Origin of the sequence: Sphingomonas sp. (genome assembly GCF_019746015.1) — a bacterium.
Taxonomy (GTDB): Bacteria; Pseudomonadota; Alphaproteobacteria; order Sphingomonadales; family Sphingomonadaceae; genus Sphingomonas.
In genome coordinates this window covers 1-47,452 of record NZ_JAIESM010000013.1, presented here as the reverse complement: position 1 = coordinate 47,452, position 47,452 = coordinate 1, and the positions used below count along the sequence as shown (strand labels likewise).

Here is a 47,452-nt window from a genome sequence, read left to right as displayed (position 1 = left end):
TCAAGGCGGTGCGGCGCTATGAAGACGGCCCGATGAAGGGCCGCGAAAAGCCGATCAACTCGATCTACATGATGGCGCACTCGGGCGCGCGCGGTTCGCAGGCGCAGATCAAGCAGCTAGCCGGCATGCGCGGGCTGATGGCCAAGCCTTCGGGCGAGATCATCGAAACGCCGATCATCTCGAACTTCAAGGAAGGCCTGACCGTTCTTGAATATTTCAACTCGACCCACGGCGCCCGCAAGGGCCTGGCCGACACCGCGCTGAAGACGGCGAATTCGGGCTATCTCACCCGCCGTCTGGTCGATGTGAGCCAGGACTGCGTCGTCTCCGAAATCGACTGCGGCACCAGCCGCGCGCTGGAGATGAAGGCCATCGTCCAGGGCGGCTCGACCATTGCCTCGCTCGGTGAGCGCATTCTGGGCCGCACCACGGCGGAGGACATTGTCGAGGGCAAGTCGGGCGAAGTGGCGATTGCCGCCGGCACGCTGCTCGACGAGCCGATGGTCGCCGCGATCGAGAAGATGGGCATCCAGTCGGTGAAGATCCGCAGCCCGCTGATCTGCGAAACCAAGGTCGGCGTCTGCGCGAAATGCTATGGGCGCGATCTGGCCCGCGGCACCCCGGTGAATATCGGCGAAGCGGTGGGCGTCATTGCCGCCCAGTCGATCGGCGAGCCGGGCACCCAGCTGACGATGCGCACCTTCCACATCGGCGGCGCGGCGCAGCTGAACGAGCAGTCGAACCTGGAAGCCAATACCGACGGCACGATCGAATATCGTGACCTGCGCATCATCGTCGACCAGCGTGGCCGGCGCGTGGTGCTCAGCCGTTCGGGCGAACTGGCGATCATCGACGCCGAAGGCCGCGAGCGCGCGGTGCACCGCCTGCCCTACGGCGCCTATGTCATGTTCGACGATGGCGCGAGCGTGGCCAAGGGCGACCGGCTGGCCGAGTGGGACCCCTTCACCATGCCGGTGATCACCGAAAATCCGGGCGTGGTGAAGTATCAGGACCTGATCGACGGCAAGACCATGGCCGAGCAGGCCGACGAAGCGACCGGCATCACCCAGCGCGTGGTGATCGAATATCGCGCTACGTCGAAGTCGAAGGAGGATCTGCGCCCGCGCCTGACCCTGCTCGACGCGGCATCGGGCGAGGCCGGCCGCTACATGCTCGCCGCCGGCGCGACGCTGTCGGTGGAGGACGGCGCAACGGTGTCGCCGGGCGACATCCTGGCCCGCGTCAGCCGCGAAGCCGCCAAGACGCGCGACATCACCGGCGGTCTGCCGCGCGTTGCCGAGCTGTTCGAAGCGCGCAAGCCCAAGGAAAATGCCATCATCGCCAAGGTTTCCGGCCGCGTGGTGTTCGGCAAGGACTATAAGGCCAAGCGCAAGATCGGCATCCAGCCCGAGGATGGCGGCGAGGTGGTCGAATATCTGATCCCCAAGTCGAAGGTCATCGACGTGCAGGAAGGCGATTACGTCAAGCGCGGCGACAATCTGATCGGCGGCAGCCCCGACCCGCACGACATTCTGGAAGTGCTGGGCATCGAGCCGCTGGCCGAATATCTGGTCTCGGAAATCCAGGAAGTGTATCGCTTGCAGGGCGTGAAGATCAACGACAAGCACATCGAGGTGATCGTTCGCCAGATGCTGCAGAAGGTTGAGATCACCGATGGCGGCGACACCACGCTGCTGGCCGGCGAACAGGTCGACCGCGAGGAAATGGACGAAGTGAACGCCAAGCTCGCGCCGGGCCAGCAGCCCGCACACGGCAAGCCGGTGCTGCTCGGCATCACCAAGGCCTCGCTCCAGACGCGCAGCTTCATTTCGGCAGCGTCGTTCCAGGAGACCACGCGCGTCCTCACCGAGGCCGCCGTTCAGGGCAAGCAGGACATGCTGATCGGCCTGAAGGAAAATGTGATCGTCGGCCGGCTGATCCCGGCGGGCACGGGTGCCGGCATGAACCGCCTGCGCGTTGCTGCCTCGTCGCGTGATGCGGCGCTGCGGGTTGCCCAGCGGCGGATGAACGACGCGATGATCATCGCGCCCGATTCCGCGGCCGAAGAACTCGCCGCCGAACTCGCGCGCAGCCCGCGCGATTCAAGCGGCGCCGGGCAGGACCCGCTGGCCGAGGTCGTCTCCTCGGGCCACGGCACCGATGCCGATGCCGGCGATTATCTGAACCAGTAATCGCGCGGCCGGCACGCCGGACAAAGAAATCGCCGCCCGGGGGATGCTCCGGGCGGCGATTTTCATTTCTGGCGGCGCGATGGTTGCGACAAACCGCACAGCCCCTTCCGCCTGCGGGACGGGCGATTGTGGTTCGGTTGTCAGCTGGCGGGCTTCGCCTTGTCGTCGGGCGCATCCTTATCGTCCTTGTCGCCGCCGCTCCACAGCTTCAGGCCCTTTGCCTTCTTCTCAAAGGTCGCGCGGTCGGACGGAGACAGGTTGGCGCGGCCCGCGACCACACCCATGCCGATATTGCACTTCACGAAATAGGTTTCGCCGGGTTCGATCTCCAGGTTGAGCCGGTCCTTGGCTTCGCCTTCGGTATAATATTGGTGCTTGCCGGGCGTGGCGGTGACCACGAAATATTTGCCCGAGCCGAGCCGCGCGACCTGCTTCTTCGCGTCGCCTTCCCCCTCGCGCACGGTGCAGCCCAGCGCGGCACCGAAGATCGAGCCGGGGCGGAAAAACACGATCTGCCCCTTGTCGGCCGGCGCCGCGCCGACCTCGCCCGACTTGGTCTTGATCGGCGCCGGCGCGGTCTGGGCGAGCGCGATCGGGGCGGCAGCCAGGCTGGCGGCCAGGGCAATGACGGCAAAGCGCATAGTCTCTCTCTCCTGTTGAAACGGTTCTTATGGTCTATGGGGCCGCCGGGCAGGGCGCGCCGGCCGTCATGGGCAGGGCCGTATCGGCCACGGTCTGCGCATCGGCCAGGGTGCCGGCGGGCACGTTCACCTCGCCACCGGCGACCAGAAACACCGCCGGCGTCAACACCAGGCTGGCGGCCATTGCCTCGCCCGAGCGCGACTTGCCGGCCTCTGCATAGCGAAAGCGGCCAATCGGCACGCGCACCGCGCCGCACTGCAGGAAGCGCACCGCAAGGATCAACTCGCCGGGCTTGCCGCCCCAGCGGGCGCGGGCGGCGTGCACCACTTCGCCCTCACCGCGGATGCCGGCGGGCAGCAGCGCAACGCCATCCACCGTCACTGGCTCTGCCAGTTCGATGGGGAAATGCTGATCGATCTTGCTGATCTTCGAGCCGAGCGCGCTCAGCAGCTTCACCCTGACCGGCGTCTTCGCGGGCAGGACGGGGTTCACAGAGGGTGCCGGGGCCGCCGGTTGCGCGTATGGCGCGGACTGCGCACTGGCCAGCGCCCAGAGCGGCAACAGAATCGCCACGCGCGATCCAACCTTGGTCATCATGCTGCCCCTCCCCCGATTGCAACAAACGCTAGGCTTGTGCGGGGCGTTGGGCAAGGGTCGCGCCCTAACGCGCCACCCGCACCACCTGCGTGCCGAGCCTGGCGGCTTCGTCGGCGTCGTGCGTCACCATCAGGATGGGGAGTGCGAGGCTGTCGCGCAGCCGCTCGATGGCGGCGATGATCTCGTCGCGCCGGGCGCGGTCGAGAAAGGCGAGCGGCTCGTCGAGCAGCAGAAAACGCGGGTTGGAGAGGAGCGCGCGGCCAATCGCCACCCGCCGCGCCTCCCCGCCGGAAAGCGCGCGCGGCCAGCGGTCGAGCAGGCCGCCCAGGCCCAGCAGGTCGATCACCGCGGCCCGGTCCATCCCGCCGCTGCCCGCGCGGCCCGCGCCATAATCCAGATTGGCGGCGACGCGCCGGTGCGGAAACAGCCGGTCGTCCTGAAACACATAGCCCGCGCCACGCTGCTCGGCGGGCAGATCGATGCCGCGCGCCGCATCGAACAGCACCTCGCCGCCGACGATCACATGGCCGCGCGCGGGCCGGCGCAGCCCGGCGATCATGTTCAGGATGCTGGTCTTGCCCGCGCCCGACGGGCCGAACAGGATGGTGCAGCCCGGCCCGGCGGTGAAGGCGCAGGCAATCTCGCGCCCGCCGACCGGCGCGGCAATGTCCACATCAAAGGACATGCAGCCCCCGCCCCTGCCGCCGCGCCAGCGCTTCGGACGCGACCAGCGCAGCCACCGCCAGCACCGTGGAGATGATCGCCAGCCGCAGCACCGCCGCCTCCCCGCCGGGCGCCTGCAGCGCGCTGTAGATGGCGAGCGGCAACGTTTCGGTCTCGCCCGGCACGTTGGAGACGAAGGTGATGGTCGCGCCGAACTCGCCGATCGAGCGGGCAAAGCCTAGCACCATCGCCGCCAGTACGCCGGGCAGGCTGAGCGGCAGGGTGACCGTGGCGAACACCCGCCAGCGCCCCGCGCCCAGCGTGCGCGCGGCCTGCTCCAGCCGCTGATCGACCGCCTCGATCGACAGGCGGATCGCGCGCACCATCAGCGGCAGCGCCATCACCGCGCTGGCCAGCGCCGCGCCCGTCCATTTGAAGATCAGGCTGATGCCGAACCAGCCCTGCAGCCAGCCGCCCACCGGCCCCGCCGGCGCAAAGGCGATCAGCAGCAGCCAGCCCGTCACCACCGGTGGCAGCACCAGCGGCAGATGAACGAGCGCATCGACCAGCATCTTGCCCGGAAAGGTCGCGCGGGCGAGCAGCCAGGCCAGCGCAAACGCGACCGGCAGCGCCAGCGCCAGCGCCGCCACCCCCACTTTCAGCGTGAGCGCGACAATCGAAAGCTCGGCCGCGCTCAGCATCTAGCGCGTGAAGCCGTGCCGCGCGAAAATCGCCTGGCCGCCGCGCGACAGCAGAAAGCGGCGGAACCCCTCGGCATCGCTGCCCGTCCCCGCCTTCAGCCGCGCGACCGGATAGCGGATGGGCGGGTGGCTGGCGGGCGGGAAGGTGGCGATCACGCCGACGGCGGCCACCCGCGCATCGGTTGCATAGACGATGCCGAGCGGTGCCGCCCCGCGCTCCACCAGCGCGAGCGCCGCGCGGACATTTTCCGCCCGCACGATGCGCGGCGCAACGCCATCCCACACGCCCAGATGGCGTAGCGCCGCCTCGGCATAGCGGCCGGCGGGAACACCAGCCGGATCGGCCAGCGCCAGCGGGCCTGACGCGAGAAGGGCAGCGAGCGCGCGCCGGTTGCCCGGGTCCACCCGGGCGCTGCCGGGCTTGCCCACCAGCACCAGCGCATTGCCGGCGAGTTCAGCGCGCGTGCCCGGCACAATCAGCCCGCGCCGCGCGACATCATCCATCCATTCGACATCAGCCGACATGAACAGGTCCGCCGCCGCCCCGCCCGCCACCTGCCGCGCCAGTGCGGAGGAAGCCGCGAATGACAGCACCGGGCGCGGATGGCCCGCCCGCGCCCAGGCATCGGCCGCCTCGGTCAGCACCTCGCGCAGGCTCGCCGCCGCCAGCACCAACGGCGGGCGGGGCGCATCCCCGGCCCGCGCTGCGACAGGCGGGGCAACCAGCGCGGCGAGCACAATCAGCAGCGGGGTCAGCCATCTGAACATGCCACCGTTGATAGCGGCGCCCCGCCCCGCTGTCAGCGGTAAAGGGCGCCGCCCGGATCAGTCCTTCGGCGTCAGCTGCGCCAGCGTGTCGCGGCCCAGCCCGGCAACCATCTCGCCGATTTCGCTGGCCTGCGACATCGCGCGATTGGCCTGATCGCGCAGATAATCGCCCTGAATGCGCATCACCTCGCTCATGTCGCGGGCCTGCGCGGCGGCGCGCATGGCGACAAAGGCCTGGCGCGTATTTTCCTCGGCCTGGTCGAGCAGCCGCATCCCCAGTTCGGTGCCGGTTGCCGTCATCCGCTCGGCAGAGGCGCGAACCTGCGCACCGGCGGTCTTCAGCTGGGCGCCAATGGCCTCGCCCGCCTGAGTTGCGGCGTCGGGTGCGGGGGCGGCTTTCTTGGGGGGGGCGGTGTCGGCCATGCGCGTTACTCCTGTGCAATCAGCGCCCCCACCGCGCACCGCTATACCCGCCCGCCCCGCGCAAGGCGAGGGGCAAAAGCCACCGCTCGCCGCAGCGTCAGGCCGCATCCCCCATCCGCAGCGCGGCAATGAACGCTTCCTGCGGAATGCTGACCGAGCCGTACTCGCGCATCCGCTTTTTGCCCTCTTTCTGCTTTTCCAGCAGCTTGCGCTTGCGTGTCGCATCGCCGCCATAGCATTTGGCGGTCACGTCCTTCCTCAGCGCCGCAATCGTTTCGCGCGCGATCACCTTGCCGCCGATGGCCGCCTGGATCGGAATCTTGAACAGGTGGCGCGGGATCAGGTCCTTCAGCCGCTCGCACATGTGGCGCCCGCGCGCCTCGGCGGCGGAGCGGTGGACGATCATGCTGAGCGCATCTACGGCCTCGTTGTTGACGAGGATGCTCATCTTCACCAGATCGCCCTCCCGGTAACCGATCTGGTGATAATCGAAGCTGGCATAGCCCCGGCTGATGCTTTTCAGCCGGTCATAGAAATCGAACACCACTTCGTTGAGCGGCAGTTCATAGGTCACCTGCGCGCGCCCGCCGACATAGGTGAGGTTCTTCTGGATGCCGCGCCGGTCCTGGCACAGCTTCAAAATGCTGCCCAGATATTCGTCGGGGCAATAGATGGTTGCCTCGATCCACGGCTCGGCAATCGTCTCGATCCGGTTGGGGTCGGGCATGTCGGCGGGGTTGTGCAGCTCCATCTCGCCGCCGCCATGGGTCAGCTCCAGCCGGTACACCACCGACGGGGCCGTGGTGATCAGGTCCAGATCATATTCGCGCGTCAGCCGCTCCTGGATGATTTCCAGGTGGAGCAGCCCCAGAAAGCCGCAGCGGAAGCCGAAGCCGAGGGCCGCGGACGTCTCCATCTCGAAGCTGAAGCTGGCGTCGTTGAGCCTGAGCTTGCCGATCGAATCGCGCAGCTTCTCAAAATCATTGGCATCGACCGGGAACAGCCCGCAGAACACCACCGGCTGCACTTCCTTGAAGCCGGGCAGCGGCTCGGCCGCCGGGCGCTTGGCATCGGTGATGGTGTCGCCGACGCGGGTCTGCGCGATTTCCTTGATCTGCGCGGTGATGAAGCCGATCTCGCCCGGCCCAAGCTCGGTCAGCTGCTCGATCTTGGGGCGGAAGCAGCCGACCCGGTCGACCAGATGCTGGGTACCCGCCTGCATGAAGGTGATCTGCTGGCCCTTTTTGAGCACGCCCGCCATCACCCGCACCAGAATGACAACGCCCAGATAGGGGTCGTACCAGCTGTCGACCAGCATCGCTTTGAGCGGCGCGGTGGCATCGCCCTTGGGCGGCGGGATGCGCTTGACCACTGCTTCCAGCACCGCGTCGATGCCGATGCCGGACTTGGCGCTGGTCAGCACCGCATTCGATGCGTCAAGCCCGATCACTTCCTCGATCTCGGCCTTCACCTTGTCAGGCTCGGCGGCGGGCAGGTCGATCTTGTTGATGACGGGCACGATCTCATGGTCATGCTCGATCGACTGATAGACATTGGCGAGCGTCTGCGCCTCCACGCCCTGCGCCGCATCGACGACGAGCAGCGCGCCCTCGCACGCGGCCAGGCTGCGGCTAACCTCATAGGCGAAATCGACGTGGCCCGGCGTGTCCATCAGGTTAAGCGTATAGGTTTCGCCGTCGCTCGCCCGATAGTTGAGGCGCACCGTCTGCGCCTTGATGGTGATGCCGCGTTCCTTCTCGATATCCATATTGTCGAGCACCTGCTCGGACATTTCGCGCTCGCTGAGCCCGCCCGTCACCTGGATCAGCCGGTCGGCCAGCGTCGACTTGCCATGGTCGATATGCGCGATGATCGAAAAATTGCGGATGTGCGAAAGCGGGGTCACGGGCGTCTCAGCTGTTGCGGATGCGGCTGCGCATAGCAGCATGGCCCCGGCGTGACAAAGGGGGCGATGAGACAAGGCCGCCCGGTCAGCGCGCGCACCCGGCGGCGCACCGAATCCCATTCTATCGCTGCCGAATTTGCGCTATTGTCCGCACCGAAACGGGGGGACCATGATGCCCAGATCACTGCACCGACCGATCCTGTTCGCCGCCGCTACGCTGGCCGTGCTGCCACTGTCACCGCTCGCCGCGCAAAAGCTCGCCAAACCGTCGAGCGGTCAGAAGCTGCAGGAACAGCTCGCCAACGACGTGCCGCGCTGCACGAGGAAGCTGGGCACCATCTCGATCCGCGACGGTGACGATCCCTTCCCGTGGACGCAGAATAATCTGGCGCCGCCGTCCAAGCTGCTGAAAGTGCTGGTCCAGCGATCGGGCTGTTTCAACCTGGTGGATCGCGGCGCCGGGCTGAACGCCGCCGAACAGGAACGCGCGATCGGCAGCAATCTGGGGCTGCAGCGCCGCTCCAATGTCGGCCAGGGCCAGATCAAGGCGGCGGACTATGTGCTGGTCGCCGAAATTCAGGGCGCCGATGCCAATGTCAGCGGCGGCGGCGGCGCGGGCGTGGTGGGTGCCGTTGTCGGCGGGCCGCTGGGCGGGCTGATCGGCGGAATCCGCACGCGCAAGCTGGAAGCGAACACGGTGCTGTCGATCACCAATGTGCGCACCACCGAAACGCTGGCGGTGACCGAGGGCTATGCCGCGAAAAAGGATACGGGCTTTGCCGTGGGCGGCCTGTTCGGCGCGGGCGGCATTGGTGCGGGCGGCATCGGCGGCGGCTATGAAAATACCGATATCGGCCGCATCGTGACGCTGGCCTTCATTCAGGCCTATTCGAAGATGGTGAACGAGCTGGGCCTGGTGCAGCCGGGCGGCGCCGCGACCGCAGAGGCCGCGCCGGCCAAGACCTTCACCGCGCAGGCGCCGGTGCAATTGCGCGCGACGCCGGTCGGCACCGCCAAGGTCATCCGCACCCTGCCGCCGGGCGCCATCCTCTACCCCACTGGCAACAAGAACGGGCTGTGGTGGGAAGTCGCCGACGAGAATGACAATGTCGGCTGGGTGCTGAACACCAAGCTGGCACCGTCGCAATAAGGGTTCAGCCCAGCGCCCCAAGCGTCGGCACCAGCGCGTCATAATGGTCGATCACCGCATCGGCGCGCAGCTCCTCCACCGTGCCGTGGATGAAGCCGAAGCTGACCGCAATCGCCGGAATGCCGGCAGCGCGGGCGGCCTGCATGTCATAGATCGAATCGCCCACGAACACCGCGCGCCCGCCGCCCAGCCGCGCGATCATGGTGTGAATCGGCGCGGGGCTCGGCTTGGCATTGCCCGGCCCCAGCGTGTCGCCGCCGATCACTGTGCCGAAGCGCGGCATCAGGCCCAGCGCGTCGAGCAGCTTCACCGCCAGCGCTTCGAACTTGTTGGTGACGATGGCGAGCTTCACCCCCTGCCCGGCGAGCGTATCGAGCGCGGCCAGTGCGCCGTCATAGGGCCGGGTCGCGACCGCCACATTCGCCTCGTAAAAGCGCAGCATGTCCTTGTAGAGCGGGCGGAACCCCTGTGGCGGATCGCCGCCGGTCGCGGCCAGCCCCTCGGCCAGCATATGCTTGGCGCCCAGGCCGATCATCGGCTTCACCTGATCGGGCGACAGCGGCGGCCGCCCGGCCAGCGCCAGCGCATGGTTGACGGCGGCGGCCAGGTCCGCGCTCGTGTCGAGCAGGGTCCCGTCCAGATCGAAGCCGACAATGTCGAAAGGCAGCGTCATCGCCCGCGTGGGTGCCCGCAAATGGGTGGAAATGGCAAGAAGTTCGTGGCAGGCCGCGCGCCGGGGAGTATCGCATGACCGACGCCGTTGCCGCCATCGTCCTTGCCGCCGGCAAGGGCACCCGCATGAAATCAGACCTGCACAAGGTGCTGCACCCCATTGCCGGGCGGCCGATGCTGATGCACCTGCTGGCCAGCGTCGAGGCACTGTCGCCGGCGCGCAAGGTGGTGGTGGTGGGCGCCGGGCGCGATCAGCTGGCCGCCGCGCTGGGCGACCGGGCGGCGCTGGCGGTGCAGGAGCCGCAACTGGGCACCGGCCATGCCGTGCAGCAGGCCGAAGGCGCGCTGGCCGGCTTTGCGGGCACGGTGCTGATTCTCTATGGCGACGTGCCGCTGGTCTCCACCGAGACGATGCAGCGCATGATCGACCGGCTGCATGCGGCGGACGCACCGGCAGTGGTGGTGCTCGCCTTCGAGCCGGAAGACACGCTGCGCTATGGCCGGGTGATCGCCGAGGGCGACCGGATCGTGAAGATGGTGGAGCACAAGGACGCGACCGAGGCCGAGCGCGCGGTGCGGCTGTGCAATTCCGGGCTGATGGCGGCGCGCGCGGACGATCTGTTCGCGCTGCTCGCCCGCGTCGGCAACGACAATGCAGCCGGCGAATATTATCTGGTCGACATCGTCAACATCGCCAATGCCGATGGCCGCAGCTGCGCGGTGGTGACGACCGACCCGTTCGAGGTGGCCGGCGTCAACAGCCGCGCCGAACTGGCCGCGCTGGAAGGGGAATGGCAGGCGCGCCGGCGCGCGGCCGCGATGGCCGATGGCGCCACGCTGATCGCGCCGGACACGGTGTGGTTCGCCTGGGACACGGCAATCGGCCGCGACGTGGTGATCGAGCCGAACGTGTTTTTCGGCCCCGGCGTGACCATTGCCGATGGCGCCACCATCCGCGCCTGCTGCCATATCGAGGGGGCCAGCATTGCGCCGGGGTGCGAAATCGGCCCGTTCGCGCGGCTGCGCCCCGGCACGGTGCTGGAGGAAAAGGCCAAGATCGGCAATTTCGTTGAAGTGAAGAAAACGGTGATGGGCGCGGGCGCCAAGGCCAACCACCTGACCTATCTGGGCGACGCCGTGGTGGGCGCGGGCGCGAATATCGGCGCGGGCACCATCACCTGCAATTATGACGGCTATTTCAAATACAAGACCGTCATCGGCGCGCGCGCCTTCATCGGCTCCAACAGCGCGCTGGTCGCCCCGGTGAGCATTGGCGAGGACGCGATCGTCGGTGCGGGAAGCGCGGTGACGAAGGACGTCGCGGCGGGCGAGCTGCGGCTGGTGCGGCCCGAACAATCGGCCAAGCCCGGCTGGGCGACGCGGTTCCACGAGGCGATGCGGCGGAAGAAGGGGGGGAAGGAATAGACTATGGGGCTAACAGTAGCAGTGGGACTTTCTGCTCAGAACCTCGCTGAAGCCGAGGAAGACGAAGAGCTGTTGAATGAACCATTCAATCACCTCAATGAGGTTTTGGTCGCGAACGGGCTAGCGCACCACAACGAGCCACGGACGGTGCCCCATGGTGAATATTTCGAAGCTCAAATGTGGGGATATAATAGTTTACATGCCTTACGCAGACTAGCTGCCTACCTCAGCATGGAGAGACGACTCCCGCAGCCCACACAATATGGAACCCACAATGAAGATCCTGTGTACATTAAATTTAACCGATTACATGAACAATATATCGAAAATCCCAAATCCAAGGGCATCATGGGCATTTTCAAAAAGAGAGTTGCGCCCCCACCCTATCAACATCTGATTATGCATTCCGATGCTGAAGGATTTTATGTCCCTCAGTCGTTCGACGAAGTTATTGTCGACTGGACACAGCCTCAAAGGCCGGGGTTAGGTATGATGATTGGGTCATCGGCAAAATTGCTGGTCGAGTGTGAGGCGTTGGCAAAATATTTGAACCTTCCTGCGGGCTTTGAGCCAGAGTCAGACGAATTTCTCGACATATTGGAGTCGCCGCCTGGATCAGGTGAGCCATGGCAGGTTTTAGCGGTTGAAGCGCATGCCGTTGCTAATCTCACGAGGGCCGCTCACGCATCGCTTAAACTCGGCGCAGCAATCCAATTTTGCTAACTTGCTTGACGCGATATCATGATATGATATCATGATATCATGACGCGCATCCTCGCCGACCTGCCCGATGACGACATCCGATGGCTCGACCAGCTCGCCGCCGAGCAGGGCAAGTCGCGCGCGGCCGTGCTGCGTGAGGCGGTGGCAGGCTATCGCGCTGAAACAGCTTTGTCGGGCGACAAGCAATGGTTGGAAGTCGGCTTCGGTGCTTGGAAGGGCCGCACGGACATCGGCGACTCGGTGGCATGGCAGCGCCGGGAGCGCGCGTCGTGGACGCGTTATTGGGACGATGATTACGAAGAAGTGAAGGCGGAGTTTCCCGACCTTTTCGATGAAGAGGATGATCGCCAGCGTCGCATTTATCTGGAAATGCTGGCGGGCAGATATCCCGAACCGAAAAGTCCCAACGCACGGTGAGCGGGTTCACGTTCGATTCGAACATCGTGATTGATGTGCTCGCCGGTTTCGATCAGGCGCGGGCTGAAATTGATCGTGCCACAAATTTCGGTTCGCGTGCGTGGATTAGCCGCGTGGTCTGGATAGAAGTCATGTCGAAAGGCGAAGGAGACGGTCTCAAACGAGCCGAAGTGCTGCTGTCGGGTTTTGGCATCGACGAAGTTGATGCGGAAGTCGGCCGGCGCGCTGCGGCGTTGCGGCGTGAGCGACGAAGCCTAAAGGCAATGGATGCCATCATCCTGGCCACAGCCCAAATTCGCGGACGCGTTCTCGTGACAAGAAACATCAAGGATTTTCCGGCCGAAATGCCGGGCATCCGCGTTCCCTATATCCTCTAGGCAAAAGGCTTTCCCTCCATGTGCGGAATCATCGGTATCGTCGGTAAGGAAGACGTCGCGGAGCGGCTGGTCGATGGCCTGCGCCGCATGGAATATCGCGGTTATGATTCAGCCGGCGTCTGCACGGTGCATGATGGCGCGCTGGTGCGCCGCCGGGCGCCGGGCAAGCTGAACCATCTGGTGAAGGAACTGGCCGGCAACCCCGCCCCCGGCACGATCGGCATCGCGCACACGCGCTGGGCCACGCATGGGGCGCCGACCGCCAACAATGCCCACCCGCACGCGACCGGCGAAGTCGCGCTGGTACACAATGGCATCATCGAGAATTTCAAGCCGCTGCGTGACGGTCTGCTCGCGCGCGGCCGCACCATCGAGAGCGAGACCGACACCGAAATCGTCGCACATCTGGTGAGCGAACATGTCGAGGCGGGCGCCACGCCTGAGGAAGCGGTGAAGGCGGTGCTGCCCATCCTGCGCGGTGCCTTTGCGCTGGCGATCGCGTTTCGCCAGCATCCCGATCTGCTGATCGGCGCGCGGCTCGGCTCGCCGCTGGTGGTGGGCTATGGCGAGGGCGAGACCTATCTGGGGTCCGACGCGCTGGCGCTTGCCCCCCTCACCCAGCGCATTTCCTATCTGGACGAGGGCGACTGGGTGGTCATCACCCGCGATGGCGCGCGGATTTTCGACAGGGACAACAACCCCGTCGAGCGCGAGATCGTGCGCTCCGGCGTGTCGGCCGCGGCGGTGGAAAAAGGCCCCTATCGCCACTTCATGCTGAAGGAGATTTTCGAGCAGCCCACCGTCGTCGCGCAGACGCTGCGCAGCTATATCCGCCCGGTGGAGCAGCAGGTCGCGCTGCCGCAGATGGATTTCGACCTGTCCACCATCAACCGCGTCACCATCGTCGCCTGCGGCACCAGCTTCTATGCCGGCATGGTCGCCAAATACTGGTTCGAACAATTCGCCCGCGTGCCGGTGGACATCGATGTGGCCAGCGAGTTCCGCTATCGCGACCCGGTGCTGGAGCCGGGCGGCCTCGCCCTGTTCATCTCGCAATCGGGCGAAACGGCGGACACGCTCGCCGCACTGCGCCATGCCCGGGCGGAGGGGCAGAAGATCGCCGTCGTCGTCAATGTGCCCACCAGCAGCATGGCGCGCGAGGCGGACCTGCTGCTGCCCACCCATGCCGGGCCGGAGATCGGCGTTGCCTCGACCAAGGCGTTCACCTGCCAGCTGGCGGTGCTGGCGGCGCTCGCCGCGCATCTGGCGGTGAAGCGCGGCCGGATGACCCGCGACGAGGAGCGCGAGATCGTCCACCACCTGACCGAGGCGCCCGCCGCGCTCAACGCAGCGCTTGCCTATGACGAGGCGATTGCCGGCATGGCGCACCTGATCGCGCCGGCACGCGACGTGCTCTATCTGGGGCGCGGGCCGGATTATCCGCTGGCGCTGGAAGGCGCGCTGAAGCTGAAGGAAATCAGCTATATCCATGCCGAAGGCTATGCCAGCGGCGAAATGAAGCACGGCCCCATCGCGCTGATCGACGAGGCAGTGCCGGTGATTGTGCTCGCCCCGTCCGGCCCGCTGTTCGAAAAGACCGTCAGCAACATGCAGGAAGTGCGCGCGCGCGGCGGCAAGATCGTGCTGATTTCCGACGCCGAAGGGCTGGCGGAAGCGGGCGAAGGCTGCATGGCGACGATCGAGATGCCCAAGGTCCACCCGCTGATCGCGCCGCTCGTCTATGCGGTGCCGGTGCAGCTGCTGGCCTATCATGTCGCCGTCGCCAAGGGCACCGATGTCGACCAGCCGCGCAACCTGGCCAAATCGGTGACGGTCGAGTGAGCGCGCTCGTCGCCGGGGTCGAACTCGGCGGCACCAAATGCGTGTGCCTGCTCGGCACCGGGCCGGACGATGTGCGCGCGGAGGTGCGCGTGCCCACCACCAGCCCGGCCGAAACGCTGGCCGCGATCGAGGCGGTGCTGGCGGGCTGGTCGTTCGCGGCGATCGGCGTGGCCAGCTTTGGCCCGGTCGGCATCGATCGCGCGGCGCCCAACTGGGGGCACATCACCGCCACCACCAAGCCGGGCTGGTCGGGCACCAGCATCGCGCCGCGCCTGGCCGCGCGCTTCGGCGTACCGGTGGGGTTTGAAACCGATGTGGTGGGCGCAGCGCTGGCGGAGGCGCGCTGGGGCGCGGGCCGGGGGCTGGATGCGCTCGCCTATGTCACCATCGGCACCGGCGTCGGTGTGGGGCTGATCGCCGGCGGGCGGCCGCTGCACGGGCTGAGCCATGCCGAACTGGGCCATATCCGCCCGCGCCGGCTGGCGGGCGATGGCTTTGCCGGTGCGTGCAGCTTTCATGGCGATTGCGTGGAAGGGCTCGCCGCCGGCCCCGCCATTGCCGCCCGCACCGGGCAGCCGGCGGAGGCACTGGCGGCGGACGACCCCGCCTGGGTGCCAGTTGCCGATGCGCTGACCCAGCTATGCCATGTGCTGGTGCTGACCGGGGTGCCGCGCCGCATCCTGGTGGGCGGCGGGGTGGGCCTTGGCGCGCCGCAGCTGCTGCCGATGATCCGCGCCGGGCTGGCGCGCAGCCTGGCCGGCTATGGCGAAACCGCGCTGATCGACCCGCTCGACGCCTATGTCGCCGCTGCAGCGCTGGGCGGCCGCGCGGGGCCGCTGGGCGCGATGCTGATCGGGCAAAGCGCCTTAAACGCTTAATTTACCATCCGCGCCGCATGGTTGTCCGCGCATTAACCAAGCGGGGTAGCCATGCGGATTCTGATCATCGACGACGAACCGGCGATGCACGATTCCTATCGCCGATGCTTCGCGCCGAAGCCGGTCGATGCCGGTCTGTCGGCGATGGCCGCCGATCTGTTCGGCGATGAGGCCGATGCTGCCGCCCCGGCCGAGGACACGCCCGATTTCACGCTGACCCATGCGATGCAGGGGCTGGACGGCGTGGCGGAAGTGGAACAGGCGCTGGCCGCCGGCGCGCCCTTCGCGGTCGCCTTCATCGACGTGCGCATGCCGCCGGGCATTGACGGCAAGGAAACCGCGCGCCGCATCCGCGCGCTCGACCCCAATGTCCAGATCGTGATCGTGACGGGCTTTTCGGACTTTTCGCCGATCGAAATCGCCAAGGCCGCGCCGCCCGCCGACAAGATCTTCTACATCGCAAAGCCGTTCGAAGTGGCCGAGATCGTGCAGACGGCAACCGCGCTGGCCCATCGCTGGCGGCTGGACCAGACGCTGGCTGAAGCCCGCGCGCAGCTGGCCGAGCAGGTCGTGCTGCTGGAGGAGCAGGCGGTCGAGCTCGCCGCGAACGAAAGCCGCGCGCTGCACATGGCAACGCATGACTCGCTGACCGAGGCGCCCAACCGGCTGGCTTTTCTGAAGGCGCTGACTGAGCGCGCGCGGGGCCGCGAACGCTTTGCCGCCGCGATGCTCGATCTCGACCGGTTCAAGCTGGTCAACGATACGCTGGGCCATCTGGCCGGCGACGAGATGATCCGCGCGGTCTATCAGCTGCTGGCCGCCTCCGTGCCCGAAGGCGGGCTGGTCGCGCGGCTGGGCGGCGACGAATTCGGCATCCTGTTCGACACGCCCGGCGAAGAGGCCGCGGTGATGGCGTGCGAGCTGATGCTGCGCAAAATGTCGGTCACGCTGTCGCTGATGGGCCATTCGGTGCAGGCGTCGGGCTCGATCGGCCTGGTGGTGACCGAGGCCGAACCGGTGCGCGACCCCGTCGACGTGATGCGCCGCACCGACCTGGCGCTGAACGAAGCCAAGCGCGCCGGGCGCGGCGTGGTGCGCGCCTATGACGAGAGCATGGACGAAAGCATCCGCTTCCGCCGCCAGATCGAAGGTGGCCTGTCGGAGGCAATCGCCAAGGGTGAGCTGAAGCTGGTCTATCAGCCGATTGTCGCGCGCGGCGGGCTGGAAATTGTCGGCTTCGAAGCGCTGATGCGCTGGAACTCGCCCGATTATGGCCCGATCTCGCCGGGGCTGTTCATTCCGATTGCTGAGGAATCGAACCTGATCCACGAGCTGGGCGACTGGGTGGTCGATACCGCGCTGCAGACCGTGCAGCACTGGCCCGGCCAATATGTGTCGATCAATTTCAGCCCGCGCCAGTTCCGCCGCCAGAATTTCGTCGGCCGCATCATGGAACGCGTACAGCATTGGGGCGTGGAGCCGACGCGAGTGCAGATCGAGATCACCGAAACCGCGATCTTCGACGATGCAGACCATGCCGCCGAAACGCTGTATCGCCTGCGCCAGATGGGCTTCCGCGTCGCGCTCGACGATTTCGGCACCGGCTATTCCTCGCTCTACAACATCCGCAAATTCGGGCTGGATTGCCTGAAGATCGACCGCAGCTTCATCGACGGCATGGGCCGTGAGCGCGAAAGCGCCGCCATCGTCCATTCGATCATCCATCTCGGCCGCGCGCTGGGGCTGGGCGTGGTCGCCGAAGGGGTGGAGACCGAGGCACAGGTGCAGGCGCTGCGCCTGGCCGGCTGCTCGCACCTGCAGGGCTATTTCTTCTCGCGCCCCGTCGATGCCGATGCCGCCCTTGCCATGGCCGAAATGGGCGCGATCGAGGGCAAGGACGATCCCGGTGACATGCCGGTCGTGCTGCCGGGGACCGGGACCGAAGGCTGATGCGCGCCCCCGCCTGGCGGCGGATGGCCGATCCGCTGCGCCATGCCCGCTCGCTGGGTGGCAAGCTGCTGCTCATCCTGACGGCGGTCGGCCTGGGCGGCGCGGCCGCGATCACGCTGCTGCTCGCGGTCGTCATCACCCCCAGTTTCAACCAGCTGGAAGACGCCGCCGTCGCCGCGCATGTGGAACGCACGCGCGCGGCGCTCGGCGAATTCATCAGCAAGGTTGCCACGGCCGTCCGCGATTATGGCGACTGGAACTCCTCCTACGACTATATGGCGCACCCGACGCGCGCGTTTGAGGAGGAAAGCTTCTCCACGCTCGCCATGGCCAATCTTGACGTGTCGGGCATGGCCTATGTCCGCCCCGACCGCACCGTGGTGATCGCCCGCTGGATCGACACGCGCAGCCAGGCCGACCAGCCGGAGATGCGCGCCCGCTTCATCGCGCGCATCGGCCGGATCGATTTTGCGCGCGTACTGGGCACGGGCAATTCGGCCGCCTTCTACACCCGTATTGGAGACGCGGTGGCGGCAGTGGGCGTGGCGCAGGTGCGGCGAAGCGACGGATCGGGCACGCCGCGCGGCTATGTGCTGATGGTGCGGCGGATCAGCTCGCGCCAGCTTTCCGACCTGTTGCAGCTAAAGGCAACGCTCGACCCGGCGAGCGGCATCGACCGCGAGATCGTGACGCCGGGCAGCCGCGAAATGACGATTGCGGTGCCCATTCGCGGGCCGGACGGCCACGGCGTGGCGCGCGTCAGCTATGCCGTGCCGCGCGACGTGTCGCTGCTCGGCCGGCGGATGCTCCAGCTGGCGATTGGCGGCTCGGTGCTGCTGCTGTTCGTGCTGCTGATGGTGCTGCGGCGGATGATCGCGCGGCTGGTGCTGCGGCCCTTGAACCGGGTGGAGCGGCACATGCAGGCCGTGTCCGCCTCGGGCGCGCTGTCGCCGCTTGATGCCGAGGATCGCGGCGACGAGATCGGCTCGCTGGGCAAGAGCTTCAACAAGATGCTGCAGCAGCTGAAGGATCTGCGCGAACAGCTGGAAGTGCAGAGCTTTGCGCTGGGCAAGAGCGAAAGCGCAGTGGCGGTGATGCACAATGTGCGCAACGCGCTGAACCCGATCAGCACGATCCTGTCGCGCGGACTGGCCGATGCCCCGCCGGCGGACCCGATGCTGATCGACCGGGCGTTGGCCGAACTGGCGGGCGACGCCGTGCCCCCGGCGCGCCGGCAAAAGCTCGCCGCGTTCGTGGCGGCGGCCATCGCCGCCGAAAACGCCGCCCGCGCCGACCGCGCCGAACAGCTCCACACCGGGCGCGAGGCGATGCGCCATGTGCTCGAAATCATCGGCGCGCAGCAGGCACAGGCGCATGAACGCCCGCCGCTCGAACCCTGCGACGTGACCGAGATCGTCGCCCACAATGCGGCCATCGCGCGCTATTCGGGCGAGACGCGGATCGACTTCAGCTTCCCCAACCGGCCATGGCGGGTGCTCGCCAATCGCATCATCCTGAGCCAGGTGATCGGCAATCTGTTCGGCAATGCCGCCGAAGCCATTGCCGCCACCGGGCGCGGCGAGGGCCGCATCACCGTCAGCGTCAGCGAAGCCGAGGGCAAGGTGACGATCGCCATCGCCGATGATGGCGAGGGTTTCGATCCCGCCGTGGCGCCCACCCTGTTCCAGCGCGGCTTTTCCACCCGCCAGCACAAATCGGGCGGGCTGGGCCTGCACTGGTGCGCCAATTCGATGAACGCGATGGAAGGCGCGCTGGCGCTGGAAAGCGCGGGCAAGGGCCACGGCGCCACCGCGCTGCTCACCCTGCGCGCCGACCCGGCGGAAAACATGGCGGTAGCCGCCTGAGCGGCGTTGCTCAGCCCGCGCCCAGCCTTGCGGCGGCCGCGTCATCGCCGCCGCCATCCTCGCGCAGATAGGGCGGCACCAGGTTGCGCGCGCGGTACCAGGCCTGCAGCTCGGCCGGCAGCGTCTGGAAATTGCTCACCACGCGGCGGCAGTCAGGGCTCTTGCACTGGCAGATCATGTGCCAGTTGCTCTCGTGCAGCGTGGTCGAATAGTCCCAGCTGATCTCGTCCCCCGGCGCAATCGGGCGGATGGCGACCAGAAATACGCCCTCGTCAGTGAAGCGCAGGCCGCCATTGGGCGCGCAGCTGTGGTTGATCAGATCGTCGATCCGCCCCGACGGCCCCAGATAATGCTCGGGCTTGATCTGCACATAACGGTCAGACGCGCCGCGCGGCAGCGCCGGGATCTGGTCGGCCCGGAAACGCTTGCCGGTGAACTTCACGATCACGTCACCCTCGGCAAAGGCCTGCGCGGCATAGACCGCCTTGCCCAGATGGTTCTCGCCCACCGAAAACGGGCTGCGCGCCGGGAAATAGGCGTCGAGAATGTAGAAGCGCCCCTGCCGCCAGCCGAACGAGCGAATGGGGTTGATGGTGGCGAGGCCGACCATGAACCACACGCTGGCATGGCAGGTCAGCTCGACGAAGATGTAGCTGAAACCGGCGACCGAAATATCCTCACCCCGCGCCGCGATGATGAGGGTGGCGAGGTCGCCGATCGTCCACAGGCCCCAGGCGGGCGAGCGTTCGCGCGCGCGGTCCTGCATCACGCTTTCCCAGGTCGGCCAGAAGCTGATCGGCACCGCTGCCACCACCAGCAGATGCGCCCAGAAGGCGGAGCTGAACAGCAGCCACAGCAGCAGCGCGGCCAGGCACGCCGCCATGCAAACGCTTTCGGTCGCGCTGGGCAGCCGCCAGGCCGAATTGCGCCAGATGCCAAGCGTCACCACCAGGCACGCCGCCGCCGACACCAGGAACACGATCGATTGCGGGGCGCCGGGATTGACCGCGGCATAGGTGGTCGTCTCCACCAGAATGGCCGCCGACCAGATCAGCCACGATGCCCGGTTGGGCTGCACCAATTGCCGCCGCATCCCGGCCAGATAAACGGCATAGCCCAGGAAATTGGCGCAGACGGCAAGAACAAACCAGGCGGTAATTGGCGCAGACCCCTGTTAATCTCTCTGGTTAATTGCGGGTTTACCGTAATGGCGGCGCAGCGTCCATAGCGGCGGTGGAATTACGGCCGGGCGCCCCTGTCAACGCGCAGGCCCGCCGCCGGGCGACAGGCATGGATCAGCGCGGGCGGCGTGCCCGTATCCGCGAAATGCGCATGCGCGGCGGCGGTCAGCGCGCTCAGCCGCCCGGTATCGGCCAGCGCCACCACACAGCCGCCAAAGCCGCCCCCGGTCATCCGCGCGCCGCCCTGCCCGCCCGCCGCCGCCGCCAGCCGCGCGACCAGCGCGTCGATGGGCGGCAGGGTGATCTGGAAATCGTCGCGCATCGACGCGTGCGAGGCGGCCATCAGCGTGCCGATCGCCCCCCAGTCGCGGCTGGCAATCGCCGGCGGCAGCGCGAGCACGCGCGCATTCTCCGAAATCACATGGCGCGCGCGCGCGCGGTGCTCGTCATCCAGCGTGGCGGCGGTCAGCATCGCCATGTCGGCATCGCGCAGCGCCGGCACGCCCATGGCAGCGGCGGCCGCCTCGCACGCGGCGCGGCGCGCATTATAGGCACTGTCGACCAGCCCGCGCGCGATGCCCGAATGGACGATCAGCACGGCCATGTCGGGCGGGATCGGCACCGGGGTGACGGCCAGGCTGCGGCAATCGATCAGCAGCGCATGGCCATCCACGCCAGCGGCCGCCGCCAGCTGGTCCATGATGCCGCAGGCAGTGCCGACATAGCGGTTCTCCGCCGCCTGGGCGATCCGCGCGATGTCGGTCGGTGCGCGCCGGCCGCCGTCCAGCGCATCAAGCGCGCCGACCAGCGCCACCCCGAGCGACGCCGAGGAGGAAAGCCCGGCCCCCTGTGGCACGTCGCCCGCAATGGCCAGCCGGAGCGCCGGCACCGCGCCCCCGGCATCGGCAAAGGCCGCCAGCGCCGCGCGGACATGCGCGCGCCAGCCGGGCGCCGGCGCAAAGCCGCCCGCCGGCACCGCATCTTCCTCGCCATAATCGGCGCTGACGGCGATGCTGCCCCCCTCGCCCGTGCCGAACGCCACCGCCGTGCCCCGGTCGATGGCGAGCGGCAGCACGAAACCGTCATTATAGTCGGTATGCTCGCCGATCAGGTTCACCCGGCCCGGCGCATAGGCAATGCCGGCGGGCGGCGCGCCGAACCGCGCGCGATAGGCCGTCTGCGCGCGCACCTCCGGATGGTCGGCCGCGCTCATGCCGCCACCGCGCGCAGCCGGGCGGCGGCGTCCTCCGGCATCAGGTCGCGCTGCGGCTCGCCCAGCAGCTCGAACCCGACCATGAATTTGCGCACGCTCGCCGAGCGCAGCAGCGGCGGATAGAAATGCGCGTGCAGCCGCCAGCTCTCTGCCGCCGCGCCAAAGGGCGCACCGTGCCATCCCATCGAATAGGGAAAGGCACAGCCGAACAGCGCGTCATAACGGCGGATCAGCGCCTGCAGCACCGCCGCCAGGCTGTCGCGCCGGGCATCGTCCAGCTCGGGCAGGCGGGCGACCGCAAAGCGCGGCAGCAGCAGCGTCTCGAACGGCCAGGCCGCCCAATAGGGCACGATCACCAGCCAGTCCGCATTCGCTTCCACCACGCGCGGGCCGCCCGCCTCACGCTCGGCCAGATCGCCCAGCAGCGCGCGGCCATGCTGCGCAACATAGGCGCGCTGGTGCGCATCCTCTGCCGCCATTTCGTCGGTCAGGTGCGCGGTCGCCCAGACCTGCCCGTGCGGGTGCGGGTTGGACGCGCCCATCATCGCGCCCCGGTTCTCGAAAATCTGCACACAGGGGTAATCCGCGCCCAGCGCCGCCGCTTCCGCCGCCCAGCAATCGATCACCGCGCGCACCCCGGCCAGCGGCAAGTCGCCCAGCCCAGCGCCATGATCGGGCGAATAGCAGATCACCCGGCAGGTGCCGGCCACACCCTGTGCGGTGAACAGCGGATCGTCCTCACCCCCTGCCCCGTCGCCGGGCAGCAGCGCGGCATAATCATTGGTGAAGGCATGCGGGCCGGCATAGGCCGGGTTCACCGCGCCCCCGGCCCGGGCATTGCCGGGGCACAGATAACAGGTCGGGTCATAGGCTGGCGGGCGGGTTGCGTCCGCCGCTTCTTCCTGCCCCTGCCATGGCCGTTGCAGCCGGTGGGGGGAAACCAGCACCCAGCGCCCGGTGAGCGGGTTGCGCCGCCGGTGGGGGATGCCGGCCATGCTCATGCCGCGCCCCACAGCGCCAGCCGCGCGCGCCCGCCCGTCAGCCGGTTGACGCCCAGCGCCACCAGCACCGACGAGGCCAGCGTGACCACCATGAAATCGATATAATGGAGCGGGATCAGCCTGCCCGGCTCCAGCACGAAGGTGAACAGCGCATAGAGCCACACCCCCCAAAGCACCCCCGCCGTCGCCGCGCTGCCCGACACGCCCCGGAACAACAGCCCGACGATGAAGGCGGACAGGATCGGCATCGAGGACAGGCCGTTCAGCTGCTGCAGCAGGTTGATGATGTGCTTCGCGCCTTCGAACAGCGGCACCAGCGCGATCGAGCTGGCGGTGACCAGCGCCGTCACCACCGCGCTCAGCCGCCAATGGTCGCGCACGCGGCCGATGAAACGGTCATGGAAATCAACCGCATAAAGCGCGACGGTGGAATTGAGCACGGCAGCGGTATGGGCGATGACGGCGGCGGCAATCATCGCGGCAAACGCGCCGGAGAGCCAGGGCGGCAAAATCCGCGCGACCAGCAGGCCATAGGATTTGTCACCCACCGGCCCCAGCAGCTTGTAGGCGACCACGCCCGGCACGGTGACGATGACCGGGATGATCAGAATGCGCACTGCCGCCGCCGCCAGCACGCCGCGCTGCGCCTCTTTCACATCGGGCGCGGTCATCGCTTTCTGGGTGATGTTCTGGTTGGTCGACCAGTAATAGATCTGGATGAAGATCATGCCGGTGAACAGCGTGTGGAACGGAATGGGCGAGTCCGCCGCGCCGATGAAGCTCAGCCGCTCGGCCGGAATGCCGCTGAAATCCCAGTGGATCGCGTTCAGCGCCAGCAGCACGATCAGCACCGCCACCGCCAGCACGCCGAACCCCGAATAGGTGTCCATCACCGCCACCGCGCGCAGGCCGCCCAGCATCGTATAGGCCGCGCTGATGATGGCGAGGACGGCGGCAAGCACGATCAGCGGCACCCCGCCGCCGAACAGGCTGGAGAGGAACAATGCGCCGCTGTACAGCCCGGCGGGCAGATAGATCAGGATATTGCCGAACAGGAACAGCGCCGAAATCAGCGTGCGCACGCTGGTCGTCTCGCCCGAATAACGCCGGTCGAGCAGTTCGGTGACGGTGGTGCAATTGTTGCGGTAATAGATCGGCACGAACACGAAGGCCAGGATCATCAGGCCCACAAAGCCCGAAATCTCCCACCAGGCGAGCAGCAGCATCTGGTTGCCGTTCATCCCCACCAGTTGATCGGTGGACAGGTTGGTGAGCGTGATCGAGCCGGCCACGAACAGCCAGCTCAGCCCGCCGCCGGCCAGGAACACGTCCTTCCCGCTGCCGTCATGCCGGGCGGCGCGCACCCGCATCCAGGTGAGCAGCGCGATCAGCGCGAGCAGGCCGCCCGCGACCGCCAGTTGTTCGATGCTGAGTGCCGCCGTCACAACTCCCCCTTTTTTGGCGGGAGCATAGGCCGCGCGGGCTTGCGCGCAAGCGGCGGCGCGGCAAGGGTGCGGTGCGATGGACTTTTATCGGATCGACGGCGGCGCGCTGACGCTGGTCTTTGCAACAGACGGCGGCGCGCCCTGGCCGGTGCATCTGGGCGGGCGACTGCCCCCGGACGAAGACCTGACAGCGCTGTCAGCGGCAAGCGCGCGGCCGCGCCACGGCTCCGAACCCGATATTTCGGTATCCACGACACTGTCTAGTTCGGCCGGGCGCGGCTATCTGGGGCCGGTGGCGGTCGCGCTCAGGCGCGGCGGGGCGGCGGTGACGCTCGGGCTAAACTGCCGGTCGGTGGCGGCGGGCGACGGGCGGATCGCCTTCACCCTGGCCGATGATGCCGCCGGCGTCTCGCTGCAGATCGACTGGGCGATCGGGCCGGGCGACATGGTATCGGCGCGCTCGACCTTGACCAACACCGGCACCACCCCGCTCGCCATCGACTGGCTGGCAAGCCTTGCCCTGCCGCTGCCCGGCTGGGCGGACCATGTCACCCGCTTCCACGGCCGCTGGGCGGGCGAGATGCAGATGGAGACCGGCCCCATCCCCCATGGCGAAAGCGGCGGCGCGGCGCGCGGCGGGCGGCCCGATTTCGGCGGCGCCAACTGGCTGATCGCGCACGAGGCGGCCTTCGGCGCCGATCATGGCCGGGCGCTGTCGCTACATCTGGCGTGGAGCGGCGGGCACCAGCTGGTGCTGGCGCGCGATGCCGATGGCGCGGGGGTGCAGCTGGGCGGCTGGCTGGCACCGGGCGAGATCACGCTGGCGCCGGGCGCAGTGTTTGCCGCGCCGGAGGCAATGCTGGCGATCACCGCCGGCGGCCGCAACGGCGTGCGCCGCGCCTTCCACGCCGCCACCCGCGCGCGCCTGCCCGGCCGCGCCGGCTGGGCGCCGCGCCGGGTCCATCTGAACAGCTGGGAAGCATGCGGCTTTGCGATGGACGCCGACCGGCTTGCCACCCTTGCCCGGCATGCCGCCGCAATCGGCGCCGAGCGCTTCGTGGTTGACGATGGCTGGTTCGCCGGGCGCCGCGACGACCGCACCAGCCTGGGCGACTGGACGGTGGACGCCGCGCGTTTTCCGCACGGGCTGGCGCCGCTGATCGCCGATGTCCATGCGCTCGGCATGGATTTCGGGCTGTGGGTGGAGCCCGAAATGGTCAGCCCCGACAGCGACCTGTACCGCGCCCATCCCGACTGGTGCGTCCATCTCGGCGACGACCGCCCCACCCAGCGCCACCAGCTGGTGCTGAACCTCACCCGGCTCGAGGTGGCCGAGCACCTCTTCACCGCGCTCGACGCGCTGCTCGGGGCGCACCCCATTGCCTATCTGAAGTGGGATCATAACCGCCCGCTCTTCCCCAACCCGGCCGGCCATGCCCAGGCGCTGGCGCATTATGCGCTGCTCGACCGGCTGCGCGCCGCGCACCCCCATGTCGAGATCGAAAGCTGCGCCAGCGGCGGCGGGCGGATCGACCTGGGCGTGCTGTCGCGCTGCCACCGCGTGTGGCCCAGCGACAATAATGACGCGGTCGAGCGGCTGCGGCTGATGCGCGCGTGGAGCCTGTTCCTGCCGCCCGAAGTGCTGGGCAATCATGTCGGCCCCAGCCCCAACCCGATCACCGGGCGCGCGCTGCCGATGGCGTTTCGCGCCCGGGTCGCGCTGTTGGGCCATATGGGGGTGGAGGCAGACCCCGCCGCGATGACCGCCGACGAGCGCGACACGCTCGCCCAGCATATCGCGCTCTACAAGGAATGGCGCGACGTGCTGCACGGCGGCGACTGGCATGAGCTTGACGCCGGCCCCGGCCTGTTCGGCACGCTGGTGACGGACGGCCGGCGCGCGCTGGCGCTGATCGCGCGGGTGGACAGTGCCGGGGATTACAACGCGCCGCCAATCCGGCTGCCCGCGCTCGATCCGGCGCGGCTTCACGCGGTCAGCTTCCCCTTGTCGCGCCGTGCGCCGCTCACGCTTTCCGGCCGGTTCCTGGGCGAGACCGGCCTCACCCTTCCCCTGGCCCGGCCCGCCACGGCCCGGCTGATCGCGCTGGAGGCGCTGTGATGCGGCTGGGCTGCTGCTATTATCCCGAACACTGGCCGGAAAGCTGGTGGGCCGACGATGCCGCGCGGATGGCGGCAATGGGCCTCACCCGCGTGCGCATCGGCGAATTCGCGTGGAGCCGGATCGAGCCCGAACCCGGCCGGTTCGACTGGGGCTGGCTCGACCGGGCGATCGACACGCTCGCCGCCGCCGGGCTCGGCATCATCCTCGGCACGCCGACCGCGACGCCGCCCAAATGGCTGGTCGACCAGATGCCGGACATGCTGGCGGTGGACGCGCAGGGGCGCCCGCGCCGCTTCGGCTCGCGGCGGCACTATTGCTTTTCGCACAAGGGCTACCGGGCGGAAGCAGCACGGATCACCGCCGCAATGGCGCAGCGTTATGGCGCGCACCCGGCGGTGGTCGCGTGGCAGACCGACAATGAATATGGCTGTCACGACACCGCGATCAGCTACTCCCCCGCTGCGGCTGCCGGTTTCCGCGCCTGGCTCGCCGCGCGCCATGGCAGCATCGACGCGCTGAACACCGCCTGGGGCACGGTGTTCTGGTCGATGGAGTATCGCGACTTCGCCGAGATCGACCCGCCGCACCTGACCGTTACCGAACCGCAGCCGGCCCACGTGATGGACTGGCGGCGCTTCTCGTCCGATCAGGTCGTCGCCTTCAACCGCGCGCAGGTGGAGATCCTGCGCGCGGCCTCGCCAGGGCGTGACATCGTCCACAATTTCATGGGCTTCTTCACCCAGTTCGACCATCATGCGGTTGCCGCCGACCTCGATGTGGCGACGTGGGACAGCTATCCCATCGGCTTTCTCGACAGCTTCTGGTTCTCCGCCGAGGAAAAGCTGCGTTACGCGCGCGCCGGCCATCCGGACATCGCCGCCTTTCACCACGATCTCTATCGCGGCGCCGGGCGCGGGCGCTGGTGGGTGATGGAGCAGCAGCCGGGGCCAGTGAACTGGTCGGCGCACAACCCCGCGCCCTTGCCGGGCATGGTCCGGCTGTGGACGATCGAGGCGGCCGCGCACGGTGCCGAGCTGGTCAGCTATTTCCGCTGGCGCCAGGCGCCGTTCGGGCAAGAGGCGCACCATGCCGGGCTGCTCCGGCCCGACCGGGTGGACGACGTCGGCGCGCACGAGGCGCGGGCTGCAGCCGCCGATCTCGCGCTGCTGGGCGATCTTGCCCCCGCCCCGGCGCGCGTCGCGCTGCTGTTCAGCTATGAAGCGAGCTGGGCGATCGAGACGCAGCCACAGGGGCGCAGCTTCAGCTATCTGGAGCTGGCCTTTGCCTGGTATCAGGCGCTGCGGCGGCTGGGCCTGGATGTCGACATCGTGCCGCCCGGCGCGCCGCTGGATGGCTATGCGATGGTGGTGGCGCCCAGCCTGCCGATGCTCGACGACGCGCTTGCCGACCGGCTGGCGGCGCTGGGCGTGCCGGTGCTGTTCGGCCCGCGCAGCGGCAGCCGGACGGCCGCCTTCCAGTACCCCGACACGCTGCCCCCCGGCCCGCTGCAGCGCCATCTGCCGGTAAAGGTGGTGCGGGTGGAAAGCCTGCGGCCCGGGCTGGTGGAGCCGGGCGACGGCTTTGCCCTCGGCCGCTGGCTGGAAACGGTCGAAACCGCGCTGCTGCCCGAGCATTGCCTGAGCGATGGGCGCGGCATCGTCTATCGCGCCGGCCGCTTGCGCTATCTGGCCGGCTGGGCGGATGCGGCGCTGCTCGCGCGGTTGTTCACGCAGATGGCGACGGAGGCGGGGCTGTCGACCACCCAACTGCCGCCCGACCTGCGCCTGCGCCGCGCCGGCGGCTTCACCTTCGCCTTCAACTATGGGCCGGACGTGATCGACGTGTCGCGCTGGCTGGGCGGGGCCACGCCCCTCATCGGCAGCGCGCACTGCCCGGCCGGCGGCTTCACCGTCTGGCGTGAATAACTACCAGCGCCGACCCCAGCCGCCGCCACGCCAGCCACCGCGCCAGCCGCCCCAATTGGGCTGAAAGCCGGGGCCGCGCCAGCCGCGCTGCCGGCCGATCCAATATTGCTGCTCGTAAAAGCCCCAGGGCCGGCCGACCCGGTACCGGTCATACACCAGCACCCCAGTGCCCGGATAATAAAAGCCGTTATACCAGCCCCAATAAGGCTGGCCCCAGCCCGGATTGTAATAGGCATAACCGGGATGGCCGTAGAAATCGTCATCGGCGCAGGCGGTGACGCCCAGTGCCAGTGCCAAGCCCAGTCCGATCTTTGCCAAATGTCGTGCCATGCAACGGTCTCCGCGCCGCGCGCGACTCAATCGTCCGCGCGCGAAGCCGACAATAGCAAAGAAAAGATTAATGGCCCTCGAACGAAACCAGCGCCGACACGTCGATCCCGTCGGCGCGCAGCAGATCGGCGCCGCCCAGTTCGGGCAGGTCGATGACGAAGCTGGCCTGGGTCACCGTCGCCCCGGCCTTGCGCAGCAACCGCACCGCCGCGCACGCCGTGCCGCCGGTGGCGATCAGGTCGTCGACCAGCAGCACCTTCTGCCCCGGCACCAGTGCATCCTCGTGCATGGTGATGCGGTCGGTGCCATATTCCAGCGCATAATCCTCGGCGATGGTGGCGCCGGGCAGCTTGCCGTCCTTGCGGATGAGGAGGACGCCGGCCTTGAGCGGCGCGGCAAGCGCGGCGGCAAAGATGAAGCCGCGCGCCTCGATCCCCGCGACCAGATCGACCGGACCGTCCACCGCCGCCGCCATCCGCGCGACCGTCTTTGCCATGCCTGCCGCGTCGAGCAGCAACGTGGTGATGTCGCGAAACATGATCCCGGGCTTGGGGAAGCCCGGGATCGTGCGGATCAGCGCCTTCAGGTCGTCATTGGCGCCGGCGGTTTCGGTAACGCTCAATGCTTCACGTTCCGCCAGATGTTGAGATAGGCGAAATAGGCGAACACGGTGGCGACCAGCAGGAACACGATCACCATGACGCCCATGCCGTGGCGCTGGCCCAGCTCAGGCTCGGCGGCCCAGACGAGGAAGGCGGCAACGTCCTTGGCATTCTGCTTCACCGTCGACTTGGTGCCGTCGGCATAGGTCACCGCGCCGTCCATCAGCGGCGGCGGCATCGCCAGGTTGAGATTGGCGAAATAGGGGTTGAAGTAGAGGCCGTCCGGCGTCTTCGCGTCGGGGTGCTCCTTCATCTCCTTCTCGGTCATCTCGCGATAGCCGGTCAGCAGCGAATAGACATAGGCCGCACCGTCATGCCGCGCCTTGGTGATCAGCGACAGGTCCGGCGGATTGCCCTGGCCGGGATAATAGACGGTCGGGAACTTGTCGGCCGGGGTGTTCGGCCGGTCGCCGCGCTCGCCGGTCTTGGGGTCGAAGGTCGGCGCCTTGTTGCTCCAGTCGGCGGCGATCTTCTTCACCTCGGCATCGGTATAGCCGATCTTCTTCAGGTCGCGGAACGCGACATGGGTCAGCGAGTGGCAGTTGGCGCAGACCTGCTGATACACCTGAAAGCCGCGCTGCGCCTCGCGCTCGTCGACCTTGCCGAACAGGCCGTTGCTGGCCAGTTCCAAATGCTCGGGGTGCTTGTGCAGCACCTCGACCGCCGACTCCTTGGTCTCCTCGGTCGCAAGGCTATAGACGCTGCCGGCCAGGCCGAAACCGGCGGCAGCAATGAACACCAGGCCGATGATGGCCGCAAAAAAACGAAGCATTTTCTTTTTGCCCCTTACTCGGCCGGCACTAGGGTGCCCGGCATCGGCGCGGCATCAGCCGCGTGCTTGCCCTTCAACACCGCCTCGGTGATCGAGCTGGGCAGCGGCCGGGGCCGCTCCATCGCCGACACGATCGGCAGGATCACCAGGAAATGCGCGAAATAATAGATGGTGGCGATCTGCCCCAGCACGACATTCGGCGTGGTGGGTTCGGCGCCGCCGACATAGCCCAGCACCAGCACGTCGACCAGCAGCACGAACAGGAAGATGCGGTAGGTCGGGCGGTACTTGGCCGAGCGCACCGGCGACGAATCCAGCCACGGCAGCACGAACAGCAGCAGGATCGAGCCGAACATCGCCAGCACGCCCCACAGCTTCGCCGGGATCATCAGGAAGTCATAAGTGAACGACTTCAGGATGGCGTAGAAGGGCAGGAAATACCATTCGGGCACGATGTGCGCCGGCGTCGACAGCGGGTTGGCCGGAATATAATTGTCCGGGTGGCCCAGCATGTTGGGGTAGAAGAACACGAAGGTCGCAAAGATCAGCAGGAACACGCCCAAGCCGAACCCGTCCTTCGCGGTGTAATAGGGGTGGAAGGGCACCGTGTCCTGCTCGCTCTTCACCTCAACGCCGGTGGGGTTGTTCGACCCCGGAATATGCAGCGCCCAGATGTGCAGCACGATCACCGCCGCAATCACGAACGGCAGCAGATAATGGAGCGAGAAGAAGCGGTTGAGCGCTGCCTGATCGGGCACATAGCCGCCCAGCAGCCACACGCGGATCGCCTCGCCCACCAACGGGATGCCCGAGAAGAAGCCGGTGATGACCTGGGCGCCCCAGAAGCTCATCTGGCCCCAGGGCAGCACATAGCCCATGAAGGCGGTCGCCATCATCAGCAGGAAGATGACCACGCCCAGCAGCCACACCATTTCGCGCGGCGCTTTGTAAGAGCCGTAATAAAGGCCCCGGGCCATGTGGATATACACCACCGCCAGGAACATCGACGCGCCATTGGCGTGGGCATAGCGCAGCAGCCAGCCATAATTCACGTCGCGCATGATGTGCTCGACCGAATTGAACGCGCCATCGGCAGTGGCGGCATAATGCATTGCCAGCACGATGCCGGTGATGATCTGGCTCATCAGCGCAACGCCGGCGAGCACACCGAAATTCCAGAACCAGTTGAGGTTGCGCGGCACCGGATAGCCGCCGCCGACCGCGCTGTAGACGAAGCGGGGGAGCGGCAGACGATCGTCCAGCCACTTCATCACCGGCACCTTGGGTTCATACTGCTTTGCCCAGGGAAAGCTCATCTTGCTCTACTCCCTCAACCGACCAGAACAGTGGTCGGCGATGTGAACTTGTAGGGCGGCACCTCAAGATTCTTGGGCGCCGGGCCTTTGCGGATGCGGCCGGCAGTATCATAGGCCGAACCGTGGCAGGGGCAGAAATAGCCGCCGAATTCGCCGCGGCTTTCGCCCTCGCCCGCGCCCAGCGGCACACAGCCCAGATGGGTGCACACGCCCAGCGTGATCAGCCAGTTCTTGTGGCCTTCGCGCGTGCGCTGCTCCAGCGTCTGCGGATCGCGCAGGGTGGACACGGCCACCTTGTCGGCATCGGCGATTTCGCTGGGCGTCAGGTTGCGCACGAACAGCGGCTGCTTGCGGAACGACGCCTTGACCGCCTGGCCCGGCTGGATCGCGCTCAGGTCAAGCTCGGTGGTCGACTGGGCGAGCACGTCGGCCGACGGCGCCATCTGCGCGACGAGCGGCACCAGCACACCCGCTGCCCCCACGCCGCCGAACGAGACGGCCGCGATGCTCAGAAAATCGCGGCGGCGGTAACCGTCCTCAGCCTCGGCGTGGTCGCCTTGGCCCTCGCCAGGTTGGTACGCGGTATCAACGCTTGCCATGCACTTGCCCTTATCGAACGAAGCCGAAAATGATGGTTGCCGTCGCATGGCGCTCGCTTCAGTCAGCGGCTGCCCGTCGATGGCATTGAGTCAGCGACTAAGATCGCTGGCTGGCCGCCTGATAGCGATAAGATTGGCGAATTGCCAAGGGCAATTCTGCATAGCTTTCCAGCATAGGCGCCACCGGGCTATGCCGCCGGCATGACTGCCCCCATCCGCCTGGCGCTGCTGGAGCCGGACATTGCCGGCAATGTCGGCACGCTGATGCGCCTGTCGGCCTGCCTTGGCGTGCCGCTGGACCTGATCGAGCCGATGGGTTTTCCCTTGTCGGACAGGCAATTGGTGCGCGCCGGGCTGGACTATGCCGCGCGCGCGGTGGTGGTGCGCCACATCGACTGGACCGCCTTTGCCACCGCGCGCACCGGCCGGCTGGTGGCGGTGGAAACGGCGGGCGCGGTGGCGCTGGGCGACGCCGATTTCCAGCCCGGCGACACGCTGTTGCTGGGCGCCGAATCACGCGGGCTGCCACCGGCGATTGTCGGTGCGGCCGATCTGGTGGTGCGGATTCCGCTTGTGCCGGGCAGCCGTTCGTTGAACGTTGCGGTCGCCGCCGCGCTGGTGCTGAGCGAGGCGCTGCGGCAGACCAATGGCTGGCCCAAGGGGGGATGATGCAAGCGATGATGCAGCTCGACGATCAGCAAAGCGCGGCGCGCACCTGGTTCGAGCATCTGCGCGACCTGATCTGCGCCGAGTTCGAAGCGATCGAGCGCGAGGCCGGCTCCGACGCGCGCTTCGATTATACGCCGTGGGACCGCACCGACCCCAGCGGCGCGCCCGGCGGCGGCGGCGTGCGCGGGGTGATGAAGGGCCGCGTGTTCGAAAAGGTCGGCGTCAACGTCTCTACCGTTGGCGGCACGTTCGAAGGGAATTTCGCCAAGACCATCCACGGCGCCGGCGAAGACCCCAGCTTCTTTGCCACCGGCATCAGCCTGGTCGCGCACATGGCCAACCCGCTGGTGCCGGCGGTGCACATGAACACGCGGTTTCTGGTGACGACGAAGCGCTGGTTCGGCGGCGGTGCCGACCTGAACCCGCCGAACCCGATCGACGACGACACTGCCGATTTCCATGCCACGCTGAAGCGCGCCTGCGACGCGCACGACCCCGGCCATTATGACCGGTTCAAGCGCTGGGCCGATGATTATTTCTTCATCCCCCATCGCGGCGTGCATCGCGGTGTGGGTGGTATTTTCTATGATCATCTGGAGGGCGATTTCGACGCCAATTTCGCCTTCACCCAGGCGGTGGGCCGCGCCTTTCTGGAAGCATTTCCGCGCATCGTGCGGCGGCGGATGAACGCCGGCTTCACCGCCGAGGACGAGGCGCGCATGCTGGAATGGCGCGGGCGCTATGCCGAATTCAACCTGGTCTATGACCGGGGCACGCTGTTCGGGCTGAAGACCGGCGGCAATATCGACGCGATCCTGATGAGCCTGCCCCCGCGCGCAACCTGGTCTTGAGCGGTCAGCGGGCGGCGGCGAGCTGGCGGTAGAGCGCAACCTGATAGAGCGTGAACGCCAGCGCCACCCCGGCGGAAACCGCCGCCGCCAGCAGGTTGAGCGCCACGATGGCGACCGGGTTGGCCGCACCGCCAGCGCGCAGGGCCTGCTCGGCGAGCAGCATCGGCTGACCCAGCAGCTGCGCCGCCGCCACCGCCAGCAGCCACACCCCCGCCAGCGTGAAGCCTTGGCGCCGCGTGATGGTGAAGGACCGCTCCACCCCGCGCAGCGCCGGCAGCGGCTCGGCCGCGATCACCGCCCCCACCATCAGCGTGCGGCCGGCCAGATAGAAACCGGGCAGAATGAACAGCAGCAGCCCGCCGAAGACCATCCCCCCGCTCACCACCATCGCCAGCAGATAGCGCGGCAGCAGGGCGAGCGCGCGCACCAGTGCCTGCGCCAGCGTGCCGTCGTGACGCCCGAGATAAAAGCCCAGCACCGCGAACTGCCCGAAGGATGACACCAGCAGCACTGGCGCCAGCAGCAGCACATTGCCCCGGAACCAGGCGATGATCGCGGCATTGAAGGCGCGCATCTCGTCAACGCCCGCGCCGGTCGGCGGGCGGGCCGGCACATCGGGCAGGAACAGGATCATCGCCAGGCTGGGCACGAACAGCAGCAGCCCGGCAAGCGGCAACAGAATGGCGCGGTCGGCGCGCCACATCGCCCAGGCTTCGGCGGCGGCCGCCGACAGGTCGAGTCTCATGCGCCCAGCGTCAAGGTGCTGCGGGCGGTGACCGCATTGTAGAGCTTGGCCGTGTAGAGCACCGCCAGCACCGAAAAGACCGTCGACACCGCGCTGCTGGCCAGCGCCGTCAGCACCGCCGACGGGCTGAACGCGCCGCCGCCCGGCAAGACGATGGCGAACACCGCGCCCAGCACCGTCGTCACCGCAAGCGATGCAATGAAGGTGACCACGGCATAAAGCAGCAGCACGCCGATCAGGCCCAGCACGATTCCCCGGCTGAGCGCGAAGGACCGGGCCGGCACCTGCCACCCGGCGCGCTCTTCCAGCACAACGGCCGAAAGCATCGCCAGCCGCGCCGCAAGCCACAGCCCCAGCGCCAACCAGAATACCGAATAGATGAGCAGCGGCCAGCCATAGCCCCGCATTGCCCTGCCCAGGCTGACGCTGGCCACCGGGCCGCCCTGCGCCAGCGTGTTCAGATCGACCCCGGCGTAAAGCAGCAGCGCGATGACCGGCGTCACCGCGAGCAGCAGCAGCCCGATCAGCGCCAGCACCCAGCCCAGCATCGCCGGCAACGCGGCTGTCGCGCGCGCCTGTGCCTGGGGAAGCGAGCGGGCCGGGTCGACCGCGCCCGCCATCAGCACCAGCTGCCCCCACATGATCACGCCCGCCAGCACGAGCTGGACCACCGCCACGCCGATGCCCGTTGCGCCGCCTTCCGCCGCCACGGTCAGCCCGCGCAGCGCTCGCTGGGCGAGATCGGGCAGCAACATGGTCAGCACGGCCACCGTCAACACCCGGCCGCGATGCTCGGCAAAATAGTCGCTGGTCCGGTCCCAGACGGTGCCGAAGTCGATCTGCGCCAACGCCAAACTCCCCCGCAATAAGCTGCCACGCCCGCTTATCCGGCCTTGGCGCGCTTGCCAAATGCGATTCGCCGCAATGGCTTGCACCGGGCGGCCGCGCGGCGCATGGGGGCGCCATGCAGATGCCGATCGAATGGCAGGTTTCGCCGGGCCTCGTCCCCTATCCGCTGGCGGTGGACGTGATGGAGGCGCGCGCCGCCGCGATTGCGCAAGCGGGCGCCGACGAGCTGATCTGGCTGCTGGAGCATCCCAGCATCTATACCGCCGGCACCAGCGCCGACCCGGCCGAACTGCTCGACGCGCGCTTTCCGGTGCACCCCAGCGGGCGCGGCGGCCGCTATACCTATCACGGCCCGGGTCAGCGGATCGGCTATGTGATGCTCAATCTGGCACTGCGCGGCCGCGATGTGCGATGCTATGTTCACCGGTTGGAAAAATGGCTGATCGACGCGCTCGCCGAGCTGGGCGTGGCGGCGTACCGCGTCGATGGCCGCGTCGGCATCTGGACGCGGCAGGGCGGCGCGGAAGCCAAGATCGGGGCCATCGGCGTGCGGGTGCGGCGCTGGGTCACGCTGCACGGATTTTCGCTGAACGTGGCGCCCGATCTGTCGCATTTTGGCGGCATCGTGCCGTGCGGATTGCCCGACTACCCCGTGACGAGCCTGGAACAGCTCGGCATCGAAACAGATTTTTCCGTTATTGATCAAGCGCTTGAACGAACGATGCGCGATTTCGTCGATAGTTTGCCTATCACAGGCAAAATCGAGGCTTGAGGCTGGCCGAACTTGCGTCTAATGTCCACGTCGATTTGGGGATTAAGGCCGGGAAAGCCAAGACCAAATCCACTATCTAGGGAGCTACAAATGCGTGCACTCATTGCAAAGGTTGTGACGGGTTCGATGATCGCCGGCGCCGCGCTCATCGTCTCGGCTTGCAACAAGCCTGCTGAAACCACCGCCAACGACGCGATGGCGACTGCCGAAAACACCGGCGAAATGATGTCGAACGACGCCATGATGGCGACCGACGGCGCCATGAACGCCACTGGCGCGATGGCCAACGACGCGATGGCCGCTGGTGGCGCAATGGCGAACGACGCCATGGCGACCGCCAACGACGCGATGGCCACCGAGAAGAAGTAAGCTTCTTTTCGCATCGCTTCTGCGATCTGCAGGGGGCCGTCCGGATCATCCGGGCGGCCCTTTTGCTGTGTGCGGCTGCGGGCCGGGGCGAGGCGGGCGCCCGGCCAGTTGATCAGGCCGGCCCGGCTGCCCTCTTGCGCCACTGCGCACACTGGGCAAGAAGATGCGCCAAGACTTGCATGATCGGGGCACGGCACGATGAAGATTTCCTTGGGTTTCTCCGCTCTCGCGACGGCGGCACTGATGTCGGCCAGCCCGGCCGGCGCGCAGTTTTTCTTCAAGAACCCCGATCTGCGCGGCGCGCCGGTGCGCGGCGACGAGCCCGGCATGCTGCAGCCCGCGCTGCCCGGTGCGACCCAAGCCGAAATCCGCGCCGCCATGGTCTGGTCGCTGCGCGTTGCGCTCAACGTTTCCGCGCTGCAGTGCCAGTTCCAGCCGATGCTGCTCAGTGTGCCAACCTATAACGCGTTCCTGACCGATCATCAGGAGGAGTTGAAACAGTCGCTTACCACACTCAACAGCTATTTCACCAGGATGAAGAAGACAAAGATCGCCGGCCAGCGCGCGCTCGATGAATATGGCACCAAAATCTACTCCGCCTTTTCGACAGTGTCTGCGCAGTATATCTTCTGTCTGACCGCGTCAGATGTCGGCCATGACGCGCTATTCACCAAGCGCGGTGGGCTGCACCTGCTGGCGCAGAACCGCATGCGCGAGCTGAAAAGCGCGCTGCGCCCGGCCGGCGAGCAATATTTCCCCGGCCGGCTGGGCATGGCGTTCAACTATCGCATGCCGCGGCTCGACGATGCCTGCTGGAGCCGGGGCGACTATCAGGTGCGTGCCTGCGGCCCGGTGCGCTGGGAACAATATGCCAGCGGCCTAGCGCAGCCCAAGCAGCTTGTGAGTCTGTAACGACAGCCGCCAGCGCGGCCGCGCCAGCACGAAATCGATCGCCGCGCGGGTATTCGCCTCGGCAGAGGCGCTGTCCATCGGCTGGATCAGCCAATGGCGGAAATCCCATTGCTCGATCGCGGCGAGATCGGTGCCCGGTTGCGGCCAGACCAGCTTCAGTTCGTCGCCGCGCTGCTGGACGACGTTGCTCCCCGCCTTGGGGCTGACGCACACCCAGTCGATACCGGGGTGGACCGGCAAGGTGCCGTTGGTTTCGATGGCAATGGTGAAGCCGGCAGCGTGCAACGCATCGACCAGCGCATCGTCCACCTGCAGCATCGGCTCGCCGCCGGTCAGCACGGCATAGGCGCCGGCACCATCCGCGCCCCAATGTCCGCGCGCCGCCAGCGCCAGTGCCTCCGCAGTGACAAAACGCCCCCCGCCCGCGCCGTCGGTGCCGACGAAATCGGTGTCGCAAAAGCGGCACACCGCACTCGCCCGGTCCGCCTCGCGCCCCGACCATAAATTGCACCCGGCAAAGCGGATGAACACCGCGCGGCGCCCGGCCTGTGCTCCCTCGCCCTGCAGCGTCAGGAACATTTCCTTGACGGCATAGCTCATGGGCGCGCGGCATAGTGTGTGGGATCGACCAGCCCTGCCTCGGCAAAGCCGCGCTGGCGCAAGCGACAGCTGTCGCACAGCCCGCAATGGCGGCCATCGGGCGCAGGGTCATAGCAGGACCAGCTGAGCCCCGCGTCCAGCCCCAGCCGGGCCGCCTCGCGCGCGATATCGGCCTTGGTCATGTGCTGCAGCGGCGCATGGATGCGGAAACGCTCACCCCCCGCCCCCGCCTTGGTGGCGAGCGCGGCCGTCGCCTCGAACGCGGCGATGAAATCGGGCCGGCAATCGGGATAGCCCGAATAATCGAGCGCATTCACCCCGATGAACAGGTCGCGCGCGCCCGCCGCTTCCGCCCAGCCGAGCGCGAGGCTCAGGAAAATCGTGTTGCGCGCCGGCACATAGGTGACCGGAATATCGTCGGTCAGCCCGGTCTTGGGCACCGCGATGTCAGCGGTCAGTGCCGAGCCGCCAAAGGCCGACAGATCGAGCGGCAGCACGATGTGCCGCACCGCGCCCAGGCTTTGCGCAATCGCGCGCGCAGCGTTCAGCTCGACCCGGTGGCGCTGGTTATAATCCACCGACAGCGCGAGCAGGCCGAACCCCGCCTCGCGCGCGCACGCCGCCGCCACCATCGAATCGAGCCCGCCCGAGACGAGCACCACCGCCAACCGATCGTCCATGGCCGCCGAGCTAGGCGCGAAGCCGGCCGCCAGCAAGGCTGGCCGGGCAAAAAGCGCCCCACAAAAAGAAGGACCGCCCAAATTGAGCGGCCCAGTCTGGCTTCAACAAGCCTAGGGAGGAAAGCGTGCCCATCACAGACACATCTCCTTCATAGCATGCAAGAATGTACGCCCGCTTAACGGCGCGCGGCGGCGCAGGCGCCGGTCTTCATCCCTTCATAGCGCGCGGCAAAGGGCGCGCCATGGTCGATCCCCTGCGTTTCCAGCATGAAGCGGTGCCCCGATTCGAGCTTCAGCGTGGTGCGGCCATGGCCGGCGCCGGGGCAGCTGTAATGCACCGTTGCTTCCATCGGCCGGTCGTCGATCACCGCATGCGTGCAATTGGCCATGCCATGCTGGATCTGGAGGAGCGAAGCGGGATCGGAAATGCACAGGCTGCGCAGCGCGGTGGTGGAGTCCAGCTCGCGCAGCTGCCAGTTGCCGCTTTCCATAACGGTGGCAATGGCAAGCGGCTTGGCCGGCCCGGTGGCCGCCAAGCACAGCAACGCTGCCATTGCCAGAACCTGCTGGTGCCTGGGCACGCCGCTCTCCCTTTCACGCGCAAGCGCCAAGATGGGTGCGTCGTTGCGGATTCGCAATATCCACCGGCTCAAACCGGGGCGCAGGGGCGAAAAGGCCCGCGCCCCGGCCAGCCTCACTTCGCCGCCGCCGCCACCGGAATCGGGAATTTGCGCGCGCAAAAGGCGCAGTCGACGGTGATGATCCCGTCAGCATCGGCCATTTCGCGCTGCTCCTCGAGCGGAAACTTGGCAAGCACCGAGGCGATATAGTCCGGCGTGCAGCGGCACCCCCGGCTGAGCGCACGTTCGGCCAGCACGCGCACCTCGTCCTCCTCGTTGAACAGGCGCCAGACCAGTTCCTCCAGCCCGATCGCGGGGTCGGTCAGTTCCTCGGCGCTGATCGTGCCGCCGAGCGCGGCGACATGTTCCCATTCAGGGTGGTCGAGGCGGGTGTGGAGACGTTCGCGCCCCTCCTCCCCCTCAGGCAGATGCTGGAGCAGCATGCCGCCGGCCAGCCGCGATCCACCCTCCAGCCGGCGGAAACCCGCGCGCACCAGCGTCGGGATCTGCTCCGACTGGAAGAAGAAGCTCTGCGCCGCCTCGGCCAGCGTCGCGCCGTCAAGCGGCACAATGCCCTGATAGCGCTCGCCGGTCAGCGCCTGGTCGAAGGTGATGGCCAGATAGCCCGCACCGCCGAACAGCGCGAACAGGCTGGGCTGCTCGGGCATTTCGGCCAGCCGGTCGGCATCGAACTGCACATAGCCGCGCAGCTCGCCGCCCTTGTAATCAGCGACCAGCAGGCGGACGACGCCGCCTTCGGTCTGCGCCTGCATCGTCATCTGCCCGTCGCTGTCCTTCAGCGTCGAGCCGATCAGCGCAGCGAGCGTCAACGCCTCGCCCAGCAGCGCCTCGATCGCGGGCGGATAGGCATGCGCCGACAGCACCGTGTCAACCAGCGGTCCCAGCCGCACGAAGCGGCCGCGCGCATTGCGCCCCGGAATGGTGAAACCCAGCGCGCGATCGAGATGGCTATGGTTGGCGGCGTCCATGATGAGTGCTTTCCAAACAGAAAAAGCCGCTCGTTCCGCCGCAGGCAGGGTAACGAACGGGCTGACGCGCGATCAGATAGGAACGCGCCGCCGCCAACTCAACCGATCTGGCCGAAGCACCAGCGCAGCACCGATTTCTGCGCATGGAGCCGGTTTTCCGCCTCCGCCCAGATCAGCGAGCGCGGCCCGTCGATCACATCTGCCGTCACTTCCTCGCCGCGATGCGCGGGCAGGCAGTGGAGGAAATGCGCGCCGGGCTTGGCCGCCGCCATCAGCTCGGCCGTCACCTGATAGGGCATCATCGCCGCCAGCTTGGTCTCGGCATGCGCCTGCCCCATGGAGATCCACGTGTCGGTCACGATGATGTCGGCGCCCGCCACCGCCTCGCGCGGGTCGGCCACGCAGCGCGCGCGGCCGCCCCCCACTGCCAGCGTCGCCTCATCGGGCTGGAACCCCTGCGGGCAGGCGGCGACGACGTCGAACTGCATCAGCCCGGCCGCCTCGACAATCGAATAGAGCACATTGTTGCCGTCGCCCAGCCACGCGACCTTCAGCCCCGGCAGCGCGTGCCCGGCATCGATGATGGTCAGCAGATCGGCAACGATCTGGCACGGGTGCGACAGGTCGGTCAGGCCGTTGATCACCGGGACCGAGGCATGGCGCGCCATTTCCTCGACCTTGGCATGGTCATCGGTGCGCAGCATGATCGCGTCGACATAGCCGGACAGCACGCGCGCGGTATCGGCAATGGTCTCGCCCCGCCCCAGCTGCATCTGGCCTGCGTCCATCACGATGCTGGTGCCGCCCAGCTGGCGGATCGCCATGTCGAAGCTCACGCGGGTGCGGGTGGAATTCTTCTCGAACACCATCGCCAGCACATGGCCCGCGAGCGGCGCATCGGCATCGGCGCGCCCCTTGGGCCAGCCGGCGCGCGCCGCCTTGCGTTCCAGGGCATCGTTGATCATCGCGGCGATCCCGTTCGGCCCGGCGTCCGCCAGATTGAGGAAATGCCGCATCATCGCCCCCTTTTGAAGTCGCGCGCTCAGGCCGCCTCGGCCGGCGCAAAGGCGCGCGCGGCTTCGCTCAGCTTTTCGACGCATTCGGCGATATGGCTCTCGTCGATGGTCAGCGGCGGCAGCACGCGCACGACATTGTCGCCGGCCGCAACCAGCAACAGGCCGTGATGGTCGCGGGCATGCGCCACAAAGGCGCGGCTGTCCGTCTTCAGCTTCAGCCCCAGCATCAGCCCCTTGCCGCGCACATGGTCGAACAGATGGTCGTAATTGGGCAGCATCTGTTCCAGCGCCTGGCGCAGCCGCATGCCCATCGTGCTGACATGGTCGAGAAAGCCCGGCTCCAGAATCACGTCGAGCACGGCCTCGCCCGCCGCCATCGCCAGCGGGTTGCCGCCATAAGTGGAGCCATGCGTGCCGACCACCATGCCCTGCGCCGCCTTTTCGGTGGCGAGACATGCGCCGAGCGGGAAGCCGCCGCCAATCCCCTTGGCCACCGCCATCACATCGGGCGTGATGCCGTAATGCTCATGCGCGAACAGCTTGCCGGTGCGGCCATAGCCGGCCTGCACCTCGTCCAGCACCAGCAACAGGCCGTGCTCGTCGCACGCGGCGCGCAGGCCCTGCATGAATGCGTCGGACGCCGGGCGGATGCCGCCCTCGCCCTGCACCGGCTCGACCAGGAAGCCGGCGGTGTTCTCGTCGATCAGCGCGAGTGCCGCCTCCAGATCGTCGAACGGGGCATAGGCAAAGCCGGGCAGCAGCGGCTCGAACCCGTCGCGCATCTTGGGCTGGTTGGTCGCGCTGATCGTGCCCATGGTGCGCCCGTGAAAGGCGTTGTGGAAGGTGATCAGCGTGTGCCGCTGCGGATTGCCGGTGACGTGATGATAGCGCCGCGCCGTCTTGATCGCGCATTCCACCGCTTCCGCGCCCGAATTGGTGAAGAACACCGTGTCGGCAAAGGTCGCATCGACCAGCCGCTGCGCGAAATGCTCACCCTGCGGCGAGCCATAGAGGTTCGACACGTGCATCAGCGTGGCCGCCTGCTTCGCAATCGCCTCCACCAGCTTGGGGTGGCCATGGCCCAGGCAGTTGACCGCGATGCCGCTGGCAAAGTCCAGATAACGCTCGCCCGCCTCGCCGATCAGATAGGCCCCCTCGCCACGAACCGGCCGAACCCCGCAGCGGGGATAGACGGGCATGAGCGGGGTAATGGCCATCGGACAGCTCCTGTCAAAACGCGAAAGGCGGCCCAGGGCCGCCCTGAAGCGGCGTTTTAGGCGGCTTGCCCGGCGGGTGCAACACCCCCCTCGGTGCGGCGCACGGCGAGCAGATACATCACCGGCGTGACGATGCGGCTGAGCAGGGTCGAGCTGACCAGCCCGCCGATGATGACCCAGGCCAGCGGCGAATAGAGCGCCGATCCGCCGATCGCCAGCGGCAGCAGCCCGCCAATCGCGGTGACCGAGGTGAGCAGCACCGGCAGGAAGCGGATTTCGCCCGCCTGCTCGATCGCGTCGCGCAGGCCCAGCCCGCGCTCGCGCAGCTGGGTGGTGAAATCGACCAGCAGGATCGAGTTCTTGATCTCGATGCCAATGAGCGCGACGAAGCCGATGATCGCCAGGAACGACAGCGAATTGCCGGTCAGCCACAGCGCGATCAGCCCGCCAAAGGTGCCCAGCGGCACCACGCCCGCCACCACTGCGGTTTCGCGGAAGCGGCCGAATTCCAGCACCAGCACGGCAATGATGCCGAAGGTCGCCAGCATGATGATGGGGCCCAGGCCGGAGAAATTGCGCTGCGCTGCCTCCGCCTCGCCGCCATAGCTGACGGTATAGCCGTCGGGCACCGCCATCCGGGCCAGCTTTTCGCGCACCGTCTGGGTCAGGCGCGAGGTGAGATAGCCCGGCTGGTTATATGCCGTCACCGTCACCGTGCGCTCCAGCCTGTAACGGGTGATCTGCGGCGGCACGCTCTTCAGCCGGGGGCTGGCGATCTCGAGCAGCGGAATGCTGCCGCCGGCCAGCGTCGGCACGTACACGTCCTTCAGCGCCGCCAGCGGCTGGGTGCCGTCCATCGGCAGGCGGACGGTGACCGGCCAGCTATCCCCCTCCTTGTCGCGCAGCAGTGAGGCCGGCTCGCCGCTGATCGCCAGCCGCACCGCGCGCCGCGCCTCGCCCGGGGCGACGCCCAGCAGCCCGGCCTTGGCCTCGTCCAGCCCCAGGTCCAGATCGACTCGGTCATAGGCAAAGGGGCTGTTCGCGTCGCGCACGCCGGGCACGGCCTCCACCACCGCCAGCACCTGGTCCGACAGCCGCTTAAGCACGGCGAGGTCCGGCCCGGCAATGCGCACCGCAATCGGCGCCTCCACCGGCGGGCCATTCTCGAAATTGACGAGCGTCACCCGCGCATCGGGATATTCGGCGAGCCGCTTGCGCAGCCGGGCGAGCAGCTTGGGGCTTTCGCCCACTTCCCATTGCTTCAGCGTGACGAAGATGTCGCCGTAACGCGGCTGCTCCTCGCGCGGCAGGATGTTGTAGAAGATCTGCGGGTTGCCGCGCCCGGCATTTTCCATGCGGCTGGTGACGGCCGGCTCGGCCTTCAGAATGGCCGACACTTCGCGCACGGCCTTGTCGGTGGCGGCAATGCTGCTCCCTTCCGGGGTTTCCACGCGGACCAGGAAATAGGGCGTCTCGGCGGCCGGGAACAACGAGAAGCCCAGCACCGGCACCAGGCCGAACGCGCCGATGCACAGCGCCAGCGCGCCATAGAACCACAGGCGCGGCCGTTCCAGCGCGCCGTGCAGCAGCGGCGCATAAAGCCGGTGGATGCCCCCCATCACCACGCGCAGCGCGGCGTTCCCCTCCGGCGCATGGGGTTTCAGAAAGCGACTGGCGATGAACGGAATGATGGTGAGCGACACGACCAGCGAACTGGCCACCGTCAGCATCACCGACATCGGCAGCCCGCGCACGAAATCGCCCGCCCCTTCGGGCAGGAAGGCGAGCGGCAGAAAGGCGAACAGCAGCACGCCGGTGGCGCCCGCGACCGCCGCCCCAATCTCGCGCGTGCCGCTGATTGCGGCCTTGTCCGGCGGGTCGCCGTCGCGGATGTGGCGTTCGATATTCTCGGTCACCACGATCGAATCGTCGACCAGCAGCCCCAGCGAAATGATGAAGCCCGAAATCGTGATCTGGTTGAGCGAATAGCCGAACAGCGCGAGCAGCAGCACGCCCATTGCCAGCGAAAGCGGGATCGACACCATCACGATCAGCGACGGGCGCAGCCCCAGCGGGAACAAAGTGATCAGCACCAGCCCCAGCGCAATGAGGAAATCCTCGCTCAGCCGCTCCAGCTTGCGGGCAATGTCGCGGCTCTGGTCGAAGCCGACTTCCAGCATCATGTCGGGCGGCAGCAGGCGGCGATATTTGTCCACCGCCGTCACCAGCGCATTGCGCAGCGTGCCGGCATCGACATCGTCCTTCTGCCGCACCGTCACGAACAGCGCGCGGTGGCCGTTGTAACGGGTGATGTGCAGCTGTTCGGCCTCTGCCCAGCGCACATCGGCCACGTCGCCCACCCGCAGCAGGCGCCCGTCGCCCGCGCGCACCGGCACGTCGCGCACCGCCTCCACCGTGCGATAGGCGCCGCCGGCATCGATATTGTAGCGGCGGCCCGCGCCGGTCACCGATCCTGCGGGCAGGTCCGCGCCCCCCTGCTGGATGGCGCTGGCAACCGAAGAGGCGGGAAGGCGCGCCTCCGCCAACCGGCCGGAGTCGATCGCCACGCGCACTTCGGGTCGCGCGGCGCCGTCGATCGCGGTGGTGCGCACCCCCGGCACCACGTTCAGCCGGTCGCGCAAATCCTCGGCATATTTCACCATCCGCCGCCAGCTGGCAGTGTCGCTGACCAGCGCCAGCTGCAGCACGCCCGCCTCGGTGGTGCGCGGGCGGCGATAGGCGATGCGCTGAATGCCGCGCGGCAGCTGGTCGCGGATCGCGCCCACTTCGCGCACCACTCGGTCGAGCGATTGCTCGGCATCGGTGCCATGTTCGAACTCGACCGTGACCACGGCCACGCCATCGGTCGAGGTCGAGCGGATTTCGCGGACATGGTCCAGCCCCTGCAGCTGGTCTTCCAGCGGCTTGGCGACGGTTTCCTCGATCTCCGCCGCGTCCGACCCGGGCAGCACGACGGTGACGGTGGACACCGAAATCGGGAAATGCGGATCGACCGAGCGAGGAATGCTGCGGAAGGTCTGCACCCCCAGCAGCACCAGCAGCAGAAAGACGAGCAGCGTCAGCTGCCAGCGGCGAACCGCGAACGCCGTGATGTTCACTCGCGCGCCCCGATCGGCGCAATCGCCATGCCGTCCTTCAGCCGGTCAACGCGGGAGACGGCGACCATCTCGCCGGGCTTGATCCCGCCGGTGACGGTGATGCCGCCATCATCGGCCTCGGCGACGCTCACCCGGCGCAGCCGCACCCGTTTGCCGTCCGCGACAAAGACGAACCCCTCCCCCGCACGGGGGGAAAAGACGGCGGCGGCCGGCACCTTCAGCACCGGCAGGGCCGCGCCGCCGGTGGCGATGCTCGCGCTGCCGATCTCGCCTGAGCGCAGCCGGGCATCGGCGGGCAGCGCAATCTCCACGATGAAGGTGCCGGTCGCGCGTTCGGCCCGGCCGCCCACTTCAACCACCTGCCCGGTCACGGTTTCGCCGCCCAGCGCCGCCAGCGTCACCCTGGCCGGCGCCCCGCGCGTCACGCGCACGGCATCGCGGTCCGCCAGCGGCACGCGCAGCACATAGCCGCTTGCCTCCTCGCCGATCACGACGACCGGCGTGCCGGCGGCAACCACCTGGCCGGGCTCTGCCAGCCGCGCCAGCACCACGCCATTGCCCGGCGACACCACCACCGCATTGCCGCGCTGGAAGCTGGTCGCGCGGACATTGGCCTCGGCCGCGTCCAGATTGGCCTTCGCCGTGTCGAAGCGCGGGCGGGTGATCCAGCCCTGTTTCAGCAGCGCATCGGCGCGCTGATATTCGGCCGCCGCTCGAATCCGCTCAGCCTGGGCGCGGGCCAGATCGGCGGCAACGGTCGTGGTATCAAGCGCGGCGAGCAGCTGGCCCCGGTGCACGCGGTCGCCCTCGTTCACGGGCAGCCGGTCGATCCGGCCGGCGCTGGTGAAGCCCAGCTGCGCCTCGCGCCGCAGGGCGACCGTGCCGACGCCCGAGATACGCGCTTCCTGCGCCTCGCCGCCCACGCGCGCCACGCGCACCTGCGGCGGGGCGGTATCGGCGGAGGGTGTGGCCGCCGGCCTGCCGCAGCCGGCCAGACCCAGCGCCAGCATCATCGCCAGAACAGAAACGCCGCGCTGCAACCCCGCCTCCTTGCTTGCCCGGCTCGGGCCATAGCAAGGTCAGTATCGAATCAAAACTGTTTTTTCAGTTCTTCATGCGCCAGCCGCGCCGCATCAGCTGATAAACGAACAGGCCAAAGCCGGTGTTGATGCCCAGCATCACCCACATGCCCAGCCACACATTGGAATCCGCAGCCATCAGAAAGCCATAGCGGAAGCCGGAGATGATGTAGAAGAACGGGTTGGCATGGCTGATCGCCTGAAAGGCGGGCTCCAGCCGATCGACCGAGTAGAAGGTGCCCGACAGCAGCGACAGGGGCGCGATGACGAAATTGGTGACGGCGGCGGCATGGTCAAACTTTTCCGCCCACATCGAGGTCAGCACGCCCAGCAGCGACAGGAAGATCGTGCCCATCAGCGCGAAATAGAGAATGGCCAGCGGGTGGCGCGGCACCAGATGGACGCCAGGCCACAGCTGCATCACCACGAACAGCGCACCACCGACGCAGAAACCGCGCGTCACCGCGCCGCCGACCAGCCCGGCGAGCAATTCGCCCGTGGACAAGGGCGGCATCAGATAGTCGACAATCGTGCCCTGAATCTTGCCGACCAGCAGCGAGAAGCTGGCATTGGCAAAGGTGCTTTGCAGCATCGCCATGATGATAAGCCCGGGCGCCAGGAAATCGGCAAAGGGCACGGTGCCCGCGCCCACCTGCACCGGGCGGCGCGCGCCGGTTGCCACGGTGAAGATCACCAGGAACAGCAGCGTGGTGATCGCCGGCGCCCACACCGTCTGCATCTGCACCTTGAAGAAACGGCGCACCTCCTTGATATAGAGCGTTTGGAGGCCGCCCCAGTTGACGGAGCGGAATCTGGGGGTACCGGGGGCCAGTGCGGCGCGGACGTGACCATCGGGGTCGGCGGGGCTGCTCATGCACCAAGCGGGTAGAGACTGGCGGGCGGCGCCGCAAGGGCCGTGCGCGATTGAAGGGACAAGGTTGATGAGCTGGACCGACGAGCGGATCGAGACGCTGAAGGCAATGTGGGAAAAGGGCCTGACCGCGAGCCAGATCGCCGAAACGCTGGGCGGGGTCAGCCGCAATGCGGTGATCGGCAAGGCGCACCGGCTGGGGCTGCAGTCGCGCCCGTCGCCGGTGAAGCCGAACGATCCCGAGGCGAAGGCGGCCGCACCGGCGGCAGCGGCCCCGGCGCCCGCTGCCAAGGCGCCCGCGCCCAAGCCCGCCGCCCCTGCCCCGGCACCCGTCGCC

At 67.7% G+C, this 47,452-nt stretch carries 45 protein-coding genes and 1 pseudogene; 18 read left to right on the top strand and 28 right to left on the bottom strand.

Features of this window, described 5'->3' with window-relative positions:
- A pseudogene (locus K2Y03_RS02520) lies at positions 1–2,192 on the top strand (DNA-directed RNA polymerase subunit beta'); the annotation flags it as partial.
- Positions 2,193–2,332: 140 nt separating this feature from the next.
- On the opposite strand, the gene K2Y03_RS02515 reads toward K2Y03_RS02520, so the two are convergent.
- The 7 genes from K2Y03_RS02515 to lepA form a co-directional block, all read right to left on the bottom strand.
- Positions 2,333–2,833 (bottom strand): hypothetical protein, encoded by a 501-nt coding sequence (locus K2Y03_RS02515; protein ID WP_294087974.1) that lies wholly within the window; start codon positions 2,831–2,833, stop codon positions 2,333–2,335.
- Positions 2,834–2,867: 34 nt separating this feature from the next.
- A complete protein-coding gene (locus tag K2Y03_RS02510) occupies positions 2,868–3,431 on the bottom strand; it encodes a hypothetical protein (RefSeq protein ID WP_294087973.1) in 564 nt (187 codons plus the stop codon).
- A gap of 64 nt (positions 3,432–3,495) precedes the next feature.
- The gene (locus K2Y03_RS02505; protein ID WP_294087971.1) at positions 3,496–4,116 is read right to left on the bottom strand and encodes an ATP-binding cassette domain-containing protein; all 621 of its coding nucleotides are present in this window, start codon (positions 4,114–4,116) and stop codon (positions 3,496–3,498) included.
- Positions 4,106–4,795, bottom strand: a complete 690-nt coding sequence (modB, locus tag K2Y03_RS02500) for a molybdate ABC transporter permease subunit (protein ID WP_294087969.1) — start codon at positions 4,793–4,795, stop codon at positions 4,106–4,108. Before modB ends, K2Y03_RS02505 begins: the two co-directional genes overlap by 11 nt.
- Entirely contained in the window at positions 4,796–5,563 is a 768-nt protein-coding gene (modA, locus tag K2Y03_RS02495; RefSeq protein ID WP_294087967.1) for a molybdate ABC transporter substrate-binding protein, read from the bottom strand. It lies immediately after the preceding gene.
- Between the two features lie 57 nt (positions 5,564–5,620).
- Entirely contained in the window at positions 5,621–5,986 is a 366-nt protein-coding gene (locus K2Y03_RS02490; protein WP_294087965.1) for a phasin family protein, read from the bottom strand.
- A 97-nt stretch (positions 5,987–6,083) separates the two neighbouring features.
- Positions 6,084–7,892: a translation elongation factor 4 gene (lepA, locus tag K2Y03_RS02485; protein ID WP_294087963.1), complete on the bottom strand. Its 1,809-nt coding sequence runs from the start codon at positions 7,890–7,892 to the stop codon at positions 6,084–6,086.
- A 172-nt stretch (positions 7,893–8,064) separates the two neighbouring features.
- Between lepA and K2Y03_RS02480 the strand changes: the two genes are divergently transcribed.
- A complete protein-coding gene (locus tag K2Y03_RS02480; protein ID WP_294087960.1) occupies positions 8,065–9,042 on the top strand; it encodes a CsgG/HfaB family protein in 978 nt (325 codons plus the stop codon).
- Between the two features lie 4 nt (positions 9,043–9,046).
- Here K2Y03_RS02480 and K2Y03_RS02475 read toward each other — a convergent pair whose 3' ends face one another.
- Positions 9,047–9,715, bottom strand: a complete 669-nt coding sequence (locus K2Y03_RS02475) for an HAD-IA family hydrolase (RefSeq protein WP_294087957.1) — start codon at positions 9,713–9,715, stop codon at positions 9,047–9,049.
- 74 nt (positions 9,716–9,789) lie between these two features.
- Here K2Y03_RS02475 and glmU point away from each other — a divergent pair, with 74 nt between their 5' ends.
- From glmU to K2Y03_RS02435, 8 genes are read left to right on the top strand one after another with little or no spacing between them, the layout of a single operon-like run.
- The gene (gene glmU / locus K2Y03_RS02470; RefSeq protein ID WP_294087956.1) at positions 9,790–11,139 is read left to right on the top strand and encodes a bifunctional UDP-N-acetylglucosamine diphosphorylase/glucosamine-1-phosphate N-acetyltransferase GlmU; all 1,350 of its coding nucleotides are present in this window, start codon (positions 9,790–9,792) and stop codon (positions 11,137–11,139) included.
- 3 nt (positions 11,140–11,142) lie between these two features.
- Complete coding sequence (locus K2Y03_RS02465) at positions 11,143–11,862, top strand: hypothetical protein (protein ID WP_294087955.1); 720 nt, start codon at positions 11,143–11,145, stop codon at positions 11,860–11,862.
- Positions 11,863–11,901: 39 nt separating this feature from the next.
- Positions 11,902–12,279, top strand: coding sequence for a ribbon-helix-helix domain-containing protein (locus K2Y03_RS02460; protein WP_294087953.1), 378 nt, complete (start codon positions 11,902–11,904; stop codon positions 12,277–12,279).
- Positions 12,276–12,656, top strand: a complete 381-nt coding sequence (locus K2Y03_RS02455) for a PIN domain-containing protein (RefSeq protein WP_294087951.1) — start codon at positions 12,276–12,278, stop codon at positions 12,654–12,656. The genes K2Y03_RS02460 and K2Y03_RS02455 overlap by 4 nt, the downstream gene beginning before the upstream one ends.
- A gap of 18 nt (positions 12,657–12,674) precedes the next feature.
- Positions 12,675–14,498, top strand: a complete 1,824-nt coding sequence (glmS, locus tag K2Y03_RS02450; protein WP_294087950.1) for a glutamine--fructose-6-phosphate transaminase (isomerizing) — start codon at positions 12,675–12,677, stop codon at positions 14,496–14,498.
- The gene (locus tag K2Y03_RS02445) at positions 14,495–15,376 is read left to right on the top strand and encodes an ROK family protein (protein ID WP_294087949.1); all 882 of its coding nucleotides are present in this window, start codon (positions 14,495–14,497) and stop codon (positions 15,374–15,376) included. The genes glmS and K2Y03_RS02445 overlap by 4 nt, the downstream gene beginning before the upstream one ends.
- Before the next feature lie 51 nt (positions 15,377–15,427).
- Complete coding sequence (locus tag K2Y03_RS02440) at positions 15,428–17,326, top strand: EAL domain-containing protein (RefSeq protein ID WP_294087948.1); 1,899 nt, start codon at positions 15,428–15,430, stop codon at positions 17,324–17,326.
- Positions 17,326–19,191 carry a CHASE4 domain-containing protein gene (locus tag K2Y03_RS02435; RefSeq protein ID WP_294087947.1) on the top strand — a complete coding sequence of 622 codons (1,866 nt, stop codon included), beginning with the start codon at positions 17,326–17,328 and terminating at the stop codon, positions 19,189–19,191. The genes K2Y03_RS02440 and K2Y03_RS02435 overlap by 1 nt, the downstream gene beginning before the upstream one ends.
- Positions 19,192–19,201: 10 nt before the next feature.
- Here K2Y03_RS02435 and K2Y03_RS02430 read toward each other — a convergent pair whose 3' ends face one another.
- The 4 genes from K2Y03_RS02430 to K2Y03_RS02415 all read right to left on the bottom strand — a co-directional run bounded on the left by K2Y03_RS02430 (position 19,202) and on the right by K2Y03_RS02415 (position 24,031).
- A complete protein-coding gene (locus tag K2Y03_RS02430) occupies positions 19,202–20,284 on the bottom strand; it encodes an SET domain-containing protein (protein WP_294087946.1) in 1,083 nt (360 codons plus the stop codon).
- Between the two features lie 146 nt (positions 20,285–20,430).
- Positions 20,431–21,585 (bottom strand): galactokinase, encoded by a 1,155-nt coding sequence (gene galK / locus K2Y03_RS02425; RefSeq protein WP_294087945.1) that lies wholly within the window; start codon positions 21,583–21,585, stop codon positions 20,431–20,433.
- Positions 21,582–22,586, bottom strand: coding sequence for a UDP-glucose--hexose-1-phosphate uridylyltransferase (locus K2Y03_RS02420; RefSeq protein WP_294087944.1), 1,005 nt, complete (start codon positions 22,584–22,586; stop codon positions 21,582–21,584). The genes galK and K2Y03_RS02420 overlap by 4 nt, the downstream gene beginning before the upstream one ends.
- Positions 22,583–24,031, bottom strand: coding sequence for an SLC5 family protein (locus K2Y03_RS02415; protein WP_294087943.1), 1,449 nt, complete (start codon positions 24,029–24,031; stop codon positions 22,583–22,585). The genes K2Y03_RS02420 and K2Y03_RS02415 overlap by 4 nt, the downstream gene beginning before the upstream one ends.
- A 76-nt stretch (positions 24,032–24,107) precedes the next feature.
- Here K2Y03_RS02415 and K2Y03_RS02410 point away from each other — a divergent pair, with 76 nt between their 5' ends.
- Together K2Y03_RS02410 and K2Y03_RS02405 are read left to right on the top strand one after the other, a co-directional pair.
- Positions 24,108–26,150 (top strand): alpha-galactosidase, encoded by a 2,043-nt coding sequence (locus tag K2Y03_RS02410; protein ID WP_294087941.1) that lies wholly within the window; start codon positions 24,108–24,110, stop codon positions 26,148–26,150.
- Complete coding sequence (locus K2Y03_RS02405; protein ID WP_294087939.1) at positions 26,150–28,078, top strand: beta-galactosidase; 1,929 nt, start codon at positions 26,150–26,152, stop codon at positions 28,076–28,078. The genes K2Y03_RS02410 and K2Y03_RS02405 overlap by 1 nt, the downstream gene beginning before the upstream one ends.
- Here the strand turns inward: K2Y03_RS02405 and K2Y03_RS02400 are convergent, their stop codons facing one another.
- The 5 genes from K2Y03_RS02400 to petA all read right to left on the bottom strand — a co-directional run bounded on the left by K2Y03_RS02400 (position 28,079) and on the right by petA (position 31,757).
- Positions 28,079–28,408, bottom strand: a complete 330-nt coding sequence (locus K2Y03_RS02400; protein WP_294087938.1) for a hypothetical protein — start codon at positions 28,406–28,408, stop codon at positions 28,079–28,081.
- Between the two features lie 67 nt (positions 28,409–28,475).
- A complete protein-coding gene (locus tag K2Y03_RS02395; RefSeq protein ID WP_294087937.1) occupies positions 28,476–29,030 on the bottom strand; it encodes an adenine phosphoribosyltransferase in 555 nt (184 codons plus the stop codon).
- Positions 29,027–29,842, bottom strand: a complete 816-nt coding sequence (locus K2Y03_RS02390; RefSeq protein ID WP_294087935.1) for a cytochrome c1 — start codon at positions 29,840–29,842, stop codon at positions 29,027–29,029. The genes K2Y03_RS02395 and K2Y03_RS02390 overlap by 4 nt, the downstream gene beginning before the upstream one ends.
- A gap of 14 nt (positions 29,843–29,856) precedes the next feature.
- Positions 29,857–31,158, bottom strand: coding sequence for a cytochrome b/b6 (locus tag K2Y03_RS02385; protein WP_294087934.1), 1,302 nt, complete (start codon positions 31,156–31,158; stop codon positions 29,857–29,859).
- A 14-nt stretch (positions 31,159–31,172) separates the two neighbouring features.
- On the bottom strand, positions 31,173–31,757 hold the full coding sequence (gene petA, locus K2Y03_RS02380; RefSeq protein WP_294087933.1) for a ubiquinol-cytochrome c reductase iron-sulfur subunit: 585 nt from the start codon (positions 31,755–31,757) through the stop codon (positions 31,173–31,175).
- A gap of 201 nt (positions 31,758–31,958) precedes the next feature.
- Between petA and K2Y03_RS02375 the strand changes: the two genes are divergently transcribed.
- Both K2Y03_RS02375 and hemF read left to right on the top strand, forming a co-directional pair.
- Positions 31,959–32,426 (top strand): tRNA (cytidine(34)-2'-O)-methyltransferase, encoded by a 468-nt coding sequence (locus tag K2Y03_RS02375; protein WP_367114748.1) that lies wholly within the window; start codon positions 31,959–31,961, stop codon positions 32,424–32,426.
- Between the two features lie 8 nt (positions 32,427–32,434).
- Positions 32,435–33,277 (top strand): oxygen-dependent coproporphyrinogen oxidase, encoded by an 843-nt coding sequence (gene hemF / locus K2Y03_RS02370; RefSeq protein ID WP_294087976.1) that lies wholly within the window; start codon positions 32,435–32,437, stop codon positions 33,275–33,277.
- 4 nt (positions 33,278–33,281) lie between these two features.
- Here hemF and K2Y03_RS02365 read toward each other — a convergent pair whose 3' ends face one another.
- Both K2Y03_RS02365 and K2Y03_RS02360 read right to left on the bottom strand, forming a co-directional pair.
- Complete coding sequence (locus K2Y03_RS02365; protein ID WP_294087929.1) at positions 33,282–34,022, bottom strand: hypothetical protein; 741 nt, start codon at positions 34,020–34,022, stop codon at positions 33,282–33,284.
- On the bottom strand, positions 34,019–34,870 hold the full coding sequence (locus K2Y03_RS02360) for a hypothetical protein (RefSeq protein ID WP_294087927.1): 852 nt from the start codon (positions 34,868–34,870) through the stop codon (positions 34,019–34,021). Before K2Y03_RS02360 ends, K2Y03_RS02365 begins: the two co-directional genes overlap by 4 nt.
- A gap of 116 nt (positions 34,871–34,986) precedes the next feature.
- Between K2Y03_RS02360 and lipB the strand changes: the two genes are divergently transcribed.
- The 3 genes from lipB (at position 34,987) to K2Y03_RS02345 (ending at position 36,924) form a co-directional block, all read left to right on the top strand.
- Positions 34,987–35,643, top strand: coding sequence for a lipoyl(octanoyl) transferase LipB (lipB, locus tag K2Y03_RS02355; RefSeq protein WP_294087925.1), 657 nt, complete (start codon positions 34,987–34,989; stop codon positions 35,641–35,643).
- Between the two features lie 126 nt (positions 35,644–35,769).
- Entirely contained in the window at positions 35,770–36,012 is a 243-nt protein-coding gene (locus tag K2Y03_RS02350) for a hypothetical protein (RefSeq protein ID WP_294087923.1), read from the top strand.
- 243 nt (positions 36,013–36,255) lie between these two features.
- Positions 36,256–36,924, top strand: a complete 669-nt coding sequence (locus K2Y03_RS02345; RefSeq protein ID WP_294087921.1) for a hypothetical protein — start codon at positions 36,256–36,258, stop codon at positions 36,922–36,924.
- Here K2Y03_RS02345 and queE read toward each other — a convergent pair.
- From queE to K2Y03_RS02300, 9 genes are all read right to left on the bottom strand, one after another.
- Positions 36,892–37,524, bottom strand: a complete 633-nt coding sequence (queE, locus tag K2Y03_RS02340; RefSeq protein ID WP_294087919.1) for a 7-carboxy-7-deazaguanine synthase — start codon at positions 37,522–37,524, stop codon at positions 36,892–36,894. The genes K2Y03_RS02345 and queE overlap by 33 nt on opposite strands.
- Positions 37,521–38,204, bottom strand: a complete 684-nt coding sequence (queC, locus tag K2Y03_RS02335) for a 7-cyano-7-deazaguanine synthase QueC (RefSeq protein WP_294087916.1) — start codon at positions 38,202–38,204, stop codon at positions 37,521–37,523. The genes queE and queC overlap by 4 nt, the downstream gene beginning before the upstream one ends.
- Positions 38,205–38,380: 176 nt before the next feature.
- Positions 38,381–38,785 (bottom strand): hypothetical protein, encoded by a 405-nt coding sequence (locus K2Y03_RS02330; RefSeq protein ID WP_294087914.1) that lies wholly within the window; start codon positions 38,783–38,785, stop codon positions 38,381–38,383.
- A 113-nt stretch (positions 38,786–38,898) separates the two neighbouring features.
- Positions 38,899–39,813 (bottom strand): Hsp33 family molecular chaperone HslO, encoded by a 915-nt coding sequence (locus K2Y03_RS02325; RefSeq protein ID WP_294087911.1) that lies wholly within the window; start codon positions 39,811–39,813, stop codon positions 38,899–38,901.
- Between the two features lie 98 nt (positions 39,814–39,911).
- Entirely contained in the window at positions 39,912–40,832 is a 921-nt protein-coding gene (gene argF, locus K2Y03_RS02320) for an ornithine carbamoyltransferase (RefSeq protein WP_294087910.1), read from the bottom strand.
- Between the two features lie 23 nt (positions 40,833–40,855).
- Entirely contained in the window at positions 40,856–42,046 is a 1,191-nt protein-coding gene (locus K2Y03_RS02315; RefSeq protein ID WP_294087907.1) for an aspartate aminotransferase family protein, read from the bottom strand.
- A gap of 56 nt (positions 42,047–42,102) precedes the next feature.
- A complete protein-coding gene (locus K2Y03_RS02310; protein ID WP_294087904.1) occupies positions 42,103–45,165 on the bottom strand; it encodes an efflux RND transporter permease subunit in 3,063 nt (1,020 codons plus the stop codon).
- Complete coding sequence (locus tag K2Y03_RS02305; protein WP_294087902.1) at positions 45,162–46,205, bottom strand: efflux RND transporter periplasmic adaptor subunit; 1,044 nt, start codon at positions 46,203–46,205, stop codon at positions 45,162–45,164. The genes K2Y03_RS02310 and K2Y03_RS02305 overlap by 4 nt, the downstream gene beginning before the upstream one ends.
- 64 nt (positions 46,206–46,269) lie before the next feature.
- Complete coding sequence (locus K2Y03_RS02300) at positions 46,270–47,118, bottom strand: ABC transporter permease (RefSeq protein ID WP_294087900.1); 849 nt, start codon at positions 47,116–47,118, stop codon at positions 46,270–46,272.
- Between the two features lie 67 nt (positions 47,119–47,185).
- Between K2Y03_RS02300 and K2Y03_RS02295 the strand changes: the two genes are divergently transcribed.
- Positions 47,186–47,452, top strand: a 267-nt coding sequence (locus tag K2Y03_RS02295) for a GcrA family cell cycle regulator (protein WP_294087898.1), incomplete at its 3' end; no start/stop codon positions are given.

Excerpts from the sequence above, each read along its gene's own strand:
- K2Y03_RS02345 (WP_294087921.1), top strand. The coding sequence starts at position 36,256 with ATGTCGGCCAGCCCGGCCGGCGCGCAGTTTTTCTTCAAGAACCCCGAT.
- argF (WP_294087910.1), bottom strand. The coding sequence starts at position 40,832 with ATGATGCGGCATTTCCTCAATCTGGCGGACGCCGGGCCGAACGGGATC.
- modB (WP_294087969.1), bottom strand. The coding sequence starts at position 4,795 with ATGCTGAGCGCGGCCGAGCTTTCGATTGTCGCGCTCACGCTGAAAGTG.
- K2Y03_RS02365 (WP_294087929.1), bottom strand. The coding sequence starts at position 34,022 with ATGAGACTCGACCTGTCGGCGGCCGCCGCCGAAGCCTGGGCGATGTGG.
- modA (WP_294087967.1), bottom strand. The coding sequence starts at position 5,563 with ATGTTCAGATGGCTGACCCCGCTGCTGATTGTGCTCGCCGCGCTGGTT.
- K2Y03_RS02350 (WP_294087923.1), top strand. The coding sequence starts at position 35,770 with ATGATCGCCGGCGCCGCGCTCATCGTCTCGGCTTGCAACAAGCCTGCT.
- K2Y03_RS02325 (WP_294087911.1), bottom strand. The coding sequence starts at position 39,813 with ATGGACGCCGCCAACCATAGCCATCTCGATCGCGCGCTGGGTTTCACC.
- K2Y03_RS02390 (WP_294087935.1), bottom strand. The coding sequence starts at position 29,842 with ATGCTTCGTTTTTTTGCGGCCATCATCGGCCTGGTGTTCATTGCTGCC.
- glmU (WP_294087956.1), top strand. The coding sequence starts at position 9,790 with ATGACCGACGCCGTTGCCGCCATCGTCCTTGCCGCCGGCAAGGGCACC.
- K2Y03_RS02410 (WP_294087941.1), top strand. The coding sequence starts at position 24,108 with ATGGACTTTTATCGGATCGACGGCGGCGCGCTGACGCTGGTCTTTGCA.
- K2Y03_RS02435 (WP_294087947.1), top strand. The coding sequence starts at position 17,326 with ATGCGCGCCCCCGCCTGGCGGCGGATGGCCGATCCGCTGCGCCATGCC.
- K2Y03_RS02510 (WP_294087973.1), bottom strand. The coding sequence starts at position 3,431 with ATGATGACCAAGGTTGGATCGCGCGTGGCGATTCTGTTGCCGCTCTGG.
- queE (WP_294087919.1), bottom strand. The coding sequence starts at position 37,524 with ATGAGCTATGCCGTCAAGGAAATGTTCCTGACGCTGCAGGGCGAGGGA.
- K2Y03_RS02475 (WP_294087957.1), bottom strand. The coding sequence starts at position 9,715 with ATGACGCTGCCTTTCGACATTGTCGGCTTCGATCTGGACGGGACCCTG.
- K2Y03_RS02430 (WP_294087946.1), bottom strand. The coding sequence starts at position 20,284 with ATGCGGCGGCAATTGGTGCAGCCCAACCGGGCATCGTGGCTGATCTGG.
- K2Y03_RS02300 (WP_294087900.1), bottom strand. The coding sequence starts at position 47,118 with ATGAGCAGCCCCGCCGACCCCGATGGTCACGTCCGCGCCGCACTGGCC.
- K2Y03_RS02420 (WP_294087944.1), bottom strand. The coding sequence starts at position 22,586 with ATGAGCATGGCCGGCATCCCCCACCGGCGGCGCAACCCGCTCACCGGG.
- K2Y03_RS02505 (WP_294087971.1), bottom strand. The coding sequence starts at position 4,116 with ATGTCCTTTGATGTGGACATTGCCGCGCCGGTCGGCGGGCGCGAGATT.
- K2Y03_RS02480 (WP_294087960.1), top strand. The coding sequence starts at position 8,065 with ATGCCCAGATCACTGCACCGACCGATCCTGTTCGCCGCCGCTACGCTG.
- galK (WP_294087945.1), bottom strand. The coding sequence starts at position 21,585 with ATGAGCGCGGCCGACCATCCGGAGGTGCGCGCGCAGACGGCCTATCGC.
- K2Y03_RS02315 (WP_294087907.1), bottom strand. The coding sequence starts at position 42,046 with ATGGCCATTACCCCGCTCATGCCCGTCTATCCCCGCTGCGGGGTTCGG.
- K2Y03_RS02440 (WP_294087948.1), top strand. The coding sequence starts at position 15,428 with ATGCGGATTCTGATCATCGACGACGAACCGGCGATGCACGATTCCTAT.
- K2Y03_RS02490 (WP_294087965.1), bottom strand. The coding sequence starts at position 5,986 with ATGGCCGACACCGCCCCCCCCAAGAAAGCCGCCCCCGCACCCGACGCC.
- K2Y03_RS02375 (WP_367114748.1), top strand. The coding sequence starts at position 31,959 with ATGACTGCCCCCATCCGCCTGGCGCTGCTGGAGCCGGACATTGCCGGC.
- queC (WP_294087916.1), bottom strand. The coding sequence starts at position 38,204 with ATGGACGATCGGTTGGCGGTGGTGCTCGTCTCGGGCGGGCTCGATTCG.
- K2Y03_RS02515 (WP_294087974.1), bottom strand. The coding sequence starts at position 2,833 with ATGCGCTTTGCCGTCATTGCCCTGGCCGCCAGCCTGGCTGCCGCCCCG.
- K2Y03_RS02405 (WP_294087939.1), top strand. The coding sequence starts at position 26,150 with ATGCGGCTGGGCTGCTGCTATTATCCCGAACACTGGCCGGAAAGCTGG.
- glmS (WP_294087950.1), top strand. The coding sequence starts at position 12,675 with ATGTGCGGAATCATCGGTATCGTCGGTAAGGAAGACGTCGCGGAGCGG.
- hemF (WP_294087976.1), top strand. The coding sequence starts at position 32,435 with ATGATGCAGCTCGACGATCAGCAAAGCGCGGCGCGCACCTGGTTCGAG.
- K2Y03_RS02465 (WP_294087955.1), top strand. The coding sequence starts at position 11,143 with ATGGGGCTAACAGTAGCAGTGGGACTTTCTGCTCAGAACCTCGCTGAA.
- K2Y03_RS02400 (WP_294087938.1), bottom strand. The coding sequence starts at position 28,408 with ATGGCACGACATTTGGCAAAGATCGGACTGGGCTTGGCACTGGCACTG.
- petA (WP_294087933.1), bottom strand. The coding sequence starts at position 31,757 with ATGGCAAGCGTTGATACCGCGTACCAACCTGGCGAGGGCCAAGGCGAC.
- K2Y03_RS02385 (WP_294087934.1), bottom strand. The coding sequence starts at position 31,158 with ATGAGCTTTCCCTGGGCAAAGCAGTATGAACCCAAGGTGCCGGTGATG.
- K2Y03_RS02460 (WP_294087953.1), top strand. The coding sequence starts at position 11,902 with ATGACGCGCATCCTCGCCGACCTGCCCGATGACGACATCCGATGGCTC.
- lipB (WP_294087925.1), top strand. The coding sequence starts at position 34,987 with ATGCAGATGCCGATCGAATGGCAGGTTTCGCCGGGCCTCGTCCCCTAT.